Origin of the sequence: Rhizorhabdus phycosphaerae, assembly GCF_011044255.1 — a bacterium.
Classification (GTDB): Bacteria; Pseudomonadota; Alphaproteobacteria; order Sphingomonadales; family Sphingomonadaceae; genus Rhizorhabdus; species Rhizorhabdus phycosphaerae.
Genome location: NZ_CP049107.1, coordinates 1 through 56452, shown reverse-complemented (window position 1 = coordinate 56452; position 56452 = coordinate 1). Strand labels below are relative to the sequence as shown.

The window sequence follows — 56452 nt, the reverse complement described above, 5'->3', positions numbered from 1 at the left end:
AGCGCGTCGATCGGCTGGACGACCCCGGTTTCGTTATTGACCAGCTGGATGGCGTGGAGCGTGTCCGCCCCGCCGACGGCGTCCTCGTGCACCTGTCCCAGGCGATCCACCGGCAGGATGGCCGCGTCGCACGCCACGCGGCGCACCGCGTCATGCTCGACCGCCGACAGCATGCGCCGGGCGGCCTTGCCGCGCCGCATGGCGATCTCGATCGCTTCGCTGGCGCCGCTGGTGAAGATCAGCGCACCGCTATGGCCCAGCGCCGCCGCGATCCGCGCGCGGGCATCCTCCAGCGCCGCACGGGCCGCACGGCCCTCGGCGTGGGGCGACGAGGGGTTGGCCCACCGCTCCATCGCCTCCGCCACCGCCGCCCGCGCACGGGGCAGCATCGGCGTCGTCGCCGCATGGTCTAGATAGAGTCTGGACAGCACCACGCGCGAATATGCTCCAATTGATTGCGCGCGAAGCGCCCGGGCCTATATAGGCGTTCGTTCGGCGGCGCGCCATCCGGTGCGCCCGGCTCAATCCATGTCCCGAAGGATATCGATGCCAGAAGTCATTTTCCCAGGACCCGAAGGGCGCCTCGAAGGGCGTTTCAACCCCGGCCCTCGTCCGCGCGCGCCCGTCGCTTTGATCCTGCACCCGCACCCGCAGGGCGGCGGCACGATGAACAACCGCATCGTCCAGTCGCTCTACCAGACCTTCGTGCGTCGCGGTTTCGCGACGCTCCGCTTCAACTTTCGCGGCGTCGGCAAGAGTCAGGGCACGTTCGACAATGGCGTGGGCGAACTGAGCGATGCCGCCTCGGCGCTCGACTGGGTCCAGTCGATCCACCCCGAGGCGCAGACGACCTGGATCGCCGGCTTCAGCTTCGGTGCCTGGATCGGCATGCAGCTGCTGATGCGCCGGCCGGAGATCAAGGGCTTCATCTCGATCGCCCCTCCTGCGAACATGTACGATTTCACCTTCCTCGCGCCCTGCCCGTCCTCGGGCATCATCATCCAGGGCGACAGCGACGAGGTGGTGACGCCCGGCGCGGTCCAGAAGCTCGTCGACAAGCTGCGGACCCAGCGCCACATCACCATCCATCACGACGTCATCCCCGGCGCGAACCACTTCTTCGCCGACGAGATGCCGCAACTGATGCAGTCGGTTGACGGCTATCTGGACATGCGTCTTTCCGGCGATCGTTGAAGCCGACGACGCTCAGCCGCGTGACGGGGCGCTCCCGAAGGGTAGCGTCGTCACGCGGTCGGCAGCGTCCAGATCGCGACGTTGGCGAACATGACGGTGCCCGCCACTATCATCAGCCAGCCGCGCTTATAGTCGTTGCGCTTCAGAATCAGCCAAAGCCCGCCTCCGCCCAGCAGAAATCCCGCGAGCATGAGGATGGAAAGCGTAAAAGCGGCGGGGCCGTTCATCCTGGGTCCACCTTCGTCCGAACAGAAAATGTGCGATGGACCGCATCGCGGGCGCCTGTCAATCAGGCAGGCCCGCTCGACACGCCGGGCGGATCCCCATCTCGTCAGGCGGACAAGGGGTTGGTGAGATGATCGTTCCCCATCTCGTGGCGCTGGTCGGCGCCGGGGCAAGCGCTGAGGTCTTCAGGCTCAACGGTGGCCGCGTTCTGAAGCTCTACCGCGAAGGTCTCGACCCGGGTGTCGTCGACCGCGAGCATGACGGCATCCGCTATGCGCAGGATCAGGGACTGCATGTCCCGCGCACCTTCGGCACCCATGAATGCGGTCGACGCAGAGGCATCATCCTGGAGGAGCTGCCGGGCAGGCCCCTGCTGCGAACCTCTCCGCTGCGCCTGCTGCGCTGGCGTCCCCTTTTGCGGCGCTTCGCCGACTATCATGCCCTGATTCACCGTTGCAGTGGAGACGGGCTTCGCCACGCGCAGCACGATATCATCCGCGTCAGGATCGAGCAGGCCACTGTCAGCAAACGCGCGCGACAGGAGGCCCTCGACCGGCTCGACGCGCTGCCGCGCGGAGACCGGCTCTGCCACGGTGATTTTCATCCGGGCAACGCGCTGCTGACCCGCCACGGCATCGCCGCGATCGACTGGTCGAACGGCTGCCAGGGCGATCCCGCCGGGGACGTGGCGCGGACAGAGCTGCTGTTCCGTCATTCGGGGTTCGGTCGCGTGTTGCGAACCTGGCCGGCTCTGAACGTCCTGCGGCCGATGGCGGCCTCCTTCTATCTGCGCGAATATCTGCGCCGCTCCGATATCGACGAGCAGCAGGTGGCCGCATGGCGCATCCCGATCGCGGTCGCTTCGCTCGTCCCGGACAGCAGCGTACATCGCCTATCCGTGCTGGAGTCGCTCGAGCAGATGGGATTCGCTCCGTGACGCGTCCGTCCGCTTTCGGCCAAGATCGTCTGCCCCGGGATTGACCGGATTGCCAAGTGCCGGACGTCGTCTAGGGATCGCGACGCCCATGGACCGAAACCCTGTCGCGCCGACCTATCGCCCCGAGATCGACGGGCTTCGCGCCGTGGCCGTGATGATGGTCCTGTTCCATCATGCCGGCTTTTCCTGGGCCTCGGGCGGTTTCGTCGGCGTCGACATCTTCTTCGTCCTGTCGGGTCACGTCATTGCCGCGCTGGCGTTCGAAGCGCTGGCGCAAGGGCGCTTCTCGATCGCGCAATTCTACGAGCGTCGCGCGCGGCGCATCATGCCGGCTCTCATCGTTATGACCGCGACCCTGGTCGCGCCCGCCTATTGGCTGATGCTGCCGAACCAGCTCATTGCTTTCGCCCGCAACATGGCCGCGACGCTGATGCTCACGTCGAACATCCGCTATTGGCGGCAAGGAAGCTATTTCAGCGAGCGCTCGGAACTCAATCCACTCCAGCATAGCTGGACGCTGGCGGTGGAGGGGCAATTCTATCTGCTCTTTCCGCTCCTGATCCCGATGCTGCGCCGGCTGGGCGTCCGGCCGATCGTCCTCGTCCTGACCGGCGCCATGATCTTCAGCCTCGCCCTTTCCGAATGGGCCTCGCATTGGCACCCGGCCGCGAACTTCTACCTCGCTCCCAGCCGTGCCTGGGAATTGATCGCCGGTGTTCTGAGCGCCCTGGCGGCCAGGCATGGGCTTCGGATCCGGCATGCCACGGCGGCCTGGGTGACGCTCCCGCTGCTTACGCTCCCGATGTTCTTTTATGATGGCGCAACGCCCTTTCCAGGTCTCGCCACAGTGCCGATCGTTGTGGGAACGGTGCTCATCCTGCTCGGCGAACCGCAGAAGACGCCGGTCGGAAAGGCTCTGACCACAAGGCCGCTCGTGACGACAGGGCTGATGAGCTACAGCCTATACCTCTGGCATCAGCCGCTATTTGCCTTCTACAGGCTGCACAACTCGATCGATATACCGGCGCTGACCGGCTGCATCTTGATCCTGCTCGTCTTTCCGATCGCCTATCTCAGCTGGCGTTTCGTCGAGCGCCCTCTGCGTCGGCCGAATGGACCGCTGGCAAGCCGTCGAGCCCTGCTATGCCTGCTCGGCCTGAGCATCGGGACGCTCATGCTGATCGGACAGGTGATCGTGGCAGAGCGAGGCTTTCGCGAGCGTATGCCGCCGGCCGTGCTCCGCGTCCTGCGCGCCTCTTTCGGGAGCAAGGCGGGTTGCCTGAACAAACTCGGCGCCGATGCCATAGCAAGAGGAGAGCGCTGCTTCATCGGCGCGACGGAGGGCGAGCCCAGCGTGGCCGTGATCGGCGACAGCCACGCCACCTCGATCGCCGACGACCTGTCAGAGGATCTCCGCACAAGAGGCATCAAGGGGATGATCTTCACCTGGAGCTGGTGCCCGCCGCTCGCCGGGCTCGAAGCGGACCTGACCGCCAGGCGCAAGTGCACCGCCGCACGCGATGAAGCATTGCGCCGGATCGCATCCGACCGCCGGGTGACGACGGTACTCTTCTATGCCGAATGGGCCAATTACACGACCGGCTATACCCAGGCCAGCGGCGACCCGGCGACCGTCTTCCGTTTCGATTCAGGCGGCCGGGTGGAAGACAATCCCGCCGAGTTCGCCAAGGCCGCCAGAGCCACTTTCGAAACGCTCGTTCGGTCGGGCAAGCGACTGGTGATCATTCGGTCAACGCCGGAATTCACCTTCCGCGTGCCCATGAGCGCGGCCCGTCTTCTGCTGAAGAGGGTCGAGAGTCCGTCCACGCTCGATCTGCCCCTCTCGGCCTATCGCGACCGCAGCGGACAGGCGATGCACCTGCTGGACGCTGCCGCGCGGGGCCTCGACATTGAGTTCGTCGATCCGATACCGGTCCTGTGCCCGGCCGGGCGCTGCCCGGTGCTCGACGAGCGGGGAGAGGCCCTTTACTTCGATCACAACCATCTGAGCAGAACGGGCGTCAGGCTGATCCTTCCGCTCATTGGCCCGCTCCTCGCAGACACCCGGCCCAAGCCGGAGATCAGCGGCGCTGCCCCCCGCACAATATCTCGGTAATCGCCTCGGTGTCGCAATATTCCTTCCACTCGATCAGCTTCCCGTCCCGCAACCGGGCCAGAAAATGATAGTGGTTGCGATATTCCCGACCGGAAATGTGCATCCCGCGCGATGATGCCTCCACCGCGACGCGATCCTCCTGCGCCGTTATTCGATGGACCTCGAACGCTATGCCCTGCGGGAAGACCTCGAAGATACCGCCGGCGGCGGCGGCGACTGTGACCTTGTCGAACGTGCCGGAGATGAGCGTATGGCCCATCGTGGTCAGCACGCCATCCTCGGCATAGGCATCGACGATGGCCGCAACGTCACCGCGATTCATTGCGTCGATAAAGGCTGTCACGGCGGCGACGTTACGCTGCGGCTCGCTTTCCATAGCGCTCTCCCTTTACCGTCGGAGGCGTGACAGACGCCAGGCATAGCGTCAATCCTGCGGCCTCGAACCGAAGCGGCTCACCACGTCAGCTGCAGGAGAATTCGAGACACTCAGCCCTTCTCGGCGCCCGCATCCTGCGAAGGGCCACCCTCGAGCCCGCAACTGATGACACAGCGGTTTGCGGAGCGCCGATCGATTGCGACACTTGCGGGGGATGGCCCACGACTAGCCCGCGCCTTCTCCGGCGCCCGCGCGGCGCGCACCGAAAGGCGCAACTCCATCGCCTCGAGCAAGCGCGACAGTGTATCCAATGTCGGATTTCCCTGATCTCCGAGCGCCTTGTAGATGGCCTCTCTGGTAAGGCCCGTCTCGCGTGCCAGCACGCTGACGCCATGTGCTCGGGCAACGCGTTTCAAGACCCGCCTGATCTCCGCCGGGCTTCCGCTTTCGAAGACCGGCTCCAGCGAATCCGCCAACGCATCCGACTCTTCCGACAGACAGCGAGGCCCTGATGTCATGATCTTCAGTTCCAGCCTCCTTCCATTATAAGAATGGACCTTTTCCGTAACGTCGAAGAGATCTCAGCACTCAAACGAGCAGATCGAGAATATTGATCCGCAATATCTAAAAATCGATTGCGTACTCGTGACGGCGCTAGGTTAACCGCTCCTGAGCAAGCTTCCGATTTTCCTGCGTCCGCTCACCTCGGCGATCGCCTTTTCGAGGCTCCCCAATGTGCAGGGCTTCGTTAACAACTTCCCCGGTGCAGTTATGTCCGCATGCCCTGTAAGAAAAATTGCAGGAAGATCTGGATGGATCTCGCGAATTTTACGAACGACCGTAGTTCCGGACATATACGGCATGTGGATGTCGGATATAACTACATCAATATCAAAGCACCTTTGCTGCGAGTAAATAACCGCTTCCCGCGGATCGGATATCAATTTCATATTATAGCCAAGGTCCGACAGCATCTCTCCGACGACTTCGAGGACCATTCTATCATCATCAATAAACAATATCTTCATACGTAAAACCACGGAGTCTCTGGATTGCGAATCCATCCCGATGTTACAATTTATAACAATCTATAATTGTTGGATATTGGACCTGAATTTTTTTGCAACGAATTTCGCGAATTTATTTGCGAAATATCGTGCATTATGGCGCTGTGAGCGGGGTAAGCTCAACTTCTAGTGCCTGTTAACTATAGTTATCATTTCAAGGTGAGCTTCATCGTCAACTATACTTAACAAATAAATGCACGAGGCTTTGCATTGACTGGTTCGATCTTCATCGGGGATCCCTCCCGCCTGGGAGAAAACCTGCTGGCCGCTCCGCGCATGACGTCTTCGGACAGCCCTTCAGGCGAGGTCCGGCTCGCGGCGATGCCGGGGATCATTCCGTTGTCCCCATCGCAACGTTGGCCGACTCAGGGAGGGAGCAGAGCCATCCCGGCGCTGCCTGGTCCGGCCCCGCTTCCATTCGTCAAAATCAACGGACGCAAGCAGCGAACGCTCCGCGCCACTGCCACGGCGACCGCGCGAGCCGATCATTCGCTCGACCTGCCACCTGTCCTCCAGATGACCGCAGGTCGACGACGCGCGCGTCGGATGCTGCGGCTCATCCTGCGGTGGGTAGCTTTGACGATATTGCTCGTGAGCGTTGCGATGCTTGCGACCTCGAAATAGAGGCGCCCTGCCAACCGGCCGGTGAGCATGCCCGGCGCAGCGCCATTCACACACCATGCCCTGGCGCCGCGCTTGCGCGCCGGATAGGCGGAGTCGATCGCACCATGCCGAAGCACAGCGCGAACCGGTAGCTGGCTTCCAACAGAAATTTAGAGAGAGAGAGATGCAGAGTGGTGGGCGCAGCAGGGTTTGAACCTGCGACCCCTGCGGTGTGAACACAGTGCTCTACCACTGAGCTATGCGCCCACTCTGCGTCGTCTGGTACGGAATATATCCGCCGACGGCGACGCGGATAGGGTGGGACGCTCGCGCTGTCCAGCCCAAAAAAGCGAAGGCCGCTCGCACGGATAACCGCGCGGCGGCCCTGCCCCCAAGGCACCCGGCGTAACGCGGGCGCCTAAATCAGTTGACGGCGTCCTTGAGACCCTTGCCCGGCTTGAACTTTGGCTGGCTCGACGCATCGATCTGCATCGGTTCGCCCGTCCGCGGATTGCGCCCCGTCGAAGCTTTGCGCTTGGTCACGGAGAAGGTTCCGAACCCGACCAGCCGGACCTCGTCGCCATTTTTGAGCTGCGCGGTGATCGAGTCGAACACGGCCTCGACCGCCTTGGTGGCATCGTTCTTGGTCATGCCGGTGGCCTCGGCAACTGTGCCGATAAGCTCCTGTTTATTCATGCCTTCGTCCCCTACCTGTCTCTCTTTGATGCCAGAACGGTCGCGCCCCGGCGGCGGCGCCCGGCTCGACTCCGCGACCGCGATGCTGCAACAATGGCGACATCTCCGCAAGGGTCTGAAAAGGCCGACAAGCGCCGTGTTTCAGGGCTTTGGCGTAGCTTGCAGCTGTGCTCGCGCATAGCGCTCGAAATCGGGATCGAGCAGCGGAGGCTCCAGCGGCACCACCCGTTCCAGGCGTTCGGCAATATGGTTGAGAACAGCGATCCGTGCCGCCTTCTTGTCATTGGCGTCGAATATGGCCCATGGCGCCCAGCGCGTATCCGTTTCCCGGAACATCTCCGCCATGGCCGCGACATAGTCGGCGCGGCGGGCCCGGTTGCGAAAATCCTCCGGGGTCACCTTCCATCGCTTCCACGGATGGTCGAGCCGATCCGCGAGGCGCCGGTCCTGTTCCGCCTGGGTCACGTGGAGGAAGATCTTGATGATGTTGACGCCGTCAGTCTGCTGCTGCGCCTCGAACTCGTTGATCTCGTCATAGGCGCGTCGCCATGCCCGTTCGTCGGCATAGGCTTCGACCCGCTCGACCAGCACGCGCCCGTACCAGGTGCGGTCGAAAATCGCGATTCGTCCCTTGCCCGGCAGCTTTTGCCAGAAGCGCCAGAGAAAGTGCCGGCCGCGCTCCTCGTCGGTCGGCGCGCCGATCGGCCAGACGCGAAAATGCCGGGGGTCCCATCCGCTCGTCAGCCGCTGGACCGCGCCCCCCTTGCCGGCCGCGTCCCATCCCTCGAACAGGATCATCGTCCGCAGGTTGCACACGACATGCGCGACGTGCAGCCGGCCGAGGCGCTTCTGCACCTCCGCCAGCGCGGCCTCATAGTCGCCGTTGAAGGGCTCACCCTTCTCATAGTCAGCAAGATCGACTGCCAAGCGTCACCACTCCACCCGACCCGATCCCATGATCGTCGGGACAGGATGGTTCAATCGCAGGAGTCGGTAAACAGTTTCCCTACCGTCCGGCTATGGGACAGATCACAGCCGGGCCAGCACGGGGGAGAGCGCAACGCCCTCCCCGGCCGTCATCAGGATTTCTGCGGCTCGACGACCCGGATGTTCAGTTCGCGCAGCTGCTTCAGGCTCACCTGCGAGGGCGCGCCCATCATCAGGTCCTCGGCCTTCTGGTTCATCGGGAACAGCACCACCTCGCGGATGTTCGGCTCGTCCGCCAGCAGCATCACGATACGATCGATGCCGGGGGCCGAACCGCCATGCGGAGGCGCGCCGAACTTGAACGCGTTGAGCATGCCCGAGAAATTCTCCTCGACCTGCTCCTGGGTATAGCCCGCGATCTCGAACGCCTTGTACATGATCTCCGGACGGTGGTTCCGGATGGCGCCCGAGGACAGCTCTACGCCGTTGCAGACGATGTCATATTGATAGGCGAGGATATCGAGGGGATCCATCGTCTCCAGCGCTTCCATCTCGCCCTGAGGCATCGAGAAGGGGTTGTGGCTGAAGTCGATCTTCTTGTTCTCCTCGTCATATTCGAACATCGGGAAGTCGACGACCCAGCAGAATTTGAACACGCCCTGCTCGATCAGGCCCAGCTCCTCGCCGACACGGGTGCGCGCCGCGCCTGCGAGCTTCGCCGTCGGCAGTTCCTTGCCGGCCGCGAAGAACACGCCGTCGTCCGGGCCGAGGCCGAGAGCGGTAACCAGCTTGGCGGTCGCTTCCTCGCCATGATTCTTGGCGATCGGGCCGCCGGCTTCGCCGCCCTTGATGTTGATGTAGCCGAGGCCGGCATGCCCCTGCGAGCGCGCCCAGTCGTTCATGTCGTCGAAGAATTTGCGGCTCTTGGCACCCGCGCCCGGTGCCGGGATGGCGCGGACGACGCCACCGCCCTCGACGATGCGCGCGAACAGGCCGAAGCCCGAGCCGACGAAATGCTCGGTGACGTCGGTGATCTCGAGCGGGTTGCGCAGGTCGGGCTTGTCCGAGCCATAGCGCAGCATCGCGTCCTTATAGGCGATGCGCGGGAACGGCGCCGGCGTGACGGCACGGCCGTTGGCGAATTCCTCGAACACACCGTGCAGCACCGGCTCGATCGCTGCGAACACGTCCTCCTGCGTGACGAAGCTCATCTCGAAGTCGAGCTGATAGAATTCGCCCGGCGAGCGGTCGGCGCGCGCATCTTCGTCGCGGAAGCAGGGCGCGATCTGGAAATAGCGGTCGAAACCGGCAACCATCAGCAGCTGCTTGAACATCTGCGGCGCCTGCGGCAGCGCATAGAATTTGCCAGGATGGATGCGGCTGGGCACCAGAAAGTCGCGCGCGCCTTCGGGCGACGAGGCTGTCAGAATCGGGGTCTGATATTCGGTGAAGCCCTGGTCGATCATGCGGCGACGGATCGAGGCGATCACGTTCGAGCGCAGGACGATGTTCGAATGGATCCGGTCGCGACGCAGATCGAGGAAGCGATAGCGCAGACGGATATCCTCGGGATAATCGGCTTCGCCTGCGACCGGGAGCGGCAGCTCCTGCGCTACCGACTGAACCGCCACATCACGCGCGCGGACCTCGATCGCACCGGTCGCGAGGTTCGGGTTTACCGCCTCCGGTGCCCGGGCGACCACATCGCCGGTGATGGTGACGACCGACTCGACGCGCAGCCGCTCGAGCTGCTTGAACGCCTCGGACTCGATGTCCGTGACGATCTGCGTCAGCCCGTAATGGTCGCGCAGGTCGACGAACAGGAGATTGCCATGGTCACGCTTGCGGTGCACCCAGCCGGAGATACGGACCTGGGTTCCGACGTGCTCGGAGCGGAGCTGGCCGCAGCTGTGCGTGCGATAGGCGTGCATGAGTAAGATCAACTTTCCGGTGAAATTGCGAGCGGTGCGCTTCGCGCGGGCGCGCGGTGCTTGTCAAGCGTTGTAACCCGGCTATGCACGTCGCCATGCACATTCACCCACTCATTACCGACAGCGCGACCCTCGCCAATCTCTGCACCCGGCTCTCCCAGTCGCCCTTCGTGACGGTCGATACCGAGTTCATGCGCGAGAGCACTTACTGGCCGGACCTCTGCCTCATCCAGATCGCCAACAGCGAAGAAGCGGCCGCGATCGATCCCAAGGCCAAGGATCTGGACCTGACGCCGCTGCTCGACCTGCTCGTCGACAATCCCGACGTTCTCAAGGTTTTCCACGCCGGCGGCCAGGATCTGGAGATCGTGCACAACCTGACGGGCAAGACGCCGCATCCGATGTTCGACACGCAGATCGCGGCCATGGCGATGGGGATGGGCGAGCAGATCGGCTATTCGAATCTCGTCGAAAGCCTGCTGGGCATCAAGCTGGACAAGGGCGCGCGGTTCACCGACTGGGCTCGCCGTCCGCTCGACAAGCGCCAGATCGATTATGCGATCGGCGACGTCACCTATCTCGCCGAGCTGTTCCCGCGCATGCTGGAAAAGCTGCGCAAGACCGGGCGCGGCGGCTGGCTCGACAATGAGATGGAGCGGCTGTGCGATCCCGCAAGCTATGCCAACGAGCCCGATCTCGCCTGGACCCGCATCCGCCTTCCGAGCCGGAAGGCCGAAGTGCTTGGACGGCTCAAGGCGATCGCCGCCTGGCGCGAGCGCGAGGCGCGATCGAAGAACTTGCCGCGCGGCCGCATCGCCAAAGACGAGACACTGGCCGACCTCGCCTCTCATCCGCCCAAGGTCCAATCGGACCTCGCCCGCGTGCGCGGCCTCTCGCCAAGCTGGGCACAGAACGACATCGGTGCGCGGCTGATGGCCGCCATCGCCGGGTCGCAACCCCTGCCGGACAGTGAGATGCCCCCGCGCGAGGATCGCAAGCCGGGCCTGGGCAAGGAGGGCGCCCTGATCGCCGACCTGCTCAAACTGCTGCTCAAGGTCCGCTCGCGCGATGCCGACGTCGCGCCACGGCTGATTGCACGGTCGGAGGAACTGGAGCTACTCGCGGCCGGCGTGCGCGACCTGCCCATGCTGAAGGGATGGCGCCACGACGTGTTCGGCAAGGATGCGCTTGCGCTGGTCGAAGGACGGCTGGCCTTCAGCGTCCGCAATGGTCGGATGGTGATGTCGGCGCTCGAGGCGGAAACCTCCGCCGGATGATAGGAGCACGGGGGCAAGCGGACGCCCCCGGTTGCGGTCGCCTCAATCTACGATCAGTCGCGGCTCGCGGCCGAAAGCCGCAGCGAGCGTGCGATGGCGGCGCTCCACCGTCTCGCCGTGGAGCAGCGCATTTTCCTTGTCGACGCGCAACTCGACGGCGTCCGGCGTCAGAGACAGCCGGCTTCCCGTCAGCGCGTCGGCTACGCCGCCCGAGAAACGCTGCCCAAGCCGCAGCGCAAGGCCCCAGCGCTCGGCCGTGACGATTTCGGACGGCGAGCAGATGCTGCTGATGACCGGCACCAGGCCATTGCCGCCAAAGCTGGTCCACAGCGCATGCGCCATCATCCCGCGGCCGCGCGAATCGATGCCGACCCAATTACCGTGCAGCGCCGTCTCGACGCCGCGTTCGGCGCGAAACTCGGGGTGCGCTCGCCAGCCCACATCCGCGAGCAGGCAGGTCGCGTGGCGCACACGGGCATCCTCGCGGCCCTCGCCTTCGAACAGCGGGGCGATCCACCGTTCGAGCAGGTCGCCATGTTCGGGAAAGCGGCCCTGCCGGGCGCCCTCCTCGCGGGTCGACGCGATCAGGGGATCCTGCGCGCGCTGATAGGGGGACAGTTCCTCGTAGAGCAGCCCCTCGCGCAGGCCATAGGCCGAGACGATCAGCTCGCTCGATCCGAGCTCGCGGACGACATGGGTCAGCAACGCAGCCGCGTGAGACATGGTGGGAATGCGCGACCCCGAAAGGCCGATAACCTCCCTCAGCCGCTTGCGATCGAGATGGGCGAGCACCCGCACGAGATGCTGGGCGTTTTCGGGCGGCATCCAATAATGATGGACGATCGGCAACGGATAGTTGGTCAGATACATGTCGAGGCGGGCGAGCGAACGCCAGGAGCCGCCGACCATATAGAAGGGGAGTCCCGCCCCCTTGCCTTTCCATCCCGCCTTGTCGAGCGTCCGCGCGACCAGTGCGCGCAAGGCACGGGGACCGTTTGCCTTGACCGCATCGATACGCAGCACGCCCAGCGGAAAGGAACTGGTCTCGCGCACCTCGCCGTCGATGACCCGGGCAAGTTCGAGGCTTCCGCCGCCGAGATCTCCGACGATGCCATTGGCCTCCGGTATCGACGCGATGACCCCCAGTCCGGCAATCCGCCCTTCATCGTCGCCCGAGAGGATCTCGACCGGAAGCCCCAGTTCGAAGACGCGATCGATGAAGATCTTGCCGTTGCTGGCGTCGCGGACGGCTGCCGTCGCCACGGTCCGCGGGTTGGGAACGCCCATCTGCTCGGCCAACCGCTTGAATCGCGACAAGGCATGCAACGCACGCTCCATCGCCTCGGGATCGAGCGCGCCGGTACGCGCCAGGCCCTTGCCCAGACCGGCCATGACCTTCTCGTTGAACAGCGCCGCCGGCACCCGGGCCGGGCCATCATAGATGACGAGGCGAATCGAGTTGGAGCCAATGTCGATGATTCCGACACGGGTATGGCCCGGCGCCGGATGCTTGGCCCGACGGAACATCGAAATCGCTGGCATAGGCCTCCGCTCTAACGCAAATCCGCTCGGGACCGGAAGCGGTAAGTTGTGCCTTGGTTCCTTGCGCATCTTGCACGAACTGCGCACGGCGTGGCAGGCGAGGCCATGAGCCCGCCCGTCAGACCCGTCATTGCCTGGCCGCTTCTCGGCTTCGTCCTCCTCGCGGCCGGGGCGGCGCTATGGCTCGCCTTCCCGGCCATGGACAGCCATGTGCTGGCGGTCTTTCGGTTCGTACCCTCCTCCGCACTGATCCCCGCGACGAGCCTCCTGACCAACGCGGGCGGCTTCAGCACCCTCGGGCCCGTCGCACTGGCGGTTGTCCTGCTGCTGGCGTTCAGGCGGCGGAAGGCCGAAGCGCTGTGGCTTTTCCTTGCGGTCGGGTCTGGCCGCCTGTTCGTCGAGGCCGCGAAGGAAATTCTGGCGCGCCCGCGGCCGCCCCTCGCCGGGCGACTGGATGAGGTGACCAGCCTCAGCTTCCCCAGTTCGCACGCAGCCGGGTCGATGCTGACGATGCTCGCCCTCGCGCTGCTTTTTGGCCGCAGCAGCCCCTGGCTGACCCCGGCCCTTGCGGCCTTCGCCTTGGCAGTGGGCTGGAGCCGGCTCGCGCTCGGCGTGCATTGGCCGAGCGACGTGCTCGCCGGGTGGGGCGTCGCGCTGATCTGGATCGGGATTGCGGGCTTCTGGCTGCCAGAGGCCTCGCGTCGGCCGGCCTGACGGCCGATCAGCCCCGCCGCAGCGACAGCTTCGGCACCGATCCACTCTTACGCAGCGCCGCACCGCGACCCGAAAGCGACGGGTTGGTCATGAAATAGCGGTGCAGGTTGAATGGCCGGCTTCCAGCCTCGATCCGCTCATATTGACCGTCGGGCAACAGCCGCCAGCTCTGCTCGTCGTCGATCAGATTGGCGACCATGACCTGGTCCAGTATCTGCGCATGAACGGTCGGATTCTCGATCGGCAGCAGATATTCGACGCGACGGTCGAAATTGCGCGGCATCCAGTCGGCCGAGCTGATGAGCACCTTGGCCTTGCGGTTGGGCAAGGCGCCGCCATTGCCGAAACAGATGATCCGGCTATGCTCCAGGAAGCGCCCGACGACCGATTTGACGCGGATATTCTCCGACAGCCCCGGCACGCCGGGACGCAGGCAGCATATGCCGCGAATCACCAGGTCGATCTGCACGCCTGCCGCGCTCGCCCGGTAAAGCTTCTCGATGATTGCCGGGTCGACGAGCGAGTTCATCTTCGCCCAGATTGCGGCCTGACGGCCCGCACGCGCATGATCGATCTCGGCATCGATCAGTCGTGCGAGTTCGTCGCGCATGCCGTGCGGCGAGATGGTGAGCAGGTTGAGGTCGACCGGCTCGACATAGCCGGTGATGTAGTTGAACAGCTGCGCCGCATCGCGACCAAGCCGGGGATCGGCGGTGAAGAAGCTGAGATCGGTGTAGATGCGCGCGGTGATCGGGTGATAATTGCCCGTCCCGAAATGGCAGTAGGTCTTGTGCCCGTCGGCCTCGCGCCGCACCACCATCGACACCTTGGCGTGGGTTTTCCAGTCGATGAAGCCATAGACGACCTGGACCCCGGCCCGCTCGAGCTGCGACGCCCAGAGCAGATTCTGCTCCTCGTCGAACCGCGCTTTCAACTCGACCACGGCCGTGACGGACTTGCCGGCCTCGGCCGCGTCGACGAGCGCGCGGATCACCGCCGACTGCTTGCCCGCGCGATAGAGGGTCTGCTTGATCGCGACCACGTCGGGGTCCTGTGCCGCCTGGCGTAGGAAGGCGAGCACCACGTCGAACGTCTCATAGGGGTGATGGACGACGATGTCCTTGGCCCGGATCGCCGCGAAGCAATCCCCGCCATGCTCACGAATTCGCTCGGGAAAGCGCGGGCTGAAGGGCGTGAATTTCAGATCGGGCCGATCCTCCTCCACCAGCTGCGCGAGATCGGCGATCCCCAGAAAACTGCCCGATTCGGTGACGAAGCTGTCGGCGCCGCCGATCTGGTCCTTCCACAGCGGCTCGAGCGACGCGGACATGCCGCCCTCCAACTCGATCCGGATCACGCGGCCACGCCGGCGCCTTTTGATCGCGGTCCGGAAGTAGAGGACCAGATCCTCGGCCTCTTCCTCGACCTCGATGTCGCTGTCGCGGATGATCCGCAGCGCGCCATGGCCGCGCACCTCATAGCCGGGGAAGAGCAGATGGGTGAAGCGCCGGACCAGCGTCTCGATCGCGACATAGCGCGCAGCGCCACGCGGCAGGCGGATGAAACGGGGTAGCGTGGCGGGCACCATCAGCAGTTCGAAAATCTGCTCGCCATCGGACAGGCGGGTCAGGTCGAACAGGAGGCTGAAACCCTTGTTGGGAATGAACGGAAAGGGATGCGCAGGATCGAGCGCCTGCGGCGTCAGGACCGGGAATACCTGCTCGCTGAAATAGCGCTCCAGCCATTCGGCATCGGGGCCCTCGATCTCGCCTTCCTCGAGCACCACGATGCCCGCATTGGCCAGATCGTCGCGCAGGCGGTCCCATACGCGCTGCTGGTCGGTCATCAGCTGGTCGGCGCGGTCGCTGGCCCCGTCCAGCTGCTGCGCGACCGTCAGCCCGTCGGGCGACAGGCTGTCGACGCCTTCGAGCAGCTGCGCCTTCAGGCCGGCGAAGCGGACCATGAAGAACTCGTCGAGATTATTCCCCGAGATCGACAGGAAGCGAAGCCGTTCGAGCAGCGGATGCGCGGGGTTGGACGCCTCGTCCATCACGCGCTGGTTGAAGGCGAGCCAGCTCGCCTCGCGGTTGAAATAGCGTTCGCGCAACGGCACCGGTTCGGGGGGGACCGACGTCCCGATCAGGTCTGAGTCATGCGATTGGGGTTCGATCGAGTCCATGGCCGTCCACTATAGCAGCCTATATGTATCTTCCGTGACTCCGATTGCCGCAAGCGCTTCCTTGGCGACCGCCAGGGTGATCGGCCGTCGGCGCGCGAGCGCGGCCTCGTCCAGCGCATCCACGAGCCGGGCAAGCGCGACATAGCTCCGCTCGATACGCGGCACGACATAGCGGACGACGTCCGGGCGGGCGTCCAGCCCCCGGTTGTTGATCAGCTTTTCGACCAGCGCGGTCATCAGCGCCAGATCCGGCTCCTCTATCGCCACATGCTGGCTGGCAAGCAGACGCGAGCGCAGATCGGGAAGCTTGATCTTCCAGCGGGCCGGCGGTTGATCGGCGGCGAGCAACAGCGGCTTGCGATCGGCCTGGGCTGCGTTCCACGCGTGGAACAGCCGCTCCTCATCCTGCCCTTCGGCATTGTCGATGAAGCGCCCGCCCGTCTTGGCGGCGAAGATGCGACCCAGCAGGCTCCGCCCCGACTTGCGCGGGCCGGTCAGCACGCTGGCCATCACGGGCCACAGCGACCAATGTTCGAGGTGGCGAACCGCCGTGCGGTTGGCGTCGCCGACGATGAAGTCGCGCTCATTCTCTTCCGCCGGCCACTGGAAGGGCAGCGCGATCTGGTCGGTCATGGAGCCGGAGTGGCGGCGCGCCTGATGCGGAAGCCCGTGCCGACATCCTCGACCTGCCAGCCGCGCGCGACGAGCGCCTCGCGCAGCGCGCTGGCGGGGCCGGAGAAGCCCACGCGCATGCTGCTGGTGCCACCGAGCGCCAGGCTGCCGGTCTGGACCGACGTAACGCCGGTCACGGCTCGAAGCTGCCCCTCCTGCGCGCGCAGCGCCGCGGCATCGGGCGTGTCGATCTGCACCGTGACGGTTGTGGTGGCCGCTGCCGCCATCTGCTCGAGCACGTCGTCGATCGGCACTTCCTCGGCCGGGGTCTCGGTCACCAGCGACTTGTCGCCGCGCATCGCCCCTTGCTGCAACGCCCGGGTGTAGGACGCATCGATCCGCTGCACCGCGCGATCAAGCATGGCGGGCAGGCCATCGCCGGTCTCGGCGGTCAGGGTGAACTGGTCGAGCACCGTCGCATCGGGACCATAGCGGGCGACGAACCGGCCGATCACCGGGCCGCCCGGCCATTGGCGGAACAGGGTCGCCTCGGGCACGACGATATTGGCCGCGCCATATTGGTCGAGCAGCATCCGCCACCAGCTGCGCCCGGGGCGGCGCGCCTGCGCGGCGTTGAGCAGGACCGGATCGGCGCCTGTTCCGGATACCCGGACATAGTCGATCGGGCTGTTGCCGGCGCGGAAGCGGGCCCAGGCCTTCTGCCATTCGCTGCGCCGTTCGAAGCTGACCGGGGTCGCTCCACTCCATTCGACGGGAATGACCAGCATCGGCGCGGACCGGCGGACAGCACCCTTCACGCCCAGCAGCTCGCCAGCCCGGGCGCGGTCGAACAGCACGCCCAGCGTCGCGACATAGCGGTTCGGACCGACCTGCTCGCGCTCGACGACGATGCCGCCGCTGATCGAATCGAGCGTCGAATCGGGCAGGCCCGGTGCATTCTCGACCGGCTTGCCGTTCACGCGCGCCCACAGCATCTTCCAGCCCTTGCGCTGCGCCTCGCGCCAGCCGCCATAGCGCGCCTGATCCGCCGTACGGGCCGCGACATCGACCTTGATGCCGCTCACCTCATAGCTGCCCGATCCGTCGATCGGCGGAACCCCGCGCTCGTCCGCCCGCTCCAGCTGCGCAAAGGCGAGCGCCCCCAGCAGCGCTCCGGCGCCGAGGATGGACAGGGGGATGGGACGGAAAAAGCGTTTGGCGAAGGTCACGCAGTGCCTTTTGGCGACTTGGCCGTGGAAATCCAAGCACGATATGTCTAGGGGCCTGCAACATGAGCAGCAACGATCAAGAATCCTACACCTATGCCAAGGCCGGCGTGTCGATCGCGGCGGGCAATGCCCTGGTCAAGGCGATCGCGCCCCTCGCGCGGGCCACGCGCCGTCCAGGCGCCGATGCCGACCTCGGCGGGTTCGGCGGCTTCTTCGACCTGAAGGCGGCCGGCTACAATGATCCGCTGCTCGTTGCGGCGAATGACGGCGTCGGCACGAAGCTGAAGCTCGCCATCGACAGCGGGCGCCATGACGGCGTCGGCATCGACCTCGTCGCGATGTGCGCGAACGATCTGATCGTGCAGGGCGCCGAGCCGCTCTTCTTCCTCGACTATTTCGCCACGGGCCGGCTCGACAATGGTGTCGCCGAGCGTGTCATCGCGGGCATCGCCGAAGGCTGCAAGATCGCCGGCTGCGCGCTGATCGGCGGCGAAACCGCCGAGATGCCCGGCATGTATGCCGACGGCGATTATGATCTTGCCGGTTTCTGCGTCGGCGCGGTCGAGCGCGACCAGGCCCTCACCGGCAACCGCGTGTCCGCCGGCGACGTCATCCTCGGCCTCGCCTCCTCGGGCGTTCACTCAAACGGTTTCTCGCTCGTGCGTCGCCTGGCGGCCGACAAGGGCTGGAAGCTCGACCGCCCTGCCCTGTTCGACCAGGACGTGCTGCTGATCGAGGCGCTGATGGCGCCGACGCGCATCTATGTCCGCTCGCTGCTGCCCATCGTCCGCGCCGGTCAGGTCCGGGCGATGGCGCACATCACCGGCGGCGGCCTGCTCGAGAATATTCCGCGCGTCCTGCCGGACGGGCTCCACGCCCATGTCGACGCCGACGCCTGGGAACAGCCGCGGCTGATGGCCTTCCTCCAGGCGCAGGGCAATATCGAGCCCGAAGAAATGGCGCGCACCTTCAACTGCGGCGTGGGCATGGCGGTTATCGTCTCGGCCGCCGACGTCGACGCGGTGACGTCGGAACTGACCGCAGCGGGCGAGACCGTCTTCCGCATCGGCCATATCGCCGAGGGCTACAAGGGCTGCACCGTCAAGGGCAGCGCCGAGACCTGGAGCGCGCGCGCCGACTGGTCGGCTACGCATCTCGGCTGAGCCGGGATCGCCCGCCTCCGGGCATCGACGAGGTTCTGAACGCGTGACCGACAAGACCCCGATCGCCATCCTGATCTCGGGCCGCGGCAGCAACATGGCCGCGCTGATCGAGGCGTCGCGCGCAGCCGACTGCCCCTATGCGGTCGTCCTCGTCGCGTCGAACGATCCCGAGGCGGCCGGCCTCGACCATGCCCGCGCCGCCGGCATCGCGACCTTCGCGCACAGCCACAAGGGCCTGAAACGCGCCGAGTTCGACGCCATGATCGATGCGGCGCTGCGCGAGGCGGGCGTGCGCCTCGTCGCGCTCGCCGGCTATATGCGCATCCTGAGCGAGGGCTTCATCGCCGGGTGGGAAGGTCGCATCGTCAACATCCACCCGTCGCTGCTTCCGAAGTACAAGGGCCTCGACACGCACCAGCGCGCGATCGAGGCGGGCGATGCGGAGGCCGGCTGCTCGGTCCATGTCGTGACGCCCGAGCTCGACGATGGCGAGGTGATCGCCCAGGCCCGCGTGCCGATCCTGTCCGGCGACACGCCCGAGACATTGGCCGATCGCGTGCTGATCGAGGAACACCGCCTTTATCCCGACGCGCTGGCTGCCTATATCCGGAGCCATGGCTGAAGAGACCTCCGCGGCGGAAGCCCGTCGGCGCCGGCTGCGCTGGATCACCCTCGGCGAGGCGCTCGGCGTGGCCGCGCTCGTCGTGTCGGTCCTGACTCTCTGGAACAACTATTCCGAGCGCCGTCACAATGAGGACGAGAAGGCCGCACAGGACCGCGCGTCGAGCACCAGGGCCCGCATCCTCGTGCTGCGCGCCGAGGTGGAGAAGAAGGGCGACCGCCTCGCGCTGCAGCCGACCGGCGAGCAGGTGATCCAGGGCCAGACCATCGCCTTCCCCAAGGCGCTGGGGATCGATTCCGTCGACAGCACCGACCCGCGCATCGAGGCCGACTGGCTGTCCGACGGCCTGCGCAAGGCCCGCCGCGACGCAGGCGAAGACGAACGCCCCCGCGGCGACGCCCGCCTTCCCGTCGCGATCACAACGCGCTTCACGGTCGGCGGAGATGTCGCCGAGGATGTGACACTGTACGACGTGGGCTATGCGATCGAAGGCGGCTTCCTCGGCGGCAGCGAAGTCCGCCTGCGCGGCCTGTCGATGATCGGCCGCACGACTGCTGCGGCGGCGCAGAGGCGGCTGGATGAGATCTGGGCGAGCCGGCACCGCAAGAAGGGATGAGGTCGGCATTAGCCGTATTTGGCCCTTCTTTCTCCAAAAGCTGCAGATCTGGAAGCGACCCGATTGCGGTCATTCATTGTACATGAGACGATTGATCGATGCAGGGATACCTACCTCGGGCGATAACGGCGTTACTCACGGTGTTCATAGTTGGAAGTTGCAGCAGTTCGCCTATGCGCTTGGAAGCTACTGCAAGACGATCTTGCCTCGTTCAGGGAGGCTATGAAAGTCTCAGCGCCTTCGGCTTCCCGATCTGCCAGTTCCGCTATGCCGATGGGGGAAAGACCTGTTCTGGGAAAGCCGATTGTGAGGGGCAGTGCCTCATGAGCGTGGATGGCCCCACAGAGAAACCACTTCCAAAGCCCGGCGATTTAGCAAATGGAACGTGCCAATCGGAACACTACAGTCCCGGCTGTTTTGCTAAAATCGAAGATGGTAGGATTGAGTCAGATGGCGCGTGGTGCGAGGACTGAAGCAACTACCGACTTCGACCTCATTTCAGCCGTTGCGATCTACTGGTGCTAGCTCCGATTGCTTATAGGCACTTGCCTATCGTTGTGGCGAGAGCAGTGTTTCCGCTGCCAAACTCACTCCGCACCATCCTTTCACGGCCGTTATGGCCTACAAATCCAGGATTACGGTGACGCTACACTTTAGGATTACGGTGACGCTACACTTTAATACCCCTGGGATTACGGTAACGCTGCATTTTAATACCCCTGCCCGACCAGCCTACTGCTCCGCATCACCTTTCATTGCGTTTACGACCTACAGATCCAACGCAAAAATAAGATCGTCGAACACCGCGTCGCCCACTTGGAAGCGGCGCGATCCCACCAGTTCGCAACCGAGGCGGCGATAGAAGCCGATTGCCGCGTCATTGCCCGAATAGACGCCGATCAGCAGGCGCCGCATCCCGCGTTCGCGCGCATAGGCGACCGCTTCGTCGACGAGGCGCCGACCCAGCTTGTGGCCGTGCCATTTGCCCATGACGTAGATGCGGCGCAGCTCGATGTCGGCGGGGCCGGTCTCGATCGGCAGGTCGGGCGGGGTCAGGAGCGCGAAGCCGATCGGCGCGCGGGTCTGGGGGATTTCGGCGATCCAGGCCGCACCGGCGGGATCGCTCGTGAAGGCGCGCCAGGCGTCGGCGCTGTTCTTGCCTTCGAAGTGCAGCAGCATGTCGGGCAGGCCGATCATGTGCGCATAGGTTTCGAGGAAGGTCGCCGCGCCGACCAGGGCCAGCGCGGCGGCATCCTCGCAAACGGCCCGCCTGATGACGGGGTCCGTCATGATCAGCCGACGATTTCTTCCGGCTTGAAGAAATAGTCGATCTCGATCTTCGCGTTCTCGAGGCTGTCCGAGCCGTGGACCGAGTTGGCTTCGATCGATTCCGCGAAGGTCTTGCGGATCGTGCCCTCGTCGGCGTTCGCCGGGTTGGTGGCGCCCATGACTTCACGGTTGCGCGCGACGGCGTTCTCGCCCTCGAGCACCTGGACCACGACCGGGCCCGAGATCATGAAGCTGACGAGGTCGCCGAAGAAGGGACGCTCGCGGTGCACGCCGTAGAAGCCCTCGGCCTGCTCCTTGGTCATGTGGATGCGCTTGGAAGCGACGACGCGCAGGCCGGCCTCCTCAAGCTTGGCGGTGATCGCGCCCGTCAGGTTGCGACGCGTCGCATCGGGCTTGATGATCGAAAAGGTACGTTCGGTCGCCATCGGCGAGCGGCTCCATGTCTGTCTGGGTGGAAGATGGCGCGCCTTTAGTGGTTGCGCGGGCCGATGGCAAGGCAAGGCTGGCCCTCTAGCCCCGTCCTGATTCGCGCCATTGGCCGGGCGCCACCGCATGGTAGAAGCAGGCCATAAATTTAGCGCGGAGTTTTCAATGTCTTTCGATAGCCCCTGGGGCCAACCGCAGTCGCACCACCGCAGCGCGAGCGTTGCCGACGACATCGATTTCGAGATCAAGGGCCAGGAACTGCAGTTTGTCGAGATCGAGCTCGATCCGGGCGAGAGCGCGGTCGCCGAGGCGGGCGCGCTCGTCTGGAAGGACGGCAGCATCAGCATGACGACGGTGTTCGGCGACGGCAGCGGCGGCGCCAACGAGGGCTTCATGGGCAAGCTGCTCGGCGCGGGCAAGCGCCTGGTCACCGGCGAAAGCCTGTTCACCACCGTTTTCACCCACCAGGGCCAGGGCAAGGCGCGCGTCGCCTTCGCGTCGCCGACGCCGGGGGCGATCCTGCCGATCCGGCTGGCCGATTATGGCGGCCGGCTGATCTGCCAGAAGGACAGCTTCCTCGCCGCCGCGCGCGGCGTGTCGATTGGGGTTCACTTCCAGAAGCGCGTGATGACGGGGCTGTTCGGCGGCGAGGGCTTCATCATGCAGAAGCTTGAAGGCGATGGCTGGGTGTTCGTGCAGATGGGCGGCACCGTGGTCGAGCGCGAGCTGGCGCCGGGCGAGGAAATCCATGTCGACACCGGCTGCATCGCCGCCTTCACCCCCAGCGTGGATTTCGACCTGATCACGGCGGGCGGGGTGAAGAGCATCTTCTTCGGCGGCGAAGGGCTGTTCTTCGCGCGGCTGCGCGGACCCGGCAAGGTGTGGATCCAGTCGCTCCCCTTCTCGCGCCTTGCGGGCCGCATGATGGCGGCTGCAATGGGCAGTGGCCAGAACCGCGGCGAAGGATCGGTGCTGGGCGGACTGGGCGACATCATCGGCGGCAACCGCTGAGGGCGGAACTCTTCCCCGCTTAATGTATAGACAAATAATCTCCCCAGACAGGATGCCCCTGCCCATGCGCAAGATGCTCACCGCCCTCGCCTGCTCGATCTCGCTCGTGCCGGCCCTTTCGATTGCAGCCCAGCCCGCTCCCAGCTTCGACCTGCAACGCTATGCGCAGGACGTGAAGACGCTGGCCGACGACAGTTTCGAGGGCCGCGCACCCGCCACGGCGGGCGAGAAGAAGACGATCGATTATATCATCGCCCGGATGAAAGCCGCCGGGCTGGAACCGGGCGGCACCGGCGGCGGCTGGACGCAGGACGTGCCGCTGCTCAAATCCGACATTGTCGGATCGCCGAAGCTGAGCCTGCGCATCGGTGATGCCGCGCCGCGCCCCCTCACGCAGGGCGAGGAAATCGCCATCCGCGCCGCGATGACCGGGCAGACCGAGGTCCGGCTGGCGGGCGCGCCGCTCGTCTTCGTCGGCTATGGCGTAAAAGCGCCCGAACGCGGCTGGGACGATTTCAAGGGCGCCGACCTCAAGGGCAAGATCATGGTCGTCCTCGTCAACGACCCCGACTTCGAGGGCGGCGAAGACGATTTCGGCGGCAAGACCATGACCTATTATGGCCGCTGGACCTATAAATATGAGGAAGGCGCGCGGCAGGGCGCGGCCGGCGTGCTCGTCATCCACGAGACGGCTCCCGCCTCCTATGGCTGGGCCACGGTCAAGAACTCCAACACCAACACGATGTTCGACATCGTTCGCCAGGATCCGGCCTCGGCACACAGCCCGATGGAGGGGTGGATCCAGCGCGACGTCGCGGCGGATCTGTTCAAGGCCTCGGGGCTCGATTTCGAGGCAATGAAGGCGGCCGCGCGGTGCAAGGACTTCAAGCCGGTTGCGCTGAAGGCGACGCTCGACGCCGACTATGCCGTGAAGCCGGAGAAGATCATCAGCTACAACGTCCTCGGACGTCTGCCCGGCAAGCGCCATCCCGACGAGACGGTGATCTATTCGGGCCATTGGGACCATCTCGGCGTGGGGCAGCCCGACGCGCGCGGCGACCGCATCTATAACGGCGCGCGCGACAATGCGACCGGGATCGCCGCGCTGCTCGAACTGGCGCGCACCTTCGCCAAGGCCCCGCGCACCGATCGCTCGATCGTTTTTCTGGCGGTGACCGCCGAGGAAAAAGGGCTGCTCGGCTCGACCTATTATGCGGCCAATCCGGTCTATCCTGCGGCGACGACCGCCGGCGTGATCAACATGGACAGCATCGTCGGCGGCGGGCAGGCCCGCGACTTCTCGATTTCGGGTGTCGCCAGACTGGGGCTGCTCGACATGCTGATCGCTCAAGGCAAGGCCCTCGGCCGAACCTTCGTGCCGGACCCCAACACGCAGACCGGGGCCTTTTTCCGGTCCGACCATTTCCCGATGGCAAAAGCGGGGATTCCGGCCGTCTCGTTCGAGCCCGGGATCGATCTGCTCAATGGCGGCATCGCCCGCGGCAATGCGCTGGCGGAGGCCTATGTGAAGGACCGCTATCATCAGCCGGCCGACGAATGGAGCGACGACTGGGACCTGTCGAACGTCGCACCCGACCTCACTCTGCTCTACGCCACCGGACGGACACTGGCCGACAGCCGCGCCTGGCCGGAATGGAGCAAGGATTCTGAGTTTCGCGCGAAACGCGACGAAAGCTCAGCTTCACGACAGTGAAAGCCAACGAGCGCATCCAGGGGGCAAGGGGAATGCCCGCACTGGACACGTAGCGTGCCCCCCAAATCATTTCATCGCATTGCAACACCGAACCATCGTTAGAATCCCGTTCCGAAATAAACAGGGTTAGTGTATCGATAACCCTGGTTAACGGGGCAGAAGGCTATTGGCCGGATGCCTCGTCAAGTCGGTAATTATCCGACGGGACGGGAATGGTGACGGGGCGGGGGCCCCGGCCCCGTCTTCCAAGGGGTTGTAGTTGCATCGATTTTTTCGGGGGTAATTATGAAGACCATTGTAAAGCTGGTAAGCGCGGTGGTGCTGAGCGCATCGGCATCCGGAGCCGCTTTTGCCCAGGCGAGTGATTCGGAATCGACCACCAGCTCGGTTCGCATCATCCAGCCGATCGCCCTCACCAAGGTCAACAACCTCGCCTTCGGCACGGTCGTGCGCCCAGCTTCGGGCAGCAGCACGATCACGATTGCGACCTCTTCGGACACGCCCACCGTCGACAGCGGCACCGCCGTGCTGGTTGCTGGCGGCACCCGCACCCGCGCATCCTACACCGTGACCGGTGAAGGCGCACAGACTGTCGCGATCACCGTGCCTGCCTCGGTCGTCATGACCGATGGCACGAACAACATCACCGTCACGCTGACACCGGAAGCGACCACCGACACGCTCTCGGGTACGCTCGGCACCACCGGCGGCTTCTCCGGCGACGGCACGCTCTATGTCGGCGGCAGCTTCAGCATCAGCAGCACCACCGTCAGCGGGAATTACAGCGGTACCTTCTCGACCACCGTCGCCTATAACTGACACCGCGCCCACGGCCGCACAGGCATGTCCGTGACGGCGCACGGACGGGGCGTCGGGAGGCGATGATGAGGGGGTCGGGCACGAACTATCTGGCCTTGGCGCTCCTGCTCGCGGCGTACGATGCGCCGCTGTCGGCGCAAGGCCAGTCGGGCGCATCGGCCGAGGCCGCCGTTACGATCGTCCAGCCGGCCAATGTTACGGCCGAACAGGCGGTGGTCATCGGCGCCGTCACCTTGCCGCTGATCAGCACTATCGGTGCCAGTGCGGGATCGACCACGCTGCCCCTGCCCGCGGGCTTCACCGCCCCACCGCGGATCAGCGTGGGAACGGAAGCGGCCGAGCAGGTGGCGCAGAGCATCCGTCCGGGGCTGTCCAGCCAGGCGAGCTTCACCTTGACCGGCGATCCCGACCAGGTCGTGTCGATCATCGTGCCTCAGACCGTGTCGCTGCTGCGCCTCAACGGCCAGGGCGAGGTCGAGTTCAGCACGACCACGAGCATAGCGGGCGGCGGCGGCACGCGGCTCGTCGCCTTCGGCAGGGACAGCGGCGCGCTGGCCTTCGACGTCGGCGGCGCGCTGCAGCCAAATGCCTCTGCGGAAGCCGGCAACTACGCGGGCGTCTTGGTGGTTGCGGTCCAATATAACTAGTATAAACCAACCTCAGGGTTGGGCTTTGGGCAGTGGGGATGCAGTTGGACAGGATGCAGGCAAGGCGACGGACGAAGGCGCCGCACCAATTTGCAGTCCTGCTGATGTCAGCCCTTCTGATGCCGCCCGCGCAGTGCTGGGCGCAGGGCGCCGCACCCGAGATTTCGGGGGGCGTGGCGAGCGTCAATCTCAACCCGAAACGCGTGACGTTCGACCGGCTGGGCAAATCCGCCACGATCTCGGTAGCCAGCAGCAGCGGCACGGGATCGTTCGACGTTGAACTCGTCGATCGCGTGATGCTTCCCGACGGACAGATCGTCCCGGCCACCGACGCCGCCGGCAAGCCCGAGCTCGAGCGGCTGAAGTCGGCGAAGGCCTATCTGATCGCCACGCCGCGCCGCATCAGGGTCGCGCAGGGCACCGGCCAGACCATCCGCATCCGGGCCGCCTCGACCGGCGAAGTCCCGCCCGGCGAATATCGCACGCATCTGACGGTGACGGGCATCCCGCCCGCCGACAGCGGTCTGACCGCCGAGGAAGCCGCCGGGCGCAAGGAAGGTCAGCTTTCCTTCCGGATCAATTCGGTGCTCGCGCTGTCGATCCCGGTGATCGTGCGCGTTGGTCCGATCGACGTGCGCGCCGGCATCGAGAAGGCGGTGATAGGGTTCGAGGACATCTCGCCGGACGGACAGGCGCCGGCCGTCCGCACGGCTGTACTGAAACTGGATCTCGTGAGGCAGGGGGCCAACTCGCTATATGGCGATCTCGAGATAAGGGGGAGCAGGAAGCAGGGGGAGGAACCGATCGGCGCCGTGCGCGGGATCGGCGTTTATCCGGAAATCGAGCGACGATATGTCAGGATCCCGCTGACGCGCATTCCAGCGCCCGGCGAGCTGATCGACATTCAGTTTCGCGACGACGACACGTCGCCGGGTAAGATCCTCAGCAAGGCTTCCGTCGCCGCTCCGTGAGGCGACCGCCGACCACGGCGTTCCTGTCATTGATGGCTCTGTCGTTTCTCGTTCCCGCACCGGCGGGCGCGGAGAGGACGGCGATGGTCGACTATATCGAGCCGACGGGTGACCCACTCGACGAGAATGACCTGCTGCTCGTCGAGGTGGTGCTCGACCGGCTGAACATCACCGACTCGCTGCCGGTCTACGCCTCCCCGATCGGCCTGCTCATACCCGTCGGTGAATTGTCCCGCCTCCTCGATGCCGATCTCAACGTGCAGCTGGGAGAGAAGCGTATCGTCGGAACCATCGGCGAGGCGCGTCGCTCGGTCGTGGCGGATCTGCCAACCGGGATCGTCCGGGTCGACGGCAATCTGCAGCTTCTGCTGGCGGGCGATATGATCGTCGGCGCCAACGACATCTATGTGCGGACGTCGCTGCTGGAGAAGCTGCTTCCTATTCGCGCCAGGCTGGATCCCGCAGCGCTGCGGCTGGAACTGGTCGCGCGCGAACCTTTGCCGATCCAGTCACGCCTCGATCGCCTTTCCCGCCTGCGCGGTCTGCAGGGCGGCGGCAGCGCCCCGAACGATGTCTATCGGGTCAAGTCCGACCCCGCGCTCGTGACGATGCCCAGCTTCGACGTGCTGGTGGAGGCCGGCGCGCAGGAGCGTCCGCCCCCCTACCCTTATCGCTATGACGTCCGCGCCGGCGGCGACCTGCTGTACAGCAACTTTCAAGGCTATATCGGTTCGGACCAGAAAGGCCGCCCGGTGACCGCGCGCATGCTGCTCGAGCGACGCGATGCGGACGGGGAGGCACTCGGCCCGCTCGGCTTCACCCGGGCCTCGGCCGGCGATATCTTCACGCCGGCTCTGCCACTCGGCGCGCGCAGCCTCGCCGGACGCGGCATTTCGCTGAGCACCGCCCCCCTCACCCAGACGAGCATCTTCGGCCGGGTCGATCTGCGCGGCGAGCTTCCGCTCGGCTATGATGTCGAGCTCTACGTCAACGACGTGCTGCGCAGCGGTCAATCGACCCCGGTCCAGGGCCGCTACGAGTTTCGCGACGTGCCGCTCCAGCGCGGCGTCAACATCATCCGCATCGTCGCCTATGGCCCGCGCGGAGAGCGGACCGAGGATGTCCGCGTGGTCAATGTCGGGGGTGGACAGCTCGAGCCGGGCCAGTTCGTCGCCGACCTCGGCGTCGCGCAGCAGGAGCGTACGGTTATCAGCTTCCCGTCACGCGACTCCAACGTGGTCGCCGGCCCGGGCGTCGGCGACATGCGCGTGACGGCCAGCATGGCCTATGGCCTGACGGAGAATGTCACGCTCGCCGGCGGGCTCGCCAGCTATTCGCCGAGCGGCGGCGGCGAGAGACTGCTCGGCACCGCAGGGATCCGCACCTCGGTCGCGGGGGTCGCGACGCAGCTCGACGGCGCCGTCGACGAGCGAGGTGGAACGGCCCTCGCCCTCGCCCTCGCGGGCGAATGGATGCGCGTATCGACGATCGTCCGCCATTCCGAATATGGCGGGGGCTTCGTCGACGAGACGATCCCGCGCGGCGGAGACGGGCGTGCACTGCGCCGGTCGAGCGAACTCAATCTGGATTGGCAGCTGCGCCCGTCGAAAGGTTTCGCCATTCCCTTTTCCTTCCGCATGACCCGCGATCAATATGCCAATGGCGACCGGAACTGGGCGGGACTCTTGCGGGCCTCGGCGCCGGTCGGGGGCCTGTATGTGTCCACCGGCTTCGATTTCGAGCGCACCGATCCGATCCTGGGTGGTGCCAGCAACAGGCTGTCTGGGCTGATCAGCCTGTCGTCCTTTGCCTTGTTCCAGTGGCAGCTGCGCGCGGCGGTCGATTATCAGCTGCTGCCCGACCTTCGCCTCGGTGCGCTCTCGCTGATCGCCGATCGCGACGTCGGCGAGAGCACTGCGGTGCGCATCGGGCTGGGTCAGAGCTTTCAGGACAGCAAGGAGAGCACCGTCCAGCTGTCCGCAATCCGGCGCCTCTCCTTTGCCGATCTGTCGCTCGATGCCCAATATAGCCGCCCCCGGAACGACTGGCGTCTCGGCCTCCAGCTCGCGTTCAGCCTCGTCCACGATCCGCTCGGCGGCGGATATCTGCCGCGCCGGCCGGGCGCGGCTTCGGGAGGCAGCGCGGCGATACAGGCTTTTCTGGACGACAATGGCAATGGCCGCTTCGACCGCAGCGAGGAGCCGGTTCCCGGCGTGGTCATGGCGGGATCGGGCGGCGAAGAGATCGTCACCGACGACAAGGGACGCGCGCTGGTCACGGGCCTCGGCTACGGCACCGTGGCTCAGGTCCGCACCAGCCTCGACAATGTCCAGCTCGACAATGTCGCAGGGCCGCCGCCAGTGTTGGAATTCACACCTCGCGCGGGCACGGTTGCTGTAATAGCCTATCCCATCCAGGCGAAGGGCGAGGTGATGATCACCATCACCGTCCGGCGCGGGGATCGGAAGGTGGGGCTTTCGGCTGTGAATTTGCGTGCGGTGAACGAGAATGGGGAGGCCTATGAGGCCAGGACCGAGTTCGACGGCAGTGCGCTGTTCGACGCACTCCGCCCGGGCAGCTACCGGCTCGAGATCGAGGAAGACCAGGCGCGCCGCCTGAACATGCGGCTGGCCGAGCCGGTCAGCTTCACGATCGGCGCCCAGGGCGGCCCCGCGCCGGATGTGCAGGCGATGGTGGTGTTCGAATGATCCGCGTCTTTCTCCGGCTGGCCCCGCCTGCCATTCTTGCCGCCACAGCCCAGCCGGGGCTGTCGCAGACCTACACCGTCAACGGCGTCAGCCCGATCACGGCCTATGGCGAGGTCGCTGCCGCCGTCTCTGGCAATACCGTCTTCGCCCAGAACAATACCACCGTAACCGTGCAGTCCGGCGGAGGCGCCCGGATCAAGGGCACCGTCCGCCGGGCGACCGTCACCATACGCTGCGCCGGAAGCGGGTCGCCCAATACATGCACGGTGGCGGGGAACCGGGCCAGGATCCGCGTCGGCGCCCTGAGCAGCACGGGTCGAGCAGGGACATTCCAGGAATTCATCGCGACCGGTGGTACCGGGACGATCTCCGGAACGACCACAGGCTCTCTGCTCGATTTCACGATGACGGGCTGGACCGGCACCGGCAATCTCACCTTTTTCCTCGACACGAAACTCCCCGTTGCGGGAGACGATACGGGCGGTGCGACCGGGGCACAGACCAGCACCTATTATGTCTATGTGGCCAAGGATCCGACGATCCCCACCACCGGGTCCACGGTAGCCGCGACCATCACCATCCGTCGCCCGCTGCAGATGGTGAAGAACTCCGATCTCAACTTCGGCACGCTGGTCCGGCAGCCATCGGGGGCTTCGGCGTCGGTGGTGATCAACAACAGCACCGGCATTCGCACCCAGACGGGCAATGCCAATCTGATCGCCCTGCCCAGCCCGTCACCCAGCCGCGCGCAGTTCACGATCACCGGCGAACCCAGCACAACCTTCGCGATCAGCTATTCGCCGACAGGCAACATCATCATGTCTAACGGTGCCAGCACGCTGAGCGTCACCACTTCCAAAACGGCCACGGGCAATCAGACCATGCCGGCTAGCGGCACGCTGACGCTTGGCGTCGGCGGCACGATCAGCGTGCTGTCGACCACGGCACGGGGCCAATACTCGGGCACCCTTACCGTCACGACGACATATAACTGAGAGGTCGCCCGCGATCGGCTCATATTGAACGGCCAGTTATCAGGCTGGCTTGAGCAGGCGCTTTCCGGCGCTTCCTCACTCGATGACCAGTTGCGCATCGGCGCAGCAATCGACGAGCTTATCATAGACGTCTGCAGCGACATTTATACAGCCGTCCGTGACGTCCCGCCGCCGCGCTGCCTGGGGCGAAGCGAGCCTCTCGGGCCGCTGCTCCCGAGGGCTCCCCAGCCATATCCGATGGATCGCGAAGATGGTGGAGTCGCCCTCTTCGAAGCTCAGCACATCTCCACCATAGCCCGGCGACACGACAATCCGCTGTCGAAGCCGGTAATGGCCCGCCGGCGTAGCCGCGCCGACCAGCGCGGGATGGCATTGGCCAAGAAAGCAGATCGACGCCAGACCGAGGCTGACGACGACCGTCAACGGCGGATGGTCTTCGGCGGGACCTCGACCTGAACGGTGCGCATCGTGCCGATCTCGCAGTCGCGCAGTTGGATGGTGGTTACCATTCTCTGGTTCGAGCTGGACGACCCCATGCCGCCTTGCCCCCAGCCACTGCCACCACCACCGCCAAGCGCGAAGTTGCGATTGCTCGCCACGCCGACGACCGTCGTGAACATGACCACCTGATGCCCGAAGAGCCGGACGTCTCCGTCGTCTTGCCGCTCGCTGCGGTAATCGATCAGGCGGCCATCCGGGTCACGGAACGGTTCCAGATCGTCGGACCATCCCTGCGGCACGGAAACGCTGCGGAACAGGCCGATGAAGGTGCCATCGACCGGCTGCCGGACGATGTGCTGGAGCGGCCCACAGGCGGAGGTCTCCTTGATGATGTCGCCGGTGGCAAGCTGCGACGACGGCGTTCCGGGAACCACGGGGGGTATCAGGATCGCTCTCGATCGATAGCTGCTCCGATTGGAAGCGTCGATCGCCGTATTGGTGGTTGCGGCGCTCTCCCCCCCGGCGGCCAGGCTCTGAGCGCCGGCTGCTGCCGCGGCCGCCGCCGAAGCCGAAACGTCCGTATCCCCGATCGCGACCGATTGGCCCGGCGCGACTGCCGACGGCACGGGCGTTTCGACAGTGGGCGGAGTCGTCGGATGGCCAGTGGTCGCATAGGTCACACCAGCGATGTTCACGAGGCACAGAGCGCCGCTCGCGAGAAATAAGACCCTGAATTTCATAAGCCACCATTACAAGAGAAACACTGTTGAACAGAATGACTTGGGTCACTTATTGTTCAATATTATTATAATTATATCTCTGATTTTCGACTGGAACCTTCTTAGCGACGGTAAATATAATACCGATATTATTCGTGTGTGGGGCGAATTAAATTTTTCTTCTAAACTATGCGATAAGTTTTGCGGAGAGAGGCATAGCAAAACATTGGACGTGACGATGGCGGCCCGAGCGATCGGCAGTCGGGCGACGCCAACTACAGCAGGAGATTACGCACTGCCGGATTCGCCCGGCGTCCACCCGAAAACGCTGCGCATATCCCGGCACATCAACGGTCGAGGCGCCCAATCATCGACGGCGGTAAAACGCCCGCTTCACGGCCTGTAATGCGACGGATCGCGCGTGAACCAGGTGCTCAGCGTGACCCGATCCTTGCCGACCACGGGTCTCACCCCGTGGGCCGCCCGCTCATCGCTCGGGTAGAAGACGAGGCTGCCCATTTTGGGACGGGACACATAGTGGCCGCCGTGGCCGTTGCGGATGAAGGTCTCACCGCCCTCGAAGTCGTCGTTGCAATAGGTCACCGCCGAATAATGCCGACACCCGAGCAGCGGATCGTCACCCGGATAGCCGTCATCCTTATGCTCGGCCATCGCCTTGCCCGGGCGCCATCGCACGAGATCGGTGAAATGGGGATAGACCGCCTCGCGCTGGCACAGGCAGATCAGCTGGGCAACGAGGATGCGATAGGCGCCGATCGCCCTGCGCAGTTCGGCATCCTGCCAATGGTCGAAGGAAAATGTGTCGCCTGCATGCCAGGGCAAGGCCTGATCCTGTCCCAGGATCGCCGGCTTATCGGTTCGCTCCCGGAGCATGTCGCTCAGCCCGCGACAGAGAAGCGGATCGAGAGCATCGTCGAACCGGTGGATGAACGGGCTGCCCGTCTCGATCTTCTGCACCTTGCCCCCTTACCCGGCTATCTACCCGATTATCTCACCTCGAAGACGCCGACAGAAGCGGATTCAGAACGGGGCCGTGATTATCTGTCCGGCAGAAGTAGCGACGAGTCGCCATAGCTGTAGAAGCGATAGCCCTGTGCGATCGCGTGAGCATAGGCCGCCTGCATCCGCTCGCGGCCCATCAGGGCGCTGACCAGCATGAACAGGGTCGACTTGGGCAGGTGGAAATTGGTCATCAGCCCGTCGATCGCGCGAAAACGGTAGCCGGGGGTGATGAAGATCGACGTGTCCCCGGCAAAGGGGCGGATGATGCCGTCTTCGCCGGTCGCACTCTCGAGCAGCCTCAGGCTGGTGGTACCGACGGAGATCACACGTCCCCCTGCTGCTCTGACCGCGTTGAGGCGGTCGGCGACATGCGGCTCAATGCGCCCCCATTCGGCATGCATCCGATGGTCGTCGGTATCGTCCGCCTTGACCGGCAGGAAAGTCGCTGCGCCGACATGCAGCGTAAGCGTCTCGCTCACGATCCCCGCCGTCGCCAGGGCGTCCATCAGGCGCGGAGTAAAATGCAGCGCGGCCGTGGGTGCGGCCACCGCGCCCTTCTCGCGCGCGAACATCGTCTGATAATCGTCGAGGTCACGCTCGTCGGCCGCGCGCTTTCCCGCGATATAGGGCGGAAGCGGCATGGTACCGGCCCGCTCCAGCAAAAGCTCGACGGGTTCGTCACCCTCGAACTCGAGCAGGATCGCGCCATCGTCGCCCCGCTCGCGCGCGACGGCAAAAACCTCCTGCCCGAAATCGATCCGGTCGCCGATCCTGACGCGCTTCGCGTTACGGACGAAGGCGCGCCAGCTGCGCAGACCCTCGCGCTTGTGGAGCGTCGCGCCGATCCGTGCATCTCCACGCCGGCCTTCGAGTTGGGCCGGGATCACGCGTGTATCGTTGAAGACGAGGCAGTCTCCCGCCCGGAGCAGGCCCGGAAGGTCGCTGACCCGATGATCCCCGAAGGGGTCGCTCGCCCCCCTTATGTTCAGGAGGCGCGCGCTGTCCCGGGGGTCCGCGGGGCGGAGGGCGATATTTTCCGCAGGAAGGTCGAAGTCGAAAAGATCGACGCGCATATCAGTTCGGCTGGGCCGGAGCCTCTTCGGTGGCGACATGGTCGACGGCGGCGGCCGTCGGCGACGGGCTGATCGCATCGACGGCAGCCGCAGTCCCGCCGGAAGCGGGACGCCCGCTTTCCTCGCGTGCAGCCTTCTCCTGCTCCTTGGCGGCCTTGCGCGCGGCCTTTTCCTGCTCCTTCTTCGCCTTGGCGTCGGCCTCCGCCTTCTCCTCGGCCTCCTTGCGCGCCTGCTTCGCGGCCTTTCCGGTCAGCGCGGGCGCGGCATCCGCGGGTTTTTCCGGCGGCGGCACGAAAGCCACCGGCGGCTGCCCCTGGTCATCGGACTGGATCGACGCATGCACGATCTTCGAAGGGTTCGCCGGCGGCTCGCCGCGCTCGAGCGCATCGACATATTGCATGCCCGCGACGACGCGGCCGATCACCGTATAGTTGCGGTCGAGCGTCAGGTTCGGCTGAAGCATGATGTAGAACTGGCTGTTGGCGCTGTCCGGCGATTGCGCGCGCGCCATCGCCATCGCACCGCGGACGTGCGGCAGATCGTTGAACTCCGCCTTCAGGTCGGGAAGGTCCGATCCGCCCTCGCCGGTGCCCTGCGGATCGCCGCCCTGCGCCATGAAGCCCTCGATGACGCGGTGGAAGACCAGGCCGTCATAGAAGTGGCGCCGCGTCAGCGTCTTGATCCGGTCGACCGAATAGGGCGCCTTGTCGGGACGAAGCTGGATCTGCACCCGACCGCCGGTGGAAAGATCGAGGTTCAGGATGTTCTGCGGGTCCTGAGGGGGCGGCACGTCTCCCGCGACCTGTGCGACACTGGTCCCGGCCATGAACAGGCCGGCAAGGGCCGCGACAATCAACTTCGAACGCATCAGATCCATTCTCCAACCGCGCAGGGCGCGGGTTCCTTACTCGCAGCGGGCTTGCGGTCGGCTGAACCGACCGGCCCTTCAACTACCCTTCTTACCGATCTTTTCGACGCGCGCGACGACTTCCTGCACGACCCGCGCGGGAACGAAACGATCGATCGCGCCGCCATAGAGCGCGATTTCCTTCACGAGCCGGGATGCGATCGGCTGCAGGGCGACATCGGCCATCAGGAACACCGTTTCGACGCGGTTGTTGAGCTGCTGGTTCATGCCCGCCATCTGATATTCATATTCGAAGTCGGCGACGGCGCGCAGACCGCGGACGATGATCGAAGCGCCCATCCGCTCGGCGAAATCCATCAACAGCGAATCGAAGGCGACGATCTCGAGGCGATCGCTGAGGTCTGCCGTCTCCCGGCGCACCATAGCCAGCCGCTCGTCGAGGGTGAACATCGGCGACTTGGACGGATTGGTCGTCACTCCGACCACCAACCGGTCGACCAGCTTTGCGCCGCGACGGATGATGTCCATATGGCCCAGAGTAATCGGGTCGAACGTGCCCGGATAGACGCCGATGCGCATGTGCTTTTCCTCTTGTGTCAGCGGTCGCGCCGGACCGTGTAGGCGGCAATATCCCGCAGCAGATCGGCCTCCGCCCCGAATGCGGAGAGATGGGCGATCGCCTGCTCGCTCAGCAGGGTCGCCTGCGCACGCGCCCGCTCGACCCCGAGCAGGGAGACGAAGGTGGCCTTGCCGGCGGCCTCGTCCTTGCCGACCGCCTTGCCGGTCGTGGCGGCATCGCCCTCGACGTCGAGAAGATCGTCGGCGATCTGGAAGGCCAGGCCCAGATCATGCGCATAGTTGCGCAGGCGCGTACGCCCTTCCGGCGGCACGCGACCCAAAATGGCCCCGGCCTCGACCGCAAAACCGATCAGTGCGCCGGTCTTGAGCTGCTGAAGCCGCGTCACGATGCCCAGGTCCTGGTCGAGCGCGGGGGCCGCCATGTCCATGGCCTGCCCCCCGACCATCCCGGCCGGACCCGAAGCGACGGCAAGCGCGGTGACCAGCTCGCAGCGGACGAACGGATCGGGATGGGTCGCCTCGCTGCCGATGATCTCGAACGCCAGCGCCTGCAGCCCGTCGCCGACGAGAATTGCCGTCGCCTCGTCGAAAGCCTTGTGGACCGTAGGCTTGCCGCGGCGCATGTCGTCGTCGTCCATCGCCGGCAGATCATCGTGGACGAGGCTGTAGACGTGGATCGCCTCGATCGCGAGACCGACACGCAGGGCGCATTCGGGATCGACCGCGAAGAGCCGGGCCGAAGCCGAGACCAGCAGCGGGCGCAGGCGCTTGCCGCCGCCGATGGCGGCATGACGCATCGCTTCGTAGAGCGGGCGCCGGCTGTCTTCCGGTAGCGTCAGCAACAGGTCGAAACGGGAGTCGATCTCGCGTGCCAGCGCGGCGATTTCGGTGGCGAGGCGGTCGCTCATCCGCTCAGCCCGCGTCGAAGGGCTCGGTTCCCCGGGGGACGCCGTCCGCTCCGAGACTGATTTTCTCGATCCGGGCCTTGGCCGCGTTGAGCCGCTGTTCGCACAGCCGCTTCAGCGCATCGCCCTTCGCATAGAGCGAGATCGACTGGTCGAGCGGAACCTCGCCCGACTCAAGCTGACGGACGATCGTCTCGAGCTGTTTCAGGGCGTCCTCGAAGGAGAGGTCGGCGATGGCTGCGCTGTCATCCATGGGCGAGGCTTTTGGGCTGGGGCGTGGCGGGGGTCAAGTCGCGACTGGCGGCAGAGACCGGCGGCCCGCCGCCGAGGACAGCCGAAAGGTCCGGCCTGGCGGGCCGATCGCCCGGGCGATGCACAAAGAAGCATCGCCGGGCGACCGCACGGACCGGACCATGCCGCCATGATGGCGGCCGGCCGGGGTCAGTTCTTCTTGAACGGATCCTGGAAGGTCGCACCACCAAAGGTGGAGGTCTCTTCCGCATGGACGTCGTCCGCGCGGCGCGCCGCGGCATCGCGCTGAGCGCGCAGTTCCTCGATGAGCGCCTCGCGGTCGCCTTCGAGACGGGTATCGGGCACGGCTTCGATGCCTGCCGCCTTCGCGGCCTTGGCGACGATCGCGTCGAGCTCGCGCTGCGAGCAGAGGCCCAGCGTCACCGGATCCTTGGGAACGATGTTCGAGATGTTCCAGTGGGTGCGGTCGCGGATCGCTGCAATGGTCGTGCGCGTCGTGCCGATCAGCTTTGAGATCTGACCGTCCGATACTTCCGGATGATTGCGGATGATCCAGGCGATGCCGTCGGGCTTGTCCTGGCGCTTGGACACGGGGGTATAACGCGGACCCTTGGTGCGGCGGAGCTGGTCGGGGCCCTTCTGCATCACCAGGCGGTAATTGGCGTCCTTCTGGCCCTTTTCGATCTCGCTCATGGTCAGCTCGCCGGCGCGAACCGGGTCGCGGCCCGTGAGCTTCGTCGCCGCCATGTCATCGGCGATGGCCTGAATCTCGAGGATGTGCAGACCGCAGAACTCGGCGATCTGCTGGAAGCTGAGCGCAGTGTTGTCGACCAGCCACGAAGCGGTGGCGTGGGGCATGAGCGGCTGGGCCATGGCGGTCCTCCAAATAAAAGGGCCGCCCCTTCACGGAGCGGCCTGAGCGTCGCCATGATGTACTGAAGCCGCGCGGGAAGCACAAGGCTGGACGTGCGGTAGCCCGATTCCCCTTATGCCGGCTCAGGCTGCCCGGCGCAGACGGCCAACGCCCTGCGGCACGAGCGCGCCCAGAAACTGCTCCGCGCTCCGCCGCCAGCCGAAGGTCGCGCCGTAGGCCGCCGCAGCAGCCCGGTCGCGTTCCAGCGCAGCGGCTATGGCGGCGGCGAGATCTTCGTCCATCGCCGACGAGGCCGGGTCGAGAACGTCGATCGGCCCTGTGACCGGGAAGGCCGCCACCGGCGTACCGCAGGCGAGCGCCTCGATCATCACCAGCCCGAACGTGTCGGTGCGGCTCGGGAAGACGAAGACGTCGGCCCCGGCATAGGCCGATGCGAGTTCCTCGCCATGCAGGGCCCCCAGGAAATGTACGTCGGGATAGCGGCGTTCGAGGGACGCTCGGGCCGGCCCGTCGCCGACCACGACCTTGGTCCCGGCGACGTCCGCCGCAAGGAAGGCCTCGACATTCTTCTCGACCGCGACGCGACCGACATAGAGCTGGATCGGGCGGGCCATGGCCGCCAGCGCGGGATGCGCAGCCCGGTCGGGGCGAAACAGCGCGAGATCCACGCCCCTGCCCCAGCGCCGCACCGGTCCGATGCCCCGCGCATCGAGGACCGCTTCGATCGACGGGGTCGAAGCCAGGATCGCGGCGGACGGCCCGTGGAACCAGCGGATATAGCGCCAGAACCAGTCGGCGGGCATGCCCGTCCGCTCCGCGACATAGTCGGGAAACTGGGTATGATAGGCGCTGGTGAAAGCCAGCCGGCGCGACAGGCAGTAGCGGCGCGCGGCGAGGCCGATCGGCCCCTCGGTCGCGATGTGGATCGCATCGGCACCGAATTCGGCGATCCGCCGCCCGACACCGGCATGGGTCGTCAGCGCCAGCCGGATTTCGGGATAGCTCGGACAGGGCAGCGTGCGAAACTGGTCCGGCGCGACGACGCACACCTCATGCCCCATCGCGACGAGCTCGGCCGTCACCGCCTGCAACGTCCGGACTACGCCGTTGACCTGCGGCGCCCAGGCATCGGTGGCGATCGCGATCCTCATCCTCGGTCGCTCCTCAGGCCGCCATGGCCGGCGCGGCTTCGCGGCGCGCGGCGATCTCGTCGGCCCAGTGGAGCACTTCCAGCCGGCCGTCGAAATGCTCGACGAGTGCGGTGCAGCCCTCGACCCAGTCGCCGTCATTATAATAGACGATCCCACCGAAATCGCGGATCTCGGCGGTGTGGATGTGGCCGCAGACGACCCCATCGACACCCCTGTCGCGCGCATCGTGCGCCACCGCTTCCTCGAAGCGCGAAATGAACTCGACCGCGTTCTTGACCTTGTGCTTGGCGTGCTTCGACAGCGACCAATAGGGCAGATCGAGCCGCTGCCGCACCGCGTTGATCACGATGTTCAGCCGCATCAGCCCCGAATAGGCGGCGTCGCCGAGGAAGGCGAGCCAGCGGTGGCACATCACGACCGCGTCATATTCGTCGCCATGGGTGACCATCAGCCGGCGTCCGTCGGCGGTGTCGTGAATGGCGTGACGGCGGATCTCTATGCCGCCGAAGGTCAGCCCCGAAAACTGCCGGAACATCTCGTCGTGATTGCCAGGGATATAGACGACCCGGGTACCGCGCTTGGCGCGCTTCATCACGCGCCAGACGATGTCGTTGTGCGCCGAGGGCCAATACCAGCTGCGGCGCAACTTCCAGCCGTCGATGATGTCGCCGACGAGGTACATCGTCTCGCTGTCGGTGGAATCGAGAAAGTCGATCAACATCTGCGCATTGCAGCCGCGCGTGCCCAGGTGGACGTCGGAGATCCAGATCGTGCGATAGCGCTTCCGCTTCCGCTTCGCTTCGGGGATCGTCGGCCGAAGGTCCTGAAAATCGGCGATCCGGGTGATGGCATTCATCGCTCGTCTCCTGGCTGGATGACGTGCGAAGCCTATGATTCAACTTTGTTACAGGCGCCTTGGGGTTTCGCTTACGCCTTTATGACAGATGTTCATCCATTTTCTCGGATGTCCCGGCGCTAAGCCGCGCGCTTCAACAAGATAGCGGAGAAAGATGCCAGGCAGGGCGAAGTCGGTTTTCCACATCGGCCCGCTGCGGTTATGGGGCGCCGAAGCATGAAGGAGCCGAAAAAGATGCAGGTCTATGGCGATTCGATCTCGGGCAACTGCCTGAAGGTGAAATGGACGGCGGCGATTCTCGGCATCGCAATCGACTGGGTCGAGACGAGCGTCCTCGACGGTTCGACCCGAACGCCGGCCTTTCTCGCGATGAATCCAGCCGGACAGGTGCCGATCCTCGTCCGCGACGACGGCAGCAGCCTCGCCCAGTCGAATGCGATCATCCTACACCTGGCCGAGGGCAGCCCACTCATCCCCGCCGATCCGGTGCTGCGGGCCAAGATGTTCGAATGGCTGTTCTGGGAGCAGTATAGCCACGAGCCCTATGTCGCGGTCGCCCGCTTCCAGCTCCACTATCTGGGCAGGGCGCGAAGCGAGCTGGAACCGAAGATCGTCGAGCGCGGCCATGCAGCGCTCGCGCTGCTCGACAGACATCTTTCCACCAGCGACTGGCTGGTCGGCCAGGGCCTTACCCTCGCCGACATCGCACTCGTGGCCTATAGCCGGGTCGCTGACGAAGGGGGTTTCGACCTCGACGCCTATCCGGCGCTGCAGCGCTGGATCGGGCGGGTCGAGACTGCCCTCGGCATCTGATCGGGCAGCCGTCCCGGGAGCAACCGGGACGGCGTCCGAACCCGATCAGGCGACCTTCTGGTCAGCCGAGCCATTCTCGCGCAGCCAGGCAAGGACATTATCCGGCGAACTGACGCCATAAGGATCCTCGTCCGAGCCGTCGTCATTGATCCCCGGCTCCTCGAACCAGGCGACGACTCGGCCGTCCTCGACCACCATCGAATAGCGCCACGAGCGATCGCCGAAGCCGAGATGATCCTTCTTGATCAGCATGCCCATGCGGCGGGTGAAATCGCCCGAGCCGTCCGGCAGCATCTTGACCTTGTCGACGCCCAGATGCTTGCCCCACTGGTACATCACGAAGGCGTCGTTGACCGACAGGCAATAGACGTCGTCGGCGCCTGCCGCGCGGAGGTCTTCGTAGGAGCGCTCATAGGCCGGGCACTGCTCGGTGCTGCAGGTCGGCGTGAAGGCGCCCGGCAGCGCGAACACCACCACGCGGCGGCCCTTGAACAGCTCGCCCGTGTGGATGTCCTGCCAGCGAAACGGATTGGGCCCGCCGACGCTCTCGTCGCGGACACGGGTCTTCAGGGTAACGTCGGGAACGGTACGGCCCAGCATCGATAATCTCCTTGATACGGTCGAACGCCAGATGCCCGGAATGTTCTGATCGATCCAATTGGATTATGCGGTCTCAGTGATCGATTTTACGATCAAATCTGCGTTGGGCATGGGCCGACGAACCTGTAACGCGGGACAGGGAGGTCAGTGCCCCGCATCCGGGGCCACAGCTCGATTAACGGATCGGCCCCTCGGCGCGGCCCTGGACGAACTGATCCACATAGGGATTGCCGCTGTCATAGAGCCGGTCGCGCGGCCCGGTCCAGACGATCCGCCCCTGGTAGAGCATCGCGACACGGTGGGCGATCTTGCGCGCCGACGCCATGTCGTGCGTGATCGTGAGTGCGGTCACGCCAAGCTCCTCGACCAGTTCGACGATCAGATCGTTGATCACGTCGGCGCGGATCGGATCAAGACCGGTCGTCGGTTCGTCGAAGAAGATGATCTCGGGGCGCGGCGCGATCGCCCGCGCGAGGGCAACGCGCTTCTGCATGCCCCCGGACAATTCGCTGGGGCGCAGGTCGAGCACCTTGGCGTCGAGACCGACGCGCTCCAGGTTTTCCGTCGCGATGCGCCGCATGTTGGTCGCATCGCGCAGCCGGCCCTGGGTCAGCGCAAAGGTCACGTTCCGCCAGATGGGAAGCGAATCGAACAGGGCAGAACCCTGAAACAGCATCCCGAACTTGGCGCGCGCCCGTTCCAGTTCGCGGGTCGACATGGAGGCGAGATCCTCGCCATCGACGCGGATTTCTCCACGGTCGGGACGGATCAGGCCGAGGATGCACTTCAGCATCACCGACTTGCCGCTGCCCGACTGGCCGATAATGACCATCGATTCGCCGCGCTCGATGGAAAGATCGACACCATCGAGGACGCGGTTCGAACCGAACGCCTTGCCGACGCCCTGAAGGATGATCTTGGGTTCGCTCGCCATCAGCCGAACGCCACCAGCGTGATGATCATGTTGCTCAGCAGGATCAGGATGAAGGCCGAAACCACCGCATCGGTGGTCGCGCGTCCTACACCTGCGGCACCACCCTGCGCCTTGAAGCCGTGATAGCAGCCCATCAGCGCAATGAAGAAGCCGAAGAAGGCGGATTTGACGATCGCCATCTGCAGGTCGGTCGCGGTCAGGAACTGGCGGGTGGTCTGCAGATAACCGATCGCGTTGAAGTCGAGCTTGTAGACCGCGACGAAATAGCCGCCGAAAATCCCGATCGCATTGGCGATCAGCACCATCAGCGGGATCGCGATCAGCGCGGCGATCAGCCGCGGCGCGATCAGATAGCGATAGGGATCGGTGCGCAACGTGGTGAGCGCATCGAGCTGCTCCGTGACGCGCATCGTGCCGAGTTCGGCCGCCATCGCCGAAGACACGCGGCCTGCGACCATCAGGCCGACCAGCACGGGGCCGAGTTCGCGGACGATGCCAAGGACGACGATCGCCGGGACGGTCGAGGTCGCGTTGAAGCGGGAGCCGGCGGTGAAGGTCTGCTGCGCCAGCGCGGCGCCCGAGAAGATCGCGGTCATGCCCACCACCGGCAGCGAGAACCAGCCGATCTGCATCAGCTGCTCGAACAGCCGCGCGGGATAATAAGGGGGCCGGATCGCACGCGACAGCGTCGTTGCTGCGAAAGCCGCGACGCGCCCTATGGCGCCGAGCGCGGTGATCAGGACTCTCCCGATCGACGCGAAGAAAGCGATGATCTGCTGCAAAATCGCGTAGGTCCTACTCTGTCCAGAGCCGCTGATAGCGGGAGCCGAGCCCCGTCAGCAACTCATATTGCGACAAGCCGGTAAGGCGGGATGCCTCGTCGAGCCGGTAATCGATGGCCAGCCAGTCGCCCTCTCCGACTTCGGCCGAACCCATATCGACCGCAATAAGATCCATCGAAACGCGTCCGACCAGCGGGCAGCCAGCCTCGCCGAGGCGCGCCGAGCCTCGACCGGCGAAGGCCCGGAGATAGCCATCGGCATAGCCGAGATTGAGAATGGCGATACGCGTCGGCTGCTGGGCGACGAAGGTCGCGCCATAGCCGACGCTCTGGCCCGGGAGGACGTCGCGGACCTGCAGCACCTGCGCTTCGATGGCGGCGACCGGACGAATATGCCCCTGCGCCGCAGGATGGGGGACTCCGCCATAGAGCGCGAGGCCCGGGCGGGTCAGGTCGAAGCCATAGGCCGGACCGAGACAGGCACCCGCCGAATTGGCGAGACTGTAGCGGCGCGCCGGAACCGCGCCCGCGACTTCGACGAACTGCGCCCGCTGCCTCTCGGTCAACGGGTGACCCGGCTCGTCCGCGCAGGCGAGGTGGCTCAGCAGCAGATCGATGTTGAGCCCGTCGAGCAGGCCCGAGCAGGCCTCCTCAACCGTCAGACCCAGGCGGTTCATGCCGGTGTCGACCATGACATCGCAGGGACGGCCTGCGGCGACCTGCTTCCACCGCGCAACCATGGCCGCGCTGTTGAGGACCGGGCGCGCCGACGAGGCGAGCGCGGCGTCCATATCCTCGGCGCGCGCGCCATGAAGCACGGAAAGCGAGACACTCTGGGGAAGCGCGAGCTGATCGGCCTCGGCCCAGGTCGCGACGAAGAAATCGCGGCAGCCGGCACCCGCCAGATGGCGAACGACCTCGCGCGCGCCAAGGCCATAGCCGTCAGCCTTGACGGCGGCACCGGCGGGGGCACCGCCCTGCCCGGCCAGCCAGCGCCAGTTCGCGACCAGCGCGGCGGAATCGAGGGTAAGGCGGAGGGGCAGATCCTTGGGGCTCACCCGAGCGCGATAGCCGCCCGCGCGGCGCTATTCCAGTTCTTTGCCTGCAGTCTCGGGCAACCACAGGAACGTCACCACCAGCGCCATCGCCGCCACCCCCACCGTATACCAGAGTCCTGCGAAGGGATCGCCCGACCGGGCGACCATATACTGGCTGATGAAGGGCAGGAAGCCGCCGAAATAGCCGGTACCGATGTGATAGGGGACCGACATGGAGGTGTAGCGCACGCGGGCAGGAAACATCTCCACCAGCAGCGCCGCAGCCGGGCCATAGGTCATGCCCGAAAGGCAGCCGATGGCGATGATCCCGAGCGCGATCCGCAGGGCGGCGCCGAAGGTCGGCGTGATCTTTTCCAGACGATAGCCTGCCTCGGTCAGCGCGGCGTCCAGTAGCGCCGAATCGTCGACATTCACCCGCGTTCCGCCGATCGTCACGACCGGCGCGCTGCCTTCCGCCGACTTGGCCGTTTGATAAGCTACGCCCTTTCGCGACAGTGCGTCGAGGATGCGGCCGCAGGCCGTGGCCTGATCCTTGGCAAAGGGATCGTAGCTGCAGTCGCTGCCACGTACGACCACCGGAGCGCGCTCCATGGCGGCGGCCAGATCGGGATTGGCGGCCGCCCCCATCCAGTGGAAGATCGGGAACATCAGGGCGATCGTCAGAACATAGCCGGCCAGGATGATCGGCCGCCGGCCGAGCTTGTCCGAAAGCCAGCCGAACAGGATGAACCAGCCGAGACTGAACAGCGCGCCCACGCCGATGACCAGGCGCGCCGCATCGTCCTCCAGCCGCAGGCTGTTCTGGAGAAAATAGAGCGCCTGGAACTGGGCCGTATACCAGACCACGGTCAGGCCCGCTGCGACGCCGAACAGGGCGACGAGAACCATCCTGATCTTCGGCCAGCTGTCGAAGCTTTCGCGCAGCGGGTTGCGCGCGACCGTCCCAGCCTCCTTCATCGCCTTGAAGACCGGGCTTTCCTTGAGCTTGAGCCTGATCCAGAGCGAAATTCCGAGCAGGATCAGCGAGAAGAGGAAGGGAATGCGCCAGCCCCAGGCGCGGAAGTCCGTGTCGCTGACGACGAGCCCGGCACCGAGGACGACGATGAGGCTGAGAAGAAAGCCGCCCACCACACCCGACTGGATGAAGCTGGTGTAGAGACCCCGTCGGTGGGACGGGGCATGTTCCGCGACGTAGATCGCCGCGCCGCCATATTCCCCGCCCAGCGCCAGCCCCTGCAGCACCCGGCAGAGGACCAGGAGAATCGGGGCGGCGACGCCGATCGATTCATAGGTCGGCAGCACGCCAACGGCCGCGGTGGCGACACCCATCAGCGCGATGGTGACGAGGAAGGTGTATTTCCGGCCCAGCCGGTCGCCGAGAACCCCGAAGAACAGGGCGCCCAGCGGCCGCATGCCGAAGCCCACGCCGAAGCTGGCGAGGAAGATCAGGAAGCTGACCGCCGGATTGTCGGACGGGAAGAAATGGCCGGCGACGATGTTGGCGAGGGTGCCGTAGATGAAGAAATCATACCATTCGAACACGGTACCCAAGGTGGAGGCGAGGATGACCAGACGGTCCCGCTTCGCATCAATCGTGCCTGCCCCCAATGCCGCTCTCCCCGCCGCCTGTTATCCTGCAGGGAGTATGGCAGAGCCGCATCCGCGACAAGGGCGCGAACGCGCTCCCTGCGATCAGCACGGCTCGGGCGGCGCGGCCGGCGCCGCTGCGGGCCGCGCCGCATCCATTAGCGGGTGCTTCGCATTCACCAGTTCGACCAGATGCGCGCTGTTCACATGGGTGTATATCTGGGTGGTGCCGATATCGGCATGCCCCAGCATGGTCTGCAACGCACGCAGATCGGCGCCACCTTCGAGCAAATGGGTGGCGAAGGCGTGCCGCAGCACATGCGGACTGATCCGCTCCGGCGGAATCCCCGCCTCGGCGGCAAGCTCGCGGACCAGTTGGAACAGGCGAACCCTGCTGAGATGGGCATGTCCCGATGGGAAAAGCCAGGGCTGGTCGGCGGGCACATGCGCGGTCCAGTCGGCCACCGCGGCGCGGGCGCGGTCGGAGATCGGGACCAGCCGCTCGCGACCGCCCTTACCGCGCAGGATCAGGAAGGGCCTGTCTCCGCGCAGCGCATGGCGCGGCAGCGAGACCAGCTCGGTAGCGCGCAGGCCCGAACCGTAAAGCAGCTCGAACAGGGCGATCAGGCGCAGGGTCAGCGGATCGCCATGGCGATCGCGCCGACGCTCCTCCAGGGCTTCGAACAGGCGATCGATGTCGCCATGGCCCAGCGTACGCGGCAGGGCACGGCGGACGCCCGGTCGCGGAAGCGCGTCGGAGGGATCGTCGGTCCGCACGCCTTCCTCCTCGAGAAAAGAGAAGAAGCGGCGAAGCACGGAGGACTTGCGGGCGACGCTGGTCGTGCTGAGCGCCATCCATTCGCTGCCCAGGCGCTGGAGCGCTTCGGCATCTGCCGCCACCAGCCCACCGTCCAGCAAGGCCGACGCCCCGCGAAGGTCCGATCCATAAGCGAGCAGAGTGTTGCGCGCGGCACCGCCCTCGGCCGCGAGCATCTCCAGGAACTGGACTATCGCCTGGGCGTCCGTCATCCGCCGACTAGTGCCGCCGCCAGCCCGGGAAGTCGAGCCCGGTAAGCCGCGACGGCGACAGGGTCAGAGCCGGGTCATCGCTTCGGCCGCGATCATCCGTGCTTCGCCGTCCAGACCGACATTATGAAGCGCGCGGATCATCGTCGCGAACATCGGCGACGATATGCCGCCCCAGCCGGTCCGCTGCATGCCCGCCGCCACCATCAGCAGTACCGTGCCCTGCTCGCCCCGATCGGCGGCCTGCAGCAAAATGCGGGCCCAGTTGCTGCGATTGTCGAATCCGACGCCCTGATCGGACAGCAGTTTCAACTGATCCTCGGTTTGCAAACGGTCGAGTCCGGCGAGTGCCGCGAGCAGGAGACGCAGCTTGTGCGGGTTCGAGTCCGCCCAGCGGCCGGCGACCGCCGACAGCCGATCCGCCGACAGGTCGACCGAGATGTTGGGCGTGCCCACGGCCAATATCGCCCAGGCGGGATCGCCCTTCTCTCCCGACATGCCCGCGACGACGGGCGCCCAGCCGGAGGCCTTTCGGTCGAGCCCCGCCGCCATCATCGCGCCGATCAGTTCGGCAGCGTCGCCCGCATGGTCCGAATCCGGCACGATCCGTGCCGCCGCTCGCGCGGTGAGGATGAGGGCCGCATAGCGGTCCGCCTTGCCCTCCTCGCCCCAGGCCTCGCCGTTCCAGAAAGCCTTCATCGCCGACAGGCGCGCGTCGTCGCTGTCGGCGACATAGCATTGCCGCAGCCGGGCGGCGGGGCTGTCCCCGGTAAACTCTCCGCTATCATCGGCCGCCTGCGAGAAAAGATCGACCAGCGCGGAATTGGAGAAGACGCCGAGGCGCGCGGCGGTAAGCGCCGCGCTCAGCCGTTCGGCGGCGGGGACCATGGGTGCGCGCGCGGACCAGGCGATCGTCTGGGGGCCGACCGTACGATAGAGATCGGCCGGCACGGTCAGGCCGAGCGCATTGGCCAGGCCGAAGCGCCAGCTGGTCAGCTGATTCACGCCGGTCCATTCGACCGCGACACTGCGGCGGCCCGCTCCGTTCACCGCCATCATCCGTTCGGCCAGCTGGACGTCGATGCCGCGCGGGTCGCGCGTCCTGCGCCGCGCCTGGTCCATCAGCACGTCGGCGATCGCCGTGTCGCCCGACAGTGCCGAACAGACCGCCCGCGCCATCGGCCAGATCGGCTCGCGGCTGCGAATGGCGCCGCCGTCGGCGAGCGGACACAGGCCGGCGACATCGGCCGTCGCCAGAGCCGCCTGCCCCGCCACGGCGTAGAGCTTCGCGTTGAAGCGATCGACGTCGACGCTTTGCACGAGCATCGCCGCGCCGTCCGCCTCACCCATCCGCAGCAGCAGCCAGGCGCGTTCGGCCACCCAATCTGGAGCGGAGACGTTGGCAGGCGTGGGCACCTTGGTGACGAGCGCGCGCCGCAGGGCGATCGACGCCCAGCGCGACGCGAGCGGCGCATCGAGCCGGCGCATCATCGTCGACAGGAACCGGCCATCGCGCTCGCCCCAGCTGTTCCGGCCATAGCCGGAACCGAGGCCAACGACGTCGATCGGCCGCCGCGCCGAATCGGGAAGCTCAGCCTGCCGCGACACCGGCTGCGGCGGCGCGACCGAGGCGAAGATGCCGGGATCGAGCACAAGCGACGGGGTGGCGCCGGCGGGGGGCGCAGAAGCGTTCTGCGGCGGGGTGGCTCCCGTCTGCGCGTTGGGCGCCTGTGACGGAGCCGGGGTCGGCTGCGGCCGAGCGGCCGGCGGCGCCTGGCCGAAGCCGGGCGGCAGCAGCGACTCTTGGGCAATCGCGGCGGCAGCGCCCAGCGCGGTCAGACCGGTTCCGACGAGCAGCAGGCGCGGCAGCAGCCCGCCGAACCGCTTATTGCGCGGCAGCTTCATTCAGCATCGCCTTTTCGACGGTCACGGGAGGCTGCTCGGTGTCGACGAAGCTCAACCCGACCAGCGCCAGGACGATGACCAGGACGATCGAAAGAAGAATGAAACTGAACCGCGACATGGAATTCCCTTGGGTGGACGGGCAGGTTGCAATCGACGGGCTTTTGCCCGAGGGGGCGCCCATGTGTATAGCCCTCGATGACATGTCGCAAAGCCTGCCTCCCACGACCCCGCGTTTCGATCGTCCGCTGGTCCTGATCGGCTTGATGGGCGTGGGCAAGTCGACCATCGGCAAGAGGCTCGCGGGGCGTCTGCACCTGCCGTTCGTGGACGCCGACCACGAGATCGAGCGCGCAGCCGGCCTGACGATCAGCGAAATATTCGCGCGCTTCGGCGAAAAGGAGTTCCGCGACGGCGAGCGGCGCGTGATCGGGCGGCTGATCGACGGCAAGCCCAAGATCATCGCCACCGGCGGCGGCGCGTTCATGCAGGAAGAGACGCGCAACCTGATCCTCGAAAAGGCGCTCGCCATCTGGCTGGACGCGGATATCGAGGTGCTGGCCGAGCGCGTGTCGCGGCGGGACGGCACCCGCCCCCTGCTCAAGAATCGTGACCCGCGCGAGGCGTTGACCGAGCTGGCCGCCATCCGCAACCCGATCTATGCGCTCGCCCCCGTCCATGTCCGCAGCCAGCCGCTGCCGCACGACGCCACGGTCGACGCCATCATGAAAGCCCTGTCCGCATGACGATCCGCGTGGCGCTCGGTGAGCGCAGCTATGACATCATGATCGAGAATGGCGCGCTCGACCGCGCGGGAGAGCTGCTCGCTCCCTATGCCGCGCGTGGCCGATTCATCATCGTCACGGATCGAAATATCGTTCCTAATCAGCTTTATAGACTGGAAAGCTCGCTCACCGCAGCAGGTATCGCCTGTGCGATCGAGGTTCTTCCGCCGGGGGAATCGACCAAGAGCTGGGCAATGCTCGAAAAGCTGACCGACGCGATGCTGGCCTATGGCGTCGAGCGGAACGACACGCTGATCGCGCTCGGCGGTGGCGTGATCGGCGACCTGGTCGGCTTCGCCGCCTCGATCGTCAAGCGGGGCTGCCGCTTCGTCCAGGTGCCGACCACGCTGCTGTCGCAAGTGGACTCGTCGGTCGGCGGCAAGACCGCGATCAACAGCCGCGCAGGCAAGAATCTGATCGGCGCCTTCTACCAGCCGGTCCACGTCCTGATCGATCCGACCACGCTCGACACGCTGCCGGTCCGCGAAGTCCGCGCCGGCTATGCCGAGGTGGTCAAATATGGCCTGATCGACGATCCCGCCTTCTTCGCCTGGTGTGAGGCCAATGTCCGACAGCTGCTTGGCGGCGATTCCAGCGCGCGACTGGAAGCGATCGGCAAAAGCGTCGCGGCCAAGGCGCGCATCGTGGGCGAAGACGAGCGGGAGACGAGCGGGCGGCGCGCACTGCTCAACCTCGGCCACACCTTCGGTCATGCCCTCGAAGCGGAAACCGGCTTTTCCGATCGCCTCCTTCACGGTGAGGCGGTCGCGGCGGGCATGGCGCTCGCCTTCCGTTTCTCCGCCGCCCAGGGGCTGTGCAGTGCGGACGACGCGCGCCGCGTGACCGACCACCTCGCCGCCGCCGGCCTGCCGACGACTCTCGAAACCGCCGGCGTCGATGCGCGCGGCGATGCGCTGGTCGCGCATATGCTGCACGACAAGAAGATGGAGGGCGGCCGCCTCCCCTTCCTGCTCGCGCGCGGCATCGGCGAGACCTTCCTCGAAAAGCAGGTCGATCTGGCCGCCGTCGCGCGCTTCCTCGACGCCGATCGCGGCTGAGCGCGTCTCCTCCGTTTCCGACCCTTCGTCGGTTGGCCAGGACGGAGCGCTGGGATAGGCTCCCCCACATCGGGGGGATTCGGTGCTTAGCTTTCTTGCCGCAGGGGAAAATCTGGCCTTCGTGATCGCGCTGGCGATCATGCTCCTCGTCGGTATCGTCGAAGTCGCGGGCATCGGCGCCGGCGCCCTCGGATCCGATCTGGATCTCGATGCCGACGGCAACTGGCTCGGCTGGCTGGGCTTCGGGCGCTTGCCGCTGCTGATGCTGATCGTGCTGTTCCTCGCCTGTTTCGGGCTGATCGGCCTGATCGGTCAGCAGATCGCCCACGACCTGGTCGGATCGCTTCTGCCGGGATGGGTAGCGGTGCCAGGCGCCGCTTTCCTTGCCCTGCCCCTGACCGGACTGTTCGCGCGCGGCTTCGCCCGGATCATGCCGCGCGACGAGACGACGGCGATCCTGCAGGATCAGCTGGTCGGCCTGCACGGCCATATCGTGGTCGGCACCGCCAGCCGAGGCCATCCCGCGCGGACCCGCGTCCGCGATTTCCATGGTCAGGACCATTATGTGATGGCCGAACCCGACATGCCCGACGCCCGCTTTACCGAAGGCGACGAGATCCTCCTCGTCCGCCGCGAGGGCCAGATATTCCGCGCGATCAGCAGCGGCTCTCCTCCCTTCTCACAGTGGATAGAAAGATGAGCAATTTGCCCATACCCGCCTCCGACAGCCTGATCGAAGGCGGCCGGAGCATCTACCTTATCGCACCGGCGGTTGTCGTCCTCACGCTGCTCGTGCTCGGCTTCATACTGGCGCGGCTCTATCGGCGGGCATCGAAGGAAATCGCCTTCGTCCGGACCGGCTTTGGCGGGGAAAAGGTCGTGATGAACGGCGGCGCGATCGTGCTGCCCGTCTTCCATGAGACGATGCCGGTCAACATGAACACCGTCCGTCTTGCCGTCGAGCGCAAGAATGCCGACGCGCTGATCACGCTCGACCGGCTGCGGATCGACGTGAAAGCCGAATTCTATGTTCGCGTCCGCCCCGATCGCGAGGCGATCGCCATGGCTGCGCAGACACTGGGCATGCGCACCATGCACTCGGAAAATCTGAAGGAGCTGGTCGAGGGCAAGTTCGTCGATGCGCTGCGCTCGGTCGCGGCCGGCATGACGATGAATCAGCTGCACGAACAGCGCTCGGACTTCGTCCAGAAGGTGCAGCAGGTCTCGTCAGCCGATCTGGCGATGAACGGTCTCGAGCTCGAATCGGTCTCGCTGACCGGGCTCGACCAGACCTCGATCGAGCATTTCAACGCGAACAATGCGTTCGACGCCGAAGGTCTCACCCGGCTGACCGAACAGATCGAGCTGCGCAAGAAAGCGCGCAACGACATCGAGCAGGACACGCGCGTCCAGATCGAGGCGAAGAATCTCGAGGCGCAGCGCCAGTCCTATCTGATCTCGCGCGACAATGAATTCGCGCGGCTCGAGCAGGAGCGCGAGATCGAGATGCGCCGCGCCGAGCAGATGTCCGAAATCGCCCGCCAGCAGTCCGAGCGCCAGCGCGAGGCCGAGCAGGCACGGATCGAGGCCAAGCAATTGACCGATGCCGCCCAGATCGAAGCGGACCGGGCCGTGCAGGAGGCGAAGATCGCCCAGACGCAGGCACTGGAAATCGCACGGCAGGAGCAGCAGATCGCCGTCCAGAACAAGAGCCGCGAGGAAAGTCAGGCTAAAGCCGAAGCCGACAAGGCGCGGGCGGCCGCCGTCGCCGCCGAGGAACAGGTCGCGACTGCCCGCGAAACCGAGATCGCCGAGCGCGCCAAGCGGATCGAGCTGATTCAGGCGGCGAAGGAAGCCGAGCGCCAGGCGCTGGGCATCAAGGTCGAGGCCGAGGCCGAGAAGCAGGCCGCCGCCGACCGCGCCGCAGCCGTGCGCGCCGCCGCCGAGGGCGAGGCTGAAGCGGAGAAGCTGCGTGCGGAGGCTTCGCGTGTCCGCTTCGAGGTCGAGGCCGCAGGCAAGCGCGCGGTCAACGAGGCTGCCAACCTGCTGTCTTCCGAGAACATTTCGCTGCAAGCCAAGCTCGAGCTGCTGCGCGTCCTGCCCGACATCGTGCGCGAGGCCGCCAAGCCGATGGAAGCAATCGATTCGATCAAGATCGTCCAGGTCGACGGATTGACCGGCGGAGGCGCGTCGGCGGGTGAAGGCTCGGCCGGCGGCGATGGAAACCTCGCCCAGTCAGCGGTCGCGGCAGCGCTCCGTTATCGCGCACAGGCCCCCGTGGTCGACGGGCTGATGAAGGAGCTCGGCCTTGACGGGTCGAGCCTCGATACGCTCGTATCCAGCGCGACATCGAGCGCTGGCATCGCGAAGGATGACGGCGCGAAGGCGAAGAGGGACTGAAGGATAAAGGGCGACCGGCACGCTGGTCGCCCTTCGTCACTTGCCTTTGAGATAACCCATAGCGAGCCACATCCAGCCCAGGATGAGCGACAGCCCGCCTATCGGCGTGATCGCACCGAGCCACCGGGGCGCTCCAAACGCCATTGCATAGAGCGTTCCGGCGAAGACCGTCATTCCCAACAGGAACAGCGCGGCCGTCCCGCGGCTGCGCGCGAGGATCGCCAGGCCGGCGACCGCGTGGACGATCTGGTAGAGCGAGCCCGTCGACAGCCATTCGGCTGCCTTGCCCGATGCGCCGTGTGTCCCATAGGCGCCGGCGATCACCGCGACCGCGCCCGACAAAGCGAGCAGCGCCGCCAGGGCATCGCCCGAGCTTCTAGCGCGTGCCATGGTTCTGCTCCGCTTCGGGCTCGGTGGACAGGTCGAGGCTGCGATCAGCACTGAACATCATCTCGCGCTTCACGGTGACGTCGCCCGAGGCGATCTGCGCCTCCAGGCGCAGCCCGTCGCGGCGGCGATATTCGGTCTCGATCATCTCGATATTCTCCGGACTGAACCCCAGCCGGTCTAGCGTCTCGCGCCCCAGCAGCACGGCGGATTCGAAAAGTTCGCGAACCGCGCCGGCCAGATCGAGCTTGCTCAGCGACATCATGTGCAGCCGATCATAGGCGCGCACCAGGATAGCGGCCTTGGGAAAGGCTTCGAGAATGGGCTGCAACTGCGCCTTGTCGAGGCCGTTGCCGTCGACGCAGAAGAGGATCGCCTGCGCGTCCGCCGCTCCTGCATTGCGCAGCAGGTCGATGCGCGTGCCGTCGCCATAGAAGACCTTGACGTCGAACTTCTGGGCGACGTCGATCTGCTCGACCCGCCGGTCGATCAGGCTGACCCTGACCCCGGCCGCGAGCAGCATCTGCGCGACCGTCTGTCCGAAGCGGCCATAGCCGACGATGATCGCCGCCGGGCTGATCGAGCCATCGGGTCCGGGGCGATCCTCCTGGCTGGGCGGCGGTGTCAGGAAACGGCGGGAGAACATCATCAGGAAGGGCGTGGTCGCCATCGAGAGGGTCACGATCGCGCCGAACAGGCTCGCCGCCTCGGGGGCGATCAGCAAAGCACCTGAAGCCTGGGCGAACAGCACGAAGGCGAACTCGCCGCCCTGGCTCAGCAACAGGCCGAAGCTGAGTGCCGGCCGTGTCGGCACCCCGAACATCCGCGCGATGCCGAACATGACGACGGTCTTGGTGGCGACGACTGCAGCGGCCATGGCGATCACGAACAGCGGCCGTTCCATGATGACGCCCAGATCCAGCAACATCCCGACGGCGAGAAAGAAGAGACCCAGCAGGATCGTGCGGAACGGCTCCACATCGGCTTCGAGTTCATGCCGATAGGGCGAATCGGCGAGCATCACGCCGGCGACGAAGGCTCCCAGCGCGGTGGACAGATGGAGCATCTCCATCACGGCCGCCGCCGCCAGGACGGTGAAGAGCCCGGCCGCCACGAACAGCTCGCGCTCGCCCATATTGCCGACCAGGCGGAACAGCGGATTGAGGATGAAGCGGCCGGCGAGGACCAGACCGACGATCGCACCAACCGTATAGAGGCCGAGCAGCCATCCCGGCGGCGCACCGGGCACCGGCGGCGTCCGCGACAGGGTGGCGATGATCGTGATCAGCGGGATCAGCGACAGGTCCTGGAAGAGCAGGACCGAGAAGGCCCGTTCCCCGGCCGGCGTGTTGAGGCGCCCGGCAGACTGCAGCATCGGCAGCACCTGCGCGGTCGACGACAGTGCCAGCGGCAGGCCGAGCGCCAGCGAGGCAGCGAGCGAGAAGCCCGTCGTGGCAAAGATCACGCCCGCAATGGCCAGGCCACAGGTTACCACCTGGACGAGGCCCAGCCCGAAGATGTCGCGCCGAAGCCGCCACAGCCGGTTGGGATGAAGTTCTAGCCCGACGAGAAACAGCAGCAGGACGATACCGAGTTCGGCGATGCCGAGCTTGGCCTCTGCCCCGCCAATCAGACCCAGCCCCTGCGGACCGATCACCGCGCCTGCGACCAGATAGCCGAGCGTGGCACCGAGCCCCAGCCGTCGGAATACAAGCACCGAGCCTATGGCCGCGCCCAGCATGACGACGCCGTCGCGGATCAGGAAAGCCTGGGATGGTTCGGTCATCGCGTCTGGCTTTCCTGAGTAACGGAATGGGTGGCGTCTCGTGCGGCAGCGGCAGCCTCGGCGACCGCCTCGAACGCGAGGCGAATCGAGGGATGGCGGGCCGCGTGAGGCCGCGCCGGAAGAAATATCTCCAACCCGGGCCAGTCGCCCGGATCGTCGCGCTCGCCGGCGAGAAAGGCGGCCAGCGCGTCGCGCGCTTCGGCTAGATCGCCCGGACTCCGCCCGATCGCATGTTCGCCCATAAGCGCCGCCGCAGCCTGGCCGAGCGCGCAAGCACGAACTTCCTGCCCCAGCGCCGCGACTCGACCGTCAGGGTCGAGCGCAACGTCCACGGTTACGCGGCTGCCGCAGATGGGCGAACGGCGCGACACCGTCGCCTGCGGCTGCTCCAGCCGCTGCTGATGGGGAATGGCGGTCGCGAGCCGCAATATCTGCGCATTGTAAAGCGTGGCCGACATGCCGTCCCTTTAGGACGATATCGCCGCCCCGTCATCCGCCGCCTGCACCGGAAGGCAGACGGCCGAAGCCGTCCGCCCCTGTTCGGTGCCGCGCCTCAGCCTTCGAGCTGGCGAATGAGCAGCCGGACGTCGGCGTCCAGTTCCGCGTCGGTCTGGCGCAGCTTCTCGATCTGCTTGACCGCGTGGATCACGGTAGTGTGGTCGCGTCCGCCGAAGCGGCGGCCGATCTCGGGCAGCGACCGCGGGGTCAACTGCTTGGCGAGATACATGGCGACCTGGCGCGGACGTGCGACTTCGCGGGCGCGGCGCGCGCTCGACATCTCGGCCTGCCGGATGCGGTAATGGTCGGACACCTTCCGCTGGATCTCGTCGATCGTCACGCGGCGCTGGTTGGCCCTCAAGATATCGGCGAGAGTCGCCTGGGTGAAGTCGATGTCGACCGGCTTGCCCGACAGAGCCGCATAGGCGACCACCCGGTTGAGCGCCCCCTCCAGCTCGCGCACATTGGCGCTGATTCGGCGGGCGAGGAACATCACCACATCCTGCGGAACCTGCGCCTGCGGCATGCCCTGCAGCTTGCGCATCAGGATGTTGAGCCGCAGTTCGAAGTCGGCCGGGTTCACGTCGGCGACGAGACCCCAGGACAGGCGCGACAGGATCCGGCTTTCGATCCCGTCGAGGTCCTGCGGGCTGCGATCGGCGCTGATCACGAGGCGACGCCCCGCCGAGATCAGCTCGTTCATCGTGTGGAAGAACTCTTCCTGGGTCGATTCCTTACCCGCGATGAACTGGACGTCGTCGATCATGAGAACGTCGGCGGCGCGCAGCTTCTGCTTGAAGCTGAACGTGTCCTTCGCCCGCATCGCGGAGACGAACTCGAACATGAACTTCTCGGCCGACATGTAGACGACCTTCGCGCCGGGGTGGCGCGCCAGATAGTCGTGGCCGATGGCGTGCATCAGGTGGGTCTTGCCGAGACCCGTGCCCCCATGAAGGAACAGCGGATTGAAGGCGAGCTTGCCGCCCTCGGCCAGGGTCCGCGCCGCATTATAGGCCACCTCGTTCGCCTTGCCGACGACGAAACTCTCGAAGGTGTAGCGGGCCTCGAGCGGGGTTCCGCAGCGAAGCTCGGTCTCGGGCACACTGGCAGGCACCGCCTCGGGCGCCGGATCGCCAGCGGGGGCGGCGTCGGCCGAGAACAGCACCGGACGCTCCGCCGCCATTCCGGCAACGATCGACACCTGCCGGATCTGCGGCAGCAGGGCGCGCCATGCGTGCAGAAGATGATCGGCGAAATGGGTGTTCGCCCAATTGGCCATGAACTCGCTCGGCGCGACCAGCCTCAGCTCACCGGCGGCGAGATCGCAATCGCCAAGCGTCAGCGGCTTGAGCCAGCCGTCGAAGGTCCGCACGCCGATGCTCCGGCGCAATCCGGACCGAATCGTTTCCCAAGCCTGGGCAAGCGCAACGTCCACGCCGGCGCTCGCCGACGCTGCATCGCCCATCCCCAAACCTAAACCGTCAGACAC

The 56452-nt window shown here is 65.7% G+C and carries 56 protein-coding genes, 1 tRNA gene and 1 pseudogene (1 of these 58 cut by a window edge); 20 read left to right on the top strand and 38 right to left on the bottom strand.

Annotated features, from left to right (window positions below; all coding sequences use genetic code 11):
* On the bottom strand, positions 1–434 hold the start of the coding sequence (locus G6P88_RS00290; protein ID WP_165321299.1) for a cysteine desulfurase family protein. The gene continues 625 nt to the left of window position 1, outside the view; 434 of the gene's 1059 nt are visible here — the first part of the coding sequence; the start codon lies at positions 432–434; its stop codon lies off the left edge, out of view.
* Between the two features lie 112 nt (positions 435–546).
* Here G6P88_RS00290 and G6P88_RS00285 point away from each other — a divergent pair, with 112 nt between their 5' ends.
* Positions 547–1194, top strand: coding sequence for an alpha/beta hydrolase (locus G6P88_RS00285; RefSeq protein WP_165321298.1), 648 nt, complete (start codon positions 547–549; stop codon positions 1192–1194).
* A gap of 50 nt (positions 1195–1244) precedes the next feature.
* On the opposite strand, the gene G6P88_RS00280 is transcribed toward G6P88_RS00285, so the two are convergent.
* A complete protein-coding gene (locus G6P88_RS00280; RefSeq protein WP_206335828.1) occupies positions 1245–1421 on the bottom strand; it encodes a hypothetical protein in 177 nt (58 codons plus the stop codon).
* A 128-nt stretch (positions 1422–1549) separates the two neighbouring features.
* Here G6P88_RS00280 and G6P88_RS00275 point away from each other — a divergent pair, with 128 nt between their 5' ends.
* Complete coding sequence (locus G6P88_RS00275; RefSeq protein ID WP_165321297.1) at positions 1550–2356, top strand: phosphotransferase family protein; 807 nt, start codon at positions 1550–1552, stop codon at positions 2354–2356.
* An 88-nt stretch (positions 2357–2444) separates the two neighbouring features.
* Positions 2445–4472: an acyltransferase family protein gene (locus tag G6P88_RS00270; protein ID WP_165321296.1), complete on the top strand. Its 2028-nt coding sequence runs from the start codon at positions 2445–2447 to the stop codon at positions 4470–4472.
* Here G6P88_RS00270 and G6P88_RS00265 read toward each other — a convergent pair.
* The 7 genes from G6P88_RS00265 to aspS all read right to left on the bottom strand — a co-directional run bounded on the left by G6P88_RS00265 (position 4438) and on the right by aspS (position 10072).
* Positions 4438–4848, bottom strand: coding sequence for a nuclear transport factor 2 family protein (locus G6P88_RS00265; RefSeq protein ID WP_165321295.1), 411 nt, complete (start codon positions 4846–4848; stop codon positions 4438–4440). The two genes, G6P88_RS00270 and G6P88_RS00265, sit on opposite strands and share 35 nt — an antisense overlap.
* A gap of 110 nt (positions 4849–4958) precedes the next feature.
* On the bottom strand, positions 4959–5324 hold the full coding sequence (locus tag G6P88_RS00260; protein WP_247710558.1) for an addiction module antidote protein: 366 nt from the start codon (positions 5322–5324) through the stop codon (positions 4959–4961).
* A 183-nt stretch (positions 5325–5507) separates the two neighbouring features.
* Complete coding sequence (locus G6P88_RS00255) at positions 5508–5876, bottom strand: response regulator (protein ID WP_165321293.1); 369 nt, start codon at positions 5874–5876, stop codon at positions 5508–5510.
* An 834-nt stretch (positions 5877–6710) separates the two neighbouring features.
* A tRNA-Val gene (locus G6P88_RS00250) sits at positions 6711–6785 on the bottom strand.
* 156 nt (positions 6786–6941) lie between these two features.
* Positions 6942–7214 (bottom strand): HU family DNA-binding protein, encoded by a 273-nt coding sequence (locus tag G6P88_RS00245; protein ID WP_165321292.1) that lies wholly within the window; start codon positions 7212–7214, stop codon positions 6942–6944.
* 141 nt (positions 7215–7355) lie between these two features.
* Positions 7356–8141, bottom strand: coding sequence for a polyphosphate kinase 2 family protein (locus G6P88_RS00240; protein WP_165321291.1), 786 nt, complete (start codon positions 8139–8141; stop codon positions 7356–7358).
* 152 nt (positions 8142–8293) lie between these two features.
* Entirely contained in the window at positions 8294–10072 is a 1779-nt protein-coding gene (gene aspS / locus G6P88_RS00235; protein WP_165321290.1) for an aspartate--tRNA ligase, read from the bottom strand.
* Between the two features lie 95 nt (positions 10073–10167).
* On the opposite strand from aspS, the gene rnd reads away from it, so the two are divergent.
* Entirely contained in the window at positions 10168–11349 is a 1182-nt protein-coding gene (gene rnd, locus G6P88_RS00230; RefSeq protein ID WP_165321289.1) for a ribonuclease D, read from the top strand.
* A gap of 42 nt (positions 11350–11391) precedes the next feature.
* Here the strand turns inward: rnd and G6P88_RS00225 are convergent, their stop codons facing one another.
* Positions 11392–12891: a Ppx/GppA family phosphatase gene (locus G6P88_RS00225; RefSeq protein ID WP_165321288.1), complete on the bottom strand. Its 1500-nt coding sequence runs from the start codon at positions 12889–12891 to the stop codon at positions 11392–11394.
* A 105-nt stretch (positions 12892–12996) separates the two neighbouring features.
* Here G6P88_RS00225 and G6P88_RS00220 point away from each other — a divergent pair, with 105 nt between their 5' ends.
* Entirely contained in the window at positions 12997–13605 is a 609-nt protein-coding gene (locus tag G6P88_RS00220) for a phosphatase PAP2 family protein (protein WP_165321287.1), read from the top strand.
* Between the two features lie 7 nt (positions 13606–13612).
* On the opposite strand, the gene G6P88_RS00215 is transcribed toward G6P88_RS00220, so the two are convergent.
* From G6P88_RS00215 to G6P88_RS00205, 3 genes are read right to left on the bottom strand one after another with little or no spacing between them, the layout of a single operon-like run.
* On the bottom strand, positions 13613–15784 hold the full coding sequence (locus tag G6P88_RS00215) for an RNA degradosome polyphosphate kinase (protein WP_165321286.1): 2172 nt from the start codon (positions 15782–15784) through the stop codon (positions 13613–13615).
* 9 nt (positions 15785–15793) lie between these two features.
* The gene (locus tag G6P88_RS00210) at positions 15794–16417 is read right to left on the bottom strand and encodes an HdaA/DnaA family protein (RefSeq protein WP_165321285.1); all 624 of its coding nucleotides are present in this window, start codon (positions 16415–16417) and stop codon (positions 15794–15796) included.
* Positions 16414–17625 (bottom strand): heavy-metal-associated domain-containing protein, encoded by a 1212-nt coding sequence (locus G6P88_RS00205; protein ID WP_165321284.1) that lies wholly within the window; start codon positions 17623–17625, stop codon positions 16414–16416. Before G6P88_RS00205 ends, G6P88_RS00210 begins: the two co-directional genes overlap by 4 nt.
* A 62-nt stretch (positions 17626–17687) precedes the next feature.
* On the opposite strand from G6P88_RS00205, the gene purM reads away from it, so the two are divergent.
* The 3 genes from purM to G6P88_RS00190 are packed head-to-tail and all read left to right on the top strand — an operon-like array spanning position 17688 to position 20026.
* Entirely contained in the window at positions 17688–18788 is a 1101-nt protein-coding gene (gene purM, locus G6P88_RS00200; RefSeq protein WP_165321283.1) for a phosphoribosylformylglycinamidine cyclo-ligase, read from the top strand.
* Between the two features lie 43 nt (positions 18789–18831).
* Positions 18832–19410 (top strand): phosphoribosylglycinamide formyltransferase, encoded by a 579-nt coding sequence (purN, locus tag G6P88_RS00195; protein WP_165321282.1) that lies wholly within the window; start codon positions 18832–18834, stop codon positions 19408–19410.
* Positions 19403–20026, top strand: coding sequence for a hypothetical protein (locus G6P88_RS00190; RefSeq protein WP_165321281.1), 624 nt, complete (start codon positions 19403–19405; stop codon positions 20024–20026). Before purN ends, G6P88_RS00190 begins: the two co-directional genes overlap by 8 nt.
* Before the next feature lie 768 nt (positions 20027–20794).
* On the opposite strand, the gene G6P88_RS00185 is transcribed toward G6P88_RS00190, so the two are convergent.
* Positions 20795–21316 (bottom strand): GNAT family N-acetyltransferase, encoded by a 522-nt coding sequence (locus tag G6P88_RS00185; protein ID WP_165321280.1) that lies wholly within the window; start codon positions 21314–21316, stop codon positions 20795–20797.
* 2 nt (positions 21317–21318) lie between these two features.
* Positions 21319–21741, bottom strand: a complete 423-nt coding sequence (gene ndk, locus G6P88_RS00180) for a nucleoside-diphosphate kinase (RefSeq protein ID WP_165321279.1) — start codon at positions 21739–21741, stop codon at positions 21319–21321.
* A gap of 166 nt (positions 21742–21907) precedes the next feature.
* Between ndk and G6P88_RS00175 the strand changes: the two genes are divergently transcribed.
* The 7 genes from G6P88_RS00175 to G6P88_RS00145 all read left to right on the top strand — a co-directional run bounded on the left by G6P88_RS00175 (position 21908) and on the right by G6P88_RS00145 (position 30607).
* Entirely contained in the window at positions 21908–22753 is an 846-nt protein-coding gene (locus G6P88_RS00175; RefSeq protein WP_165321278.1) for a TIGR00266 family protein, read from the top strand.
* 64 nt (positions 22754–22817) lie between these two features.
* Positions 22818–24467: a M28 family metallopeptidase gene (locus tag G6P88_RS00170; RefSeq protein ID WP_165321277.1), complete on the top strand. Its 1650-nt coding sequence runs from the start codon at positions 22818–22820 to the stop codon at positions 24465–24467.
* Positions 24468–24752: 285 nt separating this feature from the next.
* Positions 24753–25286: a DUF4402 domain-containing protein gene (locus G6P88_RS00165; protein ID WP_165321276.1), complete on the top strand. Its 534-nt coding sequence runs from the start codon at positions 24753–24755 to the stop codon at positions 25284–25286.
* A gap of 62 nt (positions 25287–25348) precedes the next feature.
* Positions 25349–25933 (top strand): DUF4402 domain-containing protein, encoded by a 585-nt coding sequence (locus G6P88_RS00160; RefSeq protein ID WP_165321275.1) that lies wholly within the window; start codon positions 25349–25351, stop codon positions 25931–25933.
* A 104-nt stretch (positions 25934–26037) separates the two neighbouring features.
* A complete protein-coding gene (locus G6P88_RS00155; RefSeq protein ID WP_165321274.1) occupies positions 26038–26904 on the top strand; it encodes a fimbrial biogenesis chaperone in 867 nt (288 codons plus the stop codon).
* A 32-nt stretch (positions 26905–26936) separates the two neighbouring features.
* Entirely contained in the window at positions 26937–29612 is a 2676-nt protein-coding gene (locus G6P88_RS00150) for a fimbria/pilus outer membrane usher protein (RefSeq protein ID WP_165321273.1), read from the top strand.
* Positions 29609–30607 (top strand): DUF4402 domain-containing protein, encoded by a 999-nt coding sequence (locus tag G6P88_RS00145; RefSeq protein WP_165321272.1) that lies wholly within the window; start codon positions 29609–29611, stop codon positions 30605–30607. Before G6P88_RS00150 ends, G6P88_RS00145 begins: the two co-directional genes overlap by 4 nt.
* 75 nt (positions 30608–30682) lie before the next feature.
* Here G6P88_RS00145 and G6P88_RS00140 read toward each other — a convergent pair whose 3' ends face one another.
* The 11 genes and pseudogenes from G6P88_RS00140 to G6P88_RS00090 all read right to left on the bottom strand — a co-directional run bounded on the left by G6P88_RS00140 (position 30683) and on the right by G6P88_RS00090 (position 39348).
* Positions 30683–31030 (bottom strand): murein L,D-transpeptidase, encoded by a 348-nt coding sequence (locus G6P88_RS00140; RefSeq protein ID WP_165321271.1) that lies wholly within the window; start codon positions 31028–31030, stop codon positions 30683–30685.
* The gene (locus G6P88_RS00135; protein ID WP_165321270.1) at positions 31027–31743 is read right to left on the bottom strand and encodes a hypothetical protein; all 717 of its coding nucleotides are present in this window, start codon (positions 31741–31743) and stop codon (positions 31027–31029) included. The genes G6P88_RS00140 and G6P88_RS00135 overlap by 4 nt, the downstream gene beginning before the upstream one ends.
* Before the next feature lie 417 nt (positions 31744–32160).
* Complete coding sequence (locus G6P88_RS00130) at positions 32161–32745, bottom strand: 2OG-Fe(II) oxygenase (RefSeq protein ID WP_165321269.1); 585 nt, start codon at positions 32743–32745, stop codon at positions 32161–32163.
* Between the two features lie 80 nt (positions 32746–32825).
* Entirely contained in the window at positions 32826–33863 is a 1038-nt protein-coding gene (gene queA, locus G6P88_RS00125; protein WP_165321268.1) for a tRNA preQ1(34) S-adenosylmethionine ribosyltransferase-isomerase QueA, read from the bottom strand.
* A 318-nt stretch (positions 33864–34181) separates the two neighbouring features.
* A pseudogene (locus G6P88_RS20495) lies at positions 34182–34689 on the bottom strand (peptidylprolyl isomerase); the annotation flags it as partial.
* Positions 34690–34809: 120 nt separating this feature from the next.
* Entirely contained in the window at positions 34810–35310 is a 501-nt protein-coding gene (coaD, locus tag G6P88_RS00115; RefSeq protein ID WP_165321266.1) for a pantetheine-phosphate adenylyltransferase, read from the bottom strand.
* 17 nt (positions 35311–35327) lie between these two features.
* Positions 35328–36218, bottom strand: coding sequence for a polyprenyl synthetase family protein (locus G6P88_RS00110; RefSeq protein ID WP_165321265.1), 891 nt, complete (start codon positions 36216–36218; stop codon positions 35328–35330).
* 4 nt (positions 36219–36222) lie between these two features.
* Positions 36223–36468 carry an exodeoxyribonuclease VII small subunit gene (locus tag G6P88_RS00105; RefSeq protein ID WP_165321264.1) on the bottom strand — a complete coding sequence of 82 codons (246 nt, stop codon included), beginning with the start codon at positions 36466–36468 and terminating at the stop codon, positions 36223–36225.
* 188 nt (positions 36469–36656) lie between these two features.
* Positions 36657–37340 carry a DUF1013 domain-containing protein gene (locus tag G6P88_RS00100; protein WP_165321263.1) on the bottom strand — a complete coding sequence of 228 codons (684 nt, stop codon included), beginning with the start codon at positions 37338–37340 and terminating at the stop codon, positions 36657–36659.
* 123 nt (positions 37341–37463) lie between these two features.
* A complete protein-coding gene (locus G6P88_RS00095) occupies positions 37464–38492 on the bottom strand; it encodes a glycosyltransferase family 4 protein (protein WP_165321262.1) in 1029 nt (342 codons plus the stop codon).
* A gap of 13 nt (positions 38493–38505) precedes the next feature.
* Positions 38506–39348 carry a UDP-2,3-diacylglucosamine diphosphatase gene (locus tag G6P88_RS00090; RefSeq protein WP_165321261.1) on the bottom strand — a complete coding sequence of 281 codons (843 nt, stop codon included), beginning with the start codon at positions 39346–39348 and terminating at the stop codon, positions 38506–38508.
* Between the two features lie 216 nt (positions 39349–39564).
* Between G6P88_RS00090 and G6P88_RS00085 the strand changes: the two genes are divergently transcribed.
* Positions 39565–40161: a glutathione S-transferase family protein gene (locus G6P88_RS00085; protein ID WP_226946661.1), complete on the top strand. Its 597-nt coding sequence runs from the start codon at positions 39565–39567 to the stop codon at positions 40159–40161.
* Between the two features lie 45 nt (positions 40162–40206).
* On the opposite strand, the gene G6P88_RS00080 is transcribed toward G6P88_RS00085, so the two are convergent.
* The 8 genes from G6P88_RS00080 to G6P88_RS00045 all read right to left on the bottom strand — a co-directional run bounded on the left by G6P88_RS00080 (position 40207) and on the right by G6P88_RS00045 (position 48170).
* Positions 40207–40761 carry a peroxiredoxin gene (locus G6P88_RS00080; protein WP_165321260.1) on the bottom strand — a complete coding sequence of 185 codons (555 nt, stop codon included), beginning with the start codon at positions 40759–40761 and terminating at the stop codon, positions 40207–40209.
* A gap of 175 nt (positions 40762–40936) precedes the next feature.
* Positions 40937–41695 (bottom strand): ABC transporter ATP-binding protein, encoded by a 759-nt coding sequence (locus tag G6P88_RS00075; RefSeq protein ID WP_165321259.1) that lies wholly within the window; start codon positions 41693–41695, stop codon positions 40937–40939.
* Positions 41695–42480 carry an MlaE family ABC transporter permease gene (locus G6P88_RS00070; protein ID WP_206335915.1) on the bottom strand — a complete coding sequence of 262 codons (786 nt, stop codon included), beginning with the start codon at positions 42478–42480 and terminating at the stop codon, positions 41695–41697. Before G6P88_RS00070 ends, G6P88_RS00075 begins: the two co-directional genes overlap by 1 nt.
* 10 nt (positions 42481–42490) lie before the next feature.
* Positions 42491–43534 (bottom strand): alanine racemase, encoded by a 1044-nt coding sequence (gene alr, locus G6P88_RS00065; RefSeq protein ID WP_165321258.1) that lies wholly within the window; start codon positions 43532–43534, stop codon positions 42491–42493.
* 27 nt (positions 43535–43561) lie between these two features.
* Complete coding sequence (locus tag G6P88_RS00060; protein WP_165321257.1) at positions 43562–45142, bottom strand: MFS transporter; 1581 nt, start codon at positions 45140–45142, stop codon at positions 43562–43564.
* A gap of 84 nt (positions 45143–45226) precedes the next feature.
* Positions 45227–46150: a tyrosine-type recombinase/integrase gene (locus G6P88_RS00055; protein ID WP_165321256.1), complete on the bottom strand. Its 924-nt coding sequence runs from the start codon at positions 46148–46150 to the stop codon at positions 45227–45229.
* 63 nt (positions 46151–46213) lie between these two features.
* Entirely contained in the window at positions 46214–48052 is a 1839-nt protein-coding gene (locus tag G6P88_RS00050; RefSeq protein ID WP_165321255.1) for a hypothetical protein, read from the bottom strand.
* A complete protein-coding gene (locus tag G6P88_RS00045; RefSeq protein WP_165321254.1) occupies positions 48033–48170 on the bottom strand; it encodes a hypothetical protein in 138 nt (45 codons plus the stop codon). The genes G6P88_RS00050 and G6P88_RS00045 overlap by 20 nt, the downstream gene beginning before the upstream one ends.
* Before the next feature lie 82 nt (positions 48171–48252).
* On the opposite strand from G6P88_RS00045, the gene G6P88_RS00040 reads away from it, so the two are divergent.
* The 4 genes from G6P88_RS00040 to G6P88_RS00025 all read left to right on the top strand — a co-directional run bounded on the left by G6P88_RS00040 (position 48253) and on the right by G6P88_RS00025 (position 52292).
* Positions 48253–48795, top strand: a complete 543-nt coding sequence (locus G6P88_RS00040; RefSeq protein ID WP_226946858.1) for a shikimate kinase — start codon at positions 48253–48255, stop codon at positions 48793–48795.
* Complete coding sequence (gene aroB / locus G6P88_RS00035; protein ID WP_165321252.1) at positions 48792–49892, top strand: 3-dehydroquinate synthase; 1101 nt, start codon at positions 48792–48794, stop codon at positions 49890–49892. The genes G6P88_RS00040 and aroB overlap by 4 nt, the downstream gene beginning before the upstream one ends.
* Before the next feature lie 82 nt (positions 49893–49974).
* Complete coding sequence (locus tag G6P88_RS00030; protein ID WP_165321251.1) at positions 49975–50592, top strand: YqiJ family protein; 618 nt, start codon at positions 49975–49977, stop codon at positions 50590–50592.
* On the top strand, positions 50589–52292 hold the full coding sequence (locus G6P88_RS00025; protein WP_165321250.1) for a flotillin family protein: 1704 nt from the start codon (positions 50589–50591) through the stop codon (positions 52290–52292). Before G6P88_RS00030 ends, G6P88_RS00025 begins: the two co-directional genes overlap by 4 nt.
* A 36-nt stretch (positions 52293–52328) precedes the next feature.
* Here G6P88_RS00025 and G6P88_RS00020 read toward each other — a convergent pair whose 3' ends face one another.
* The 4 genes from G6P88_RS00020 to dnaA form a co-directional block, all read right to left on the bottom strand.
* A complete protein-coding gene (locus tag G6P88_RS00020; RefSeq protein WP_165321249.1) occupies positions 52329–52682 on the bottom strand; it encodes a DUF423 domain-containing protein in 354 nt (117 codons plus the stop codon).
* Entirely contained in the window at positions 52669–54465 is a 1797-nt protein-coding gene (locus tag G6P88_RS00015) for a cation:proton antiporter domain-containing protein (RefSeq protein WP_165321248.1), read from the bottom strand. Before G6P88_RS00015 ends, G6P88_RS00020 begins: the two co-directional genes overlap by 14 nt.
* Entirely contained in the window at positions 54462–54923 is a 462-nt protein-coding gene (locus tag G6P88_RS00010; RefSeq protein WP_165321247.1) for an iron-sulfur cluster assembly scaffold protein, read from the bottom strand. The genes G6P88_RS00015 and G6P88_RS00010 overlap by 4 nt, the downstream gene beginning before the upstream one ends.
* A 95-nt stretch (positions 54924–55018) precedes the next feature.
* Positions 55019–56428 carry a chromosomal replication initiator protein DnaA gene (dnaA, locus tag G6P88_RS00005; protein ID WP_226946660.1) on the bottom strand — a complete coding sequence of 470 codons (1410 nt, stop codon included), beginning with the start codon at positions 56426–56428 and terminating at the stop codon, positions 55019–55021.
* Positions 56429–56452: the final 24 nt, after the last annotated feature.

Coding starts and splice junctions, on each gene's coding strand:
- G6P88_RS00245 (WP_165321292.1), bottom strand. CDS start 7,214: ATGAATAAACAGGAGCTTATCGGCACAGTTGCCGAGGCCACCGGCATG.
- G6P88_RS00275 (WP_165321297.1), top strand. CDS start 1,550: ATGATCGTTCCCCATCTCGTGGCGCTGGTCGGCGCCGGGGCAAGCGCT.
- G6P88_RS00040 (WP_226946858.1), top strand. CDS start 48,253: ATGTCGCAAAGCCTGCCTCCCACGACCCCGCGTTTCGATCGTCCGCTG.
- G6P88_RS00025 (WP_165321250.1), top strand. CDS start 50,589: ATGAGCAATTTGCCCATACCCGCCTCCGACAGCCTGATCGAAGGCGGC.
- dnaA (WP_226946660.1), bottom strand. CDS start 56,428: ATGGGCGATGCAGCGTCGGCGAGCGCCGGCGTGGACGTTGCGCTTGCC.
- G6P88_RS00185 (WP_165321280.1), bottom strand. CDS start 21,316: ATGACGGACCCCGTCATCAGGCGGGCCGTTTGCGAGGATGCCGCCGCG.
- G6P88_RS00045 (WP_165321254.1), bottom strand. CDS start 48,170: ATGTCGCGGTTCAGTTTCATTCTTCTTTCGATCGTCCTGGTCATCGTC.
- G6P88_RS00175 (WP_165321278.1), top strand. CDS start 21,908: ATGTCTTTCGATAGCCCCTGGGGCCAACCGCAGTCGCACCACCGCAGC.
- G6P88_RS00075 (WP_165321259.1), bottom strand. CDS start 41,695: ATGGCGAGCGAACCCAAGATCATCCTTCAGGGCGTCGGCAAGGCGTTC.
- G6P88_RS00220 (WP_165321287.1), top strand. CDS start 12,997: ATGAGCCCGCCCGTCAGACCCGTCATTGCCTGGCCGCTTCTCGGCTTC.
- G6P88_RS00210 (WP_165321285.1), bottom strand. CDS start 16,417: ATGACCGACCAGATCGCGCTGCCCTTCCAGTGGCCGGCGGAAGAGAAT.
- G6P88_RS00265 (WP_165321295.1), bottom strand. CDS start 4,848: ATGGAAAGCGAGCCGCAGCGTAACGTCGCCGCCGTGACAGCCTTTATC.
- G6P88_RS00080 (WP_165321260.1), bottom strand. CDS start 40,761: ATGCTGGGCCGTACCGTTCCCGACGTTACCCTGAAGACCCGTGTCCGC.
- G6P88_RS00280 (WP_206335828.1), bottom strand. CDS start 1,421: ATGAACGGCCCCGCCGCTTTTACGCTTTCCATCCTCATGCTCGCGGGA.
- G6P88_RS00155 (WP_165321274.1), top strand. CDS start 26,038: ATGTCAGCCCTTCTGATGCCGCCCGCGCAGTGCTGGGCGCAGGGCGCC.
- G6P88_RS00170 (WP_165321277.1), top strand. CDS start 22,818: ATGCGCAAGATGCTCACCGCCCTCGCCTGCTCGATCTCGCTCGTGCCG.
- G6P88_RS00110 (WP_165321265.1), bottom strand. CDS start 36,218: ATGAGCGACCGCCTCGCCACCGAAATCGCCGCGCTGGCACGCGAGATC.
- G6P88_RS00090 (WP_165321261.1), bottom strand. CDS start 39,348: ATGAATGCCATCACCCGGATCGCCGATTTTCAGGACCTTCGGCCGACG.
- G6P88_RS00100 (WP_165321263.1), bottom strand. CDS start 37,340: ATGGCCCAGCCGCTCATGCCCCACGCCACCGCTTCGTGGCTGGTCGAC.
- G6P88_RS00215 (WP_165321286.1), bottom strand. CDS start 15,784: ATGGACTCGATCGAACCCCAATCGCATGACTCAGACCTGATCGGGACG.
- G6P88_RS00190 (WP_165321281.1), top strand. CDS start 19,403: ATGGCTGAAGAGACCTCCGCGGCGGAAGCCCGTCGGCGCCGGCTGCGC.
- G6P88_RS00270 (WP_165321296.1), top strand. CDS start 2,445: ATGGACCGAAACCCTGTCGCGCCGACCTATCGCCCCGAGATCGACGGG.
- G6P88_RS00095 (WP_165321262.1), bottom strand. CDS start 38,492: ATGAGGATCGCGATCGCCACCGATGCCTGGGCGCCGCAGGTCAACGGC.
- aroB (WP_165321252.1), top strand. CDS start 48,792: ATGACGATCCGCGTGGCGCTCGGTGAGCGCAGCTATGACATCATGATC.
- ndk (WP_165321279.1), bottom strand. CDS start 21,741: ATGGCGACCGAACGTACCTTTTCGATCATCAAGCCCGATGCGACGCGT.
- G6P88_RS00150 (WP_165321273.1), top strand. CDS start 26,937: ATGGCTCTGTCGTTTCTCGTTCCCGCACCGGCGGGCGCGGAGAGGACG.
- coaD (WP_165321266.1), bottom strand. CDS start 35,310: ATGCGCATCGGCGTCTATCCGGGCACGTTCGACCCGATTACTCTGGGC.
- G6P88_RS00165 (WP_165321276.1), top strand. CDS start 24,753: ATGAAGACCATTGTAAAGCTGGTAAGCGCGGTGGTGCTGAGCGCATCG.
- G6P88_RS00160 (WP_165321275.1), top strand. CDS start 25,349: ATGATGAGGGGGTCGGGCACGAACTATCTGGCCTTGGCGCTCCTGCTC.
- queA (WP_165321268.1), bottom strand. CDS start 33,863: ATGCGCGTCGATCTTTTCGACTTCGACCTTCCTGCGGAAAATATCGCC.
- G6P88_RS00050 (WP_165321255.1), bottom strand. CDS start 48,052: ATGAAGCTGCCGCGCAATAAGCGGTTCGGCGGGCTGCTGCCGCGCCTG.
- rnd (WP_165321289.1), top strand. CDS start 10,168: ATGCACATTCACCCACTCATTACCGACAGCGCGACCCTCGCCAATCTC.
- G6P88_RS00285 (WP_165321298.1), top strand. CDS start 547: ATGCCAGAAGTCATTTTCCCAGGACCCGAAGGGCGCCTCGAAGGGCGT.
- G6P88_RS00145 (WP_165321272.1), top strand. CDS start 29,609: ATGATCCGCGTCTTTCTCCGGCTGGCCCCGCCTGCCATTCTTGCCGCC.
- G6P88_RS00015 (WP_165321248.1), bottom strand. CDS start 54,465: ATGACCGAACCATCCCAGGCTTTCCTGATCCGCGACGGCGTCGTCATG.
- G6P88_RS00020 (WP_165321249.1), bottom strand. CDS start 52,682: ATGGCACGCGCTAGAAGCTCGGGCGATGCCCTGGCGGCGCTGCTCGCT.
- purM (WP_165321283.1), top strand. CDS start 17,688: ATGAGCAGCAACGATCAAGAATCCTACACCTATGCCAAGGCCGGCGTG.
- G6P88_RS00085 (WP_226946661.1), top strand. CDS start 39,565: ATGAAGGAGCCGAAAAAGATGCAGGTCTATGGCGATTCGATCTCGGGC.
- G6P88_RS00055 (WP_165321256.1), bottom strand. CDS start 46,150: ATGACGGACGCCCAGGCGATAGTCCAGTTCCTGGAGATGCTCGCGGCC.
- G6P88_RS00225 (WP_165321288.1), bottom strand. CDS start 12,891: ATGCCAGCGATTTCGATGTTCCGTCGGGCCAAGCATCCGGCGCCGGGC.
- G6P88_RS00010 (WP_165321247.1), bottom strand. CDS start 54,923: ATGTCGGCCACGCTTTACAATGCGCAGATATTGCGGCTCGCGACCGCC.
- G6P88_RS00255 (WP_165321293.1), bottom strand. CDS start 5,876: ATGAAGATATTGTTTATTGATGATGATAGAATGGTCCTCGAAGTCGTC.
- aspS (WP_165321290.1), bottom strand. CDS start 10,072: ATGCACGCCTATCGCACGCACAGCTGCGGCCAGCTCCGCTCCGAGCAC.
- G6P88_RS00105 (WP_165321264.1), bottom strand. CDS start 36,468: ATGGATGACAGCGCAGCCATCGCCGACCTCTCCTTCGAGGACGCCCTG.